Source organism: Desulfosporosinus sp. BICA1-9, assembly GCF_000802135.1.
Genome location: NZ_JUEE01000182.1, coordinates 1 through 57671, shown reverse-complemented (window position 1 = coordinate 57671; position 57671 = coordinate 1). Strand labels below are relative to the sequence as shown.

Annotated in this window: 60 protein-coding genes, 1 pseudogene and 1 riboswitch; of the genes and pseudogenes, 50 read left to right on the top strand and 11 right to left on the bottom strand. The window is 43.0% G+C overall.

The genetic code is table 11. The annotated features are described in order from the left end of the window. The first annotated feature begins 44 nt into the window (after positions 1-44). Positions 45-419, top strand: a complete 375-nt coding sequence (locus JL57_RS23095) for a VOC family protein (RefSeq protein ID WP_034144279.1) — start codon at positions 45-47, stop codon at positions 417-419. On the opposite strand, the gene JL57_RS23090 is transcribed toward JL57_RS23095, so the two are convergent. After that, positions 410-1405, bottom strand: a complete 996-nt coding sequence (locus JL57_RS23090) for a D-cysteine desulfhydrase family protein (RefSeq protein ID WP_034144278.1) — start codon at positions 1403-1405, stop codon at positions 410-412. The genes JL57_RS23095 and JL57_RS23090 overlap by 10 nt on opposite strands. Positions 1406-1495: 90 nt before the next feature. After that, positions 1496-1906 carry a GNAT family N-acetyltransferase gene (locus tag JL57_RS23085; protein ID WP_034144277.1) on the bottom strand — a complete coding sequence of 137 codons (411 nt, stop codon included), beginning with the start codon at positions 1904-1906 and terminating at the stop codon, positions 1496-1498. 290 nt (positions 1907-2196) lie between these two features. On the opposite strand from JL57_RS23085, the gene JL57_RS23080 reads away from it, so the two are divergent. After that, positions 2197-3111: a TIGR01212 family radical SAM protein gene (locus JL57_RS23080; protein WP_045691405.1), complete on the top strand. Its 915-nt coding sequence runs from the start codon at positions 2197-2199 to the stop codon at positions 3109-3111. Positions 3112-3383: 272 nt separating this feature from the next. Here JL57_RS23080 and eam read toward each other — a convergent pair whose 3' ends face one another. Continuing rightward, positions 3384-4631 carry a glutamate 2,3-aminomutase gene (eam, locus tag JL57_RS23075; RefSeq protein ID WP_034144275.1) on the bottom strand — a complete coding sequence of 416 codons (1248 nt, stop codon included), beginning with the start codon at positions 4629-4631 and terminating at the stop codon, positions 3384-3386. 139 nt (positions 4632-4770) lie between these two features. Then, positions 4771-4898, bottom strand: a riboswitch (cyclic di-AMP (ydaO/yuaA leader). Between the two features lie 139 nt (positions 4899-5037). On the opposite strand from eam, the gene JL57_RS23070 reads away from it, so the two are divergent. The 5 genes from JL57_RS23070 (at position 5038) to JL57_RS23050 (ending at position 9319) form a co-directional block, all read left to right on the top strand. Further along, entirely contained in the window at positions 5038-5640 is a 603-nt protein-coding gene (locus tag JL57_RS23070) for a TrkA C-terminal domain-containing protein (RefSeq protein WP_291300460.1), read from the top strand. 15 nt (positions 5641-5655) lie between these two features. After that, positions 5656-6012 carry a holo-ACP synthase gene (gene acpS, locus JL57_RS23065; RefSeq protein WP_034144273.1) on the top strand — a complete coding sequence of 119 codons (357 nt, stop codon included), beginning with the start codon at positions 5656-5658 and terminating at the stop codon, positions 6010-6012. A gap of 87 nt (positions 6013-6099) precedes the next feature. Then, positions 6100-7674 carry a bifunctional ADP-dependent NAD(P)H-hydrate dehydratase/NAD(P)H-hydrate epimerase gene (locus tag JL57_RS23060; RefSeq protein WP_034144288.1) on the top strand — a complete coding sequence of 525 codons (1575 nt, stop codon included), beginning with the start codon at positions 6100-6102 and terminating at the stop codon, positions 7672-7674. Between the two features lie 19 nt (positions 7675-7693). Beyond that, positions 7694-8860: an alanine racemase gene (alr, locus tag JL57_RS23055; protein WP_045691404.1), complete on the top strand. Its 1167-nt coding sequence runs from the start codon at positions 7694-7696 to the stop codon at positions 8858-8860. A gap of 201 nt (positions 8861-9061) precedes the next feature. Then, positions 9062-9319 (top strand): hypothetical protein, encoded by a 258-nt coding sequence (locus JL57_RS23050; RefSeq protein ID WP_034144272.1) that lies wholly within the window; start codon positions 9062-9064, stop codon positions 9317-9319. A 65-nt stretch (positions 9320-9384) separates the two neighbouring features. Here JL57_RS23050 and JL57_RS23045 read toward each other — a convergent pair whose 3' ends face one another. The 3 genes from JL57_RS23045 to JL57_RS23035 form a co-directional block, all read right to left on the bottom strand. After that, entirely contained in the window at positions 9385-9618 is a 234-nt protein-coding gene (locus JL57_RS23045) for a BadF/BadG/BcrA/BcrD ATPase family protein (protein WP_034144271.1), read from the bottom strand. 39 nt (positions 9619-9657) lie between these two features. Next, positions 9658-10857 (bottom strand): CaiB/BaiF CoA-transferase family protein, encoded by a 1200-nt coding sequence (locus tag JL57_RS23040; RefSeq protein WP_291300459.1) that lies wholly within the window; start codon positions 10855-10857, stop codon positions 9658-9660. A gap of 293 nt (positions 10858-11150) precedes the next feature. Beyond that, a complete protein-coding gene (locus JL57_RS23035; RefSeq protein ID WP_034144269.1) occupies positions 11151-11951 on the bottom strand; it encodes an undecaprenyl-diphosphate phosphatase in 801 nt (266 codons plus the stop codon). Positions 11952-12356: 405 nt separating this feature from the next. Between JL57_RS23035 and JL57_RS23030 the strand changes: the two genes are divergently transcribed. The 14 genes from JL57_RS23030 to JL57_RS22960 all read left to right on the top strand — a co-directional run bounded on the left by JL57_RS23030 (position 12357) and on the right by JL57_RS22960 (position 25246). Next, the gene (locus tag JL57_RS23030; protein WP_034144286.1) at positions 12357-13766 is read left to right on the top strand and encodes a Mur ligase family protein; all 1410 of its coding nucleotides are present in this window, start codon (positions 12357-12359) and stop codon (positions 13764-13766) included. Continuing rightward, complete coding sequence (locus tag JL57_RS23025; RefSeq protein ID WP_034144268.1) at positions 13763-14518, top strand: type 1 glutamine amidotransferase; 756 nt, start codon at positions 13763-13765, stop codon at positions 14516-14518. The genes JL57_RS23030 and JL57_RS23025 overlap by 4 nt, the downstream gene beginning before the upstream one ends. 231 nt (positions 14519-14749) lie before the next feature. Further along, positions 14750-15028: a CopG family ribbon-helix-helix protein gene (locus JL57_RS23020; protein ID WP_034144267.1), complete on the top strand. Its 279-nt coding sequence runs from the start codon at positions 14750-14752 to the stop codon at positions 15026-15028. Continuing rightward, entirely contained in the window at positions 15025-15375 is a 351-nt protein-coding gene (locus tag JL57_RS23015; protein ID WP_034144266.1) for a type II toxin-antitoxin system PemK/MazF family toxin, read from the top strand. Before JL57_RS23020 ends, JL57_RS23015 begins: the two co-directional genes overlap by 4 nt. 91 nt (positions 15376-15466) lie before the next feature. Then, a complete protein-coding gene (locus JL57_RS23010; protein ID WP_034144265.1) occupies positions 15467-16174 on the top strand; it encodes a gamma-glutamyl-gamma-aminobutyrate hydrolase family protein in 708 nt (235 codons plus the stop codon). 406 nt (positions 16175-16580) lie between these two features. Then, positions 16581-17306 (top strand): amino acid ABC transporter ATP-binding protein, encoded by a 726-nt coding sequence (locus tag JL57_RS23005; RefSeq protein WP_034144264.1) that lies wholly within the window; start codon positions 16581-16583, stop codon positions 17304-17306. Positions 17307-17403: 97 nt separating this feature from the next. Then, positions 17404-18234: a transporter substrate-binding domain-containing protein gene (locus JL57_RS23000; protein ID WP_034144263.1), complete on the top strand. Its 831-nt coding sequence runs from the start codon at positions 17404-17406 to the stop codon at positions 18232-18234. Beyond that, positions 18234-18905 (top strand): amino acid ABC transporter permease, encoded by a 672-nt coding sequence (locus JL57_RS22995; protein ID WP_034144262.1) that lies wholly within the window; start codon positions 18234-18236, stop codon positions 18903-18905. Before JL57_RS23000 ends, JL57_RS22995 begins: the two co-directional genes overlap by 1 nt. Continuing rightward, entirely contained in the window at positions 18902-19552 is a 651-nt protein-coding gene (locus tag JL57_RS22990; RefSeq protein WP_034144261.1) for an amino acid ABC transporter permease, read from the top strand. Before JL57_RS22995 ends, JL57_RS22990 begins: the two co-directional genes overlap by 4 nt. 306 nt (positions 19553-19858) lie before the next feature. After that, positions 19859-20446, top strand: a complete 588-nt coding sequence (locus tag JL57_RS22980) for an RsbRD N-terminal domain-containing protein (protein WP_034144259.1) — start codon at positions 19859-19861, stop codon at positions 20444-20446. Between the two features lie 198 nt (positions 20447-20644). Beyond that, positions 20645-21298: a Crp/Fnr family transcriptional regulator gene (locus JL57_RS22975; protein WP_034144258.1), complete on the top strand. Its 654-nt coding sequence runs from the start codon at positions 20645-20647 to the stop codon at positions 21296-21298. A 344-nt stretch (positions 21299-21642) separates the two neighbouring features. Then, on the top strand, positions 21643-23136 hold the full coding sequence (locus JL57_RS22970) for a DASS family sodium-coupled anion symporter (protein WP_034144257.1): 1494 nt from the start codon (positions 21643-21645) through the stop codon (positions 23134-23136). Positions 23137-23160: 24 nt separating this feature from the next. Continuing rightward, positions 23161-24921, top strand: a complete 1761-nt coding sequence (locus JL57_RS22965; protein WP_034144256.1) for an adenylyl-sulfate reductase subunit alpha — start codon at positions 23161-23163, stop codon at positions 24919-24921. Positions 24922-24940: 19 nt separating this feature from the next. Continuing rightward, positions 24941-25246, top strand: a complete 306-nt coding sequence (locus JL57_RS22960) for a 4Fe-4S binding protein (protein WP_034144255.1) — start codon at positions 24941-24943, stop codon at positions 25244-25246. 274 nt (positions 25247-25520) lie between these two features. Here JL57_RS22960 and JL57_RS22955 read toward each other — a convergent pair whose 3' ends face one another. From JL57_RS22955 to JL57_RS22945, 3 genes are all read right to left on the bottom strand, one after another. After that, on the bottom strand, positions 25521-27719 hold the full coding sequence (locus JL57_RS22955) for a cell wall-binding repeat-containing protein (protein WP_034144254.1): 2199 nt from the start codon (positions 27717-27719) through the stop codon (positions 25521-25523). 1553 nt (positions 27720-29272) lie between these two features. Beyond that, entirely contained in the window at positions 29273-29731 is a 459-nt protein-coding gene (locus JL57_RS22950; protein ID WP_291300457.1) for a hypothetical protein, read from the bottom strand. Continuing rightward, a complete protein-coding gene (locus tag JL57_RS22945; protein ID WP_034144253.1) occupies positions 29721-30023 on the bottom strand; it encodes a nucleotidyltransferase family protein in 303 nt (100 codons plus the stop codon). The genes JL57_RS22950 and JL57_RS22945 overlap by 11 nt, the downstream gene beginning before the upstream one ends. A 202-nt stretch (positions 30024-30225) precedes the next feature. On the opposite strand from JL57_RS22945, the gene JL57_RS22940 reads away from it, so the two are divergent. The 27 genes from JL57_RS22940 to JL57_RS22815 all read left to right on the top strand — a co-directional run bounded on the left by JL57_RS22940 (position 30226) and on the right by JL57_RS22815 (position 55025). Beyond that, the gene (locus JL57_RS22940) at positions 30226-30651 is read left to right on the top strand and encodes a hypothetical protein (protein ID WP_034144252.1); all 426 of its coding nucleotides are present in this window, start codon (positions 30226-30228) and stop codon (positions 30649-30651) included. Next, the gene (locus JL57_RS22935; RefSeq protein ID WP_034144251.1) at positions 30652-30873 is read left to right on the top strand and encodes an SHOCT domain-containing protein; all 222 of its coding nucleotides are present in this window, start codon (positions 30652-30654) and stop codon (positions 30871-30873) included. A 78-nt stretch (positions 30874-30951) separates the two neighbouring features. Then, complete coding sequence (locus tag JL57_RS22930; RefSeq protein ID WP_034144250.1) at positions 30952-31221, top strand: SHOCT domain-containing protein; 270 nt, start codon at positions 30952-30954, stop codon at positions 31219-31221. Positions 31222-31472: 251 nt separating this feature from the next. Beyond that, on the top strand, positions 31473-32663 hold the full coding sequence (locus JL57_RS22925) for an FTR1 family protein (protein ID WP_034144249.1): 1191 nt from the start codon (positions 31473-31475) through the stop codon (positions 32661-32663). 108 nt (positions 32664-32771) lie between these two features. Next, positions 32772-33404, top strand: coding sequence for an iron transporter (locus JL57_RS22920; RefSeq protein WP_034144248.1), 633 nt, complete (start codon positions 32772-32774; stop codon positions 33402-33404). A gap of 70 nt (positions 33405-33474) precedes the next feature. Then, the gene (locus tag JL57_RS22915; RefSeq protein WP_034144247.1) at positions 33475-34719 is read left to right on the top strand and encodes a Fe-S-containing protein; all 1245 of its coding nucleotides are present in this window, start codon (positions 33475-33477) and stop codon (positions 34717-34719) included. Positions 34720-34729: 10 nt separating this feature from the next. Further along, complete coding sequence (locus JL57_RS22910) at positions 34730-36019, top strand: ABC transporter permease (protein WP_034144246.1); 1290 nt, start codon at positions 34730-34732, stop codon at positions 36017-36019. Positions 36020-36032: 13 nt separating this feature from the next. Further along, complete coding sequence (locus JL57_RS22905) at positions 36033-37166, top strand: FtsX-like permease family protein (RefSeq protein WP_034144245.1); 1134 nt, start codon at positions 36033-36035, stop codon at positions 37164-37166. A 13-nt stretch (positions 37167-37179) separates the two neighbouring features. After that, positions 37180-37833, top strand: coding sequence for an ABC transporter ATP-binding protein (locus tag JL57_RS22900; RefSeq protein WP_034144244.1), 654 nt, complete (start codon positions 37180-37182; stop codon positions 37831-37833). Then, the gene (locus JL57_RS22895) at positions 37830-38063 is read left to right on the top strand and encodes a hypothetical protein (protein WP_034144243.1); all 234 of its coding nucleotides are present in this window, start codon (positions 37830-37832) and stop codon (positions 38061-38063) included. The genes JL57_RS22900 and JL57_RS22895 overlap by 4 nt, the downstream gene beginning before the upstream one ends. A gap of 295 nt (positions 38064-38358) precedes the next feature. Continuing rightward, a complete protein-coding gene (locus tag JL57_RS22890; protein ID WP_034144242.1) occupies positions 38359-38751 on the top strand; it encodes a hypothetical protein in 393 nt (130 codons plus the stop codon). Between the two features lie 19 nt (positions 38752-38770). Continuing rightward, positions 38771-38992, top strand: coding sequence for an SHOCT domain-containing protein (locus JL57_RS22885; protein WP_034144241.1), 222 nt, complete (start codon positions 38771-38773; stop codon positions 38990-38992). Positions 38993-39063: 71 nt separating this feature from the next. Next, positions 39064-39351 (top strand): SHOCT domain-containing protein, encoded by a 288-nt coding sequence (locus JL57_RS22880; protein ID WP_034144240.1) that lies wholly within the window; start codon positions 39064-39066, stop codon positions 39349-39351. 217 nt (positions 39352-39568) lie between these two features. Then, positions 39569-40348, top strand: a complete 780-nt coding sequence (gene lgt / locus JL57_RS22875; protein WP_034144239.1) for a prolipoprotein diacylglyceryl transferase — start codon at positions 39569-39571, stop codon at positions 40346-40348. A gap of 348 nt (positions 40349-40696) precedes the next feature. Further along, entirely contained in the window at positions 40697-41467 is a 771-nt protein-coding gene (locus tag JL57_RS22870) for a helix-turn-helix domain-containing protein (protein WP_034144238.1), read from the top strand. A gap of 344 nt (positions 41468-41811) precedes the next feature. Continuing rightward, positions 41812-44298 (top strand): FAD-binding and (Fe-S)-binding domain-containing protein, encoded by a 2487-nt coding sequence (locus JL57_RS22865; RefSeq protein WP_291300456.1) that lies wholly within the window; start codon positions 41812-41814, stop codon positions 44296-44298. Between the two features lie 68 nt (positions 44299-44366). Continuing rightward, positions 44367-44516 (top strand): hypothetical protein, encoded by a 150-nt coding sequence (locus JL57_RS35310; protein ID WP_291300455.1) that lies wholly within the window; start codon positions 44367-44369, stop codon positions 44514-44516. Between the two features lie 137 nt (positions 44517-44653). Continuing rightward, positions 44654-44872: an FTR1 family protein gene (locus JL57_RS36595; RefSeq protein ID WP_366557078.1), complete on the top strand. Its 219-nt coding sequence runs from the start codon at positions 44654-44656 to the stop codon at positions 44870-44872. 432 nt (positions 44873-45304) lie between these two features. Then, positions 45305-46738, top strand: a complete 1434-nt coding sequence (locus JL57_RS35300; RefSeq protein ID WP_291300453.1) for an HD domain-containing phosphohydrolase — start codon at positions 45305-45307, stop codon at positions 46736-46738. Positions 46739-46758: 20 nt separating this feature from the next. Next, on the top strand, positions 46759-47439 hold the full coding sequence (locus JL57_RS22850; protein ID WP_034144236.1) for a GGDEF domain-containing protein: 681 nt from the start codon (positions 46759-46761) through the stop codon (positions 47437-47439). 219 nt (positions 47440-47658) lie between these two features. Beyond that, positions 47659-48099 carry a hypothetical protein gene (locus JL57_RS22845; protein WP_291300452.1) on the top strand — a complete coding sequence of 147 codons (441 nt, stop codon included), beginning with the start codon at positions 47659-47661 and terminating at the stop codon, positions 48097-48099. Positions 48100-48435: 336 nt separating this feature from the next. Beyond that, a complete protein-coding gene (locus JL57_RS22840; protein WP_034144234.1) occupies positions 48436-50892 on the top strand; it encodes a sigma 54-interacting transcriptional regulator in 2457 nt (818 codons plus the stop codon). A 134-nt stretch (positions 50893-51026) separates the two neighbouring features. Beyond that, a complete protein-coding gene (locus tag JL57_RS35295) occupies positions 51027-53102 on the top strand; it encodes a SpoIIE family protein phosphatase (RefSeq protein ID WP_291300451.1) in 2076 nt (691 codons plus the stop codon). Beyond that, entirely contained in the window at positions 53099-53551 is a 453-nt protein-coding gene (locus JL57_RS35290) for an ATP-binding protein (protein ID WP_045690994.1), read from the top strand. Before JL57_RS35295 ends, JL57_RS35290 begins: the two co-directional genes overlap by 4 nt. Before the next feature lie 30 nt (positions 53552-53581). Next, positions 53582-53935: an STAS domain-containing protein gene (locus tag JL57_RS22825; protein WP_291300450.1), complete on the top strand. Its 354-nt coding sequence runs from the start codon at positions 53582-53584 to the stop codon at positions 53933-53935. 394 nt (positions 53936-54329) lie between these two features. After that, entirely contained in the window at positions 54330-54662 is a 333-nt protein-coding gene (locus tag JL57_RS22820) for a hypothetical protein (protein ID WP_366557077.1), read from the top strand. A 150-nt stretch (positions 54663-54812) separates the two neighbouring features. Continuing rightward, a complete protein-coding gene (locus tag JL57_RS22815) occupies positions 54813-55025 on the top strand; it encodes a heavy-metal-associated domain-containing protein (protein ID WP_291300449.1) in 213 nt (70 codons plus the stop codon). Between the two features lie 219 nt (positions 55026-55244). On the opposite strand, the pseudogene JL57_RS35285 reads toward JL57_RS22815, so the two are convergent. Continuing rightward, a pseudogene (locus JL57_RS35285) lies at positions 55245-55367 on the bottom strand (HoxN/HupN/NixA family nickel/cobalt transporter); the annotation flags it as partial. 106 nt (positions 55368-55473) lie between these two features. Here JL57_RS35285 and JL57_RS22810 point away from each other — a divergent pair. Both JL57_RS22810 and JL57_RS22805 read left to right on the top strand, forming a co-directional pair. Further along, complete coding sequence (locus tag JL57_RS22810; RefSeq protein WP_034144230.1) at positions 55474-55677, top strand: hypothetical protein; 204 nt, start codon at positions 55474-55476, stop codon at positions 55675-55677. A gap of 391 nt (positions 55678-56068) precedes the next feature. Next, positions 56069-57097: a LysR family transcriptional regulator gene (locus JL57_RS22805; RefSeq protein WP_034144229.1), complete on the top strand. Its 1029-nt coding sequence runs from the start codon at positions 56069-56071 to the stop codon at positions 57095-57097. 119 nt (positions 57098-57216) lie between these two features. On the opposite strand, the gene JL57_RS22800 is transcribed toward JL57_RS22805, so the two are convergent. Continuing rightward, a partial coding sequence (locus JL57_RS22800) for a C40 family peptidase (RefSeq protein WP_034144228.1) occupies positions 57217-57671 on the bottom strand: 455 nt, incomplete at its 5' end.

The following is a 57671-nucleotide window of genomic DNA, read 5'->3' as shown; positions in this document are numbered from 1 at the left end:
TATTGATACTATGATGATTAATAGAAAATAAGGGGGAATCAACTATGGAAAACCTTTTTATTGGAGTCGAGCACATCGGGATTAAAGCCTCGGAATTGGAAAAGGCTGTTCGGTTTTACATAGAAGTATTGGGCTTTAAGTATTTATACAGAATTAAACCCGGAGAGGTGGAGTTGGTCTTTTTGGAATTAGGCGGTACCGTCGTGGAACTGGTTGAAGTCGTGGATGGTCGCAAGTATGAGGATGGAGTTGTCAATCACTTGGCGATCCGAGTCGCTGATATTACAAAAGCTATTGAGCACTTAAAAGCTCATCATGTAGAGTTGACTAGTTCTGAGCCCATGTCTTTAGGAGACGGACGGTATAATTTCTTTTTCCGTGGTCCGAGTGGGGAACGACTCGAATTCTATCAGGCGTAGTTTAGAAGGTCTGAATAGTGATGTTGATCAAAGATGGCTGGGCCGCCTCCCGTGTGCCAAAAGACAAGCGACTCAGGGAATGCTTGTCTTTTATGTTGCATTAAGTGTTTAACAGCCGCTGCCCCTTTGGCAGTATAAACGGGGTCAAAAAGGATACCGTCAGTTCGAAAGCACTCTATAAGGGCCTTAGAAGACTCAGGTGTAGGGAGGCCGTATCCAGCTCCAATGAAATCCGTAATAATCTCAAAAGGCGGCAGAGAACAAGGGGCGTGGAGCAGACCCAAGACCTCAGTTGCTAGTTTTTCAACTTGACTATGAAGTTGATCCGTACTTAGCCAGACACTGACTCCTATTAAGCGAAGGGGTTGAGGGAGAAGGGCATTTGCCGCGACCAAACCCGCTAGTGTCCCGGCACTACCGACTGAACAGACAAGAGTACCAGGAGCCCATCCTTGCTCTTCTGCTTGTTTAAGGAGTTCAAAAAAAGCTAAAAAGTATCCCAAGGATCCGAGTGCATTGGAGCCCCCGAGAGGGATTGTATAGGGCTGGTAACCCTGTGATTTCTTTTCAGACGCAATGCGTTTCACAGCCTGATCAAGAGGCTCTTCACCACAAGCTATAATTTCTGCACCAGCTAAACGATCCAAGAGCAGGTTGCCCCCCCATTCTGTAGGAGTCTCCCCAGGGATAATAATCACGGCGGGGAGTTTCACCATCGCTGATGCAACGGCCGTGAGGCGAGCATGGTTCGACTGGGATGCACCAGATGTGATTATGAGGTCCGCCCTTTGGCTTAGTGCTTCGGCCATGAGGAATTCTAGTTTACGCAGTTTGTTTCCTCCCAGGCCATAAGGGGTCAGATCGTCTCGTTTCCAATATAATGAGTCTTCACCCCAAGCAAGGCGACTTCTTTGAATAGGTGTTGGCCCCCCCATTAAGGGAATGCGAGGGGGAAACGGCAAACTTTGCAGTAACGAATTAAACATAGGACACCTCCCTAAAAATATGTAGCAAAGGCATTTGGCATCAGACTAACCCTATGGTTTAAGCCTGTCATGGACGGTGACTTTAAATATTTACTGAGGTTTTCTAGTCATAAATTTTGATTCGACTTTTTCGAAGCCAAACTGCTCGTACAATCCATGCGCATCTCTAGTTACCAAATAGCCCCAGATATTTTTGAACTCCGGTGTCTCAATTATACAAGCTATTAGTTTCTTACCAAGCCCTTTTCCCCAATGATTCTTATCTATGTAAACATCGCAAATCCAAACCATCGTTGAATAGTCGGACACGACCCTCGCAAAACCAACCAACTCTTCTGCATGATATACTCCATAACAAAATGAATTCAGGATAGTCTTTTCAATAAGCTCTTTCGATCTATCGCTAGCCCAATAGCTATCCGATAAAAACTCCTTAACCCGATCAACAGACACCAATGATTTATCAGTATTTATTGTATAACCCTCAAATTCCCATTTCAACTGGTGTTACCTCCTATTATTATAAATCCAGCATAGCCTTTTTGCTTCTCAGCCGCTTTCAAACCCTGTACCTTACAATAATACTTTTCTACAAAAACCTTCCAATTCCTTTAACTAAACCCTTTGCTTTTTGCCTTAAAGCCCTGATACCGAAAACAACGTTCTGGAAAATTACCCTATCTCCACAACGTTGTTTTTAGTTTATTGGGTTTCGAAGTTCGCGTAATTCAGCAAAGTTTGGTATTCTAGAAAGTGGGCTAGGTTAAATAAGACAAGAATGGAATCTAACTATGCAAAAGAAACGCTATCATACGTTTAATGAACACTTGCGCGATAAGTTTGGGGAGAAAATCTTTAAGGTCTCCCTGGACGCTGGTTTTACATGCCCAAATCGAGATGGAACCTTGGGCACGGGTGGGTGTGTCTATTGCAGTGCTCGGGGGTCCGGAGATTTTGCCGGAGAGCAACGGTTATCCCTTCATGAACAATTTAGTGAAGTTAAGGCACGAATGATGAAAAAATGGCCGACTGCCAAGTATATCGCTTATTTCCAGGCCTATACCAATACTTACGCTTCGGTAGAGCGGTTGCGCGTGATTTATGAAGAGGCCCTTGCGGAGGAGAAGGTCGTCGGGCTGTCCATCTCCACTAGACCAGACTGCCTGCCGGAGGATGTTCTAAATTATCTCGAAGAACTGAATCAAAGGACCTATTTATGGGTTGAGTTGGGTTTGCAAAGTAGACATGACCGAACGATGGAATGGATAGGCAGGGGGCATGACTATGCCCAATTTCTCAAGGGTCTTGAGCAGTTGCAGGCCAGAGGAATACGGGTTTGCGCCCACATAATCTTGGGTCTACCGGGAGAAACGAAAGCGGAGATGATGGCAACCGCGCAAGTGGTTGCCAAGCTTCCCTTAGAAGGGATTAAAATTCACTTACTGCATGTTTTAAGGGGAACTCCATTGGCAACAATTTTTCAGGACGAGCCTTTTGATCTCATGTCGAAAGAGGAGTATGTTGCGCTGGTTGCCGATATTTTAGAGATTCTACCACCAGAGATGGTTATTCATCGCCTTACGGGAGACGGCCCACCCGATGATCTGATTGGACCTCTGTGGAGCCGTAAAAAATGGGAGGTTCTCAATGCTATCGATGCTGAGTTAGAACGGCGAGATTCATGGCAAGGAAAAAGGCAGGTATAAAAAAAATAGCGATCTCGAAAGATCGCCAGAAAGAGGAGAGTACATGAGATTATGGCCTCAGAGGAGGCCGTAAGGGCAAAGGTTGGTGGGAACCAAATGCTTTAGAGCTGCTCGAAGGTTTAGGGGTGGATGGGGTTATATTGAAGCTGGGAGCTAAGTTCAAATATCGTTTCAGATCTGAATTTGTATCCATAATCCGTTGAGTTATTTGGTCATTATTAAGACGTTCTGTCATGTTGCACAGCTCCTTTCAAGAGTGCGTTTTCTACTAATTATGGCGTCTCATACTGGATGTGCTTTCCTTCCCAAGTACGCAAAACAGCTTTGTTTTCATCGAGGGACACAAGGTATTGAGGAGAAATGGGTGTTTTGCCTCCACCTTTAGGGGCATTAATAATATATGTTGGCACAGCAAGTCCGGAGGTATGGCCACGTAACTGTTCCATAACTGCAATTCCGTCTTGGATTCTGGGAACGAAATGGCGGGTTCCTTTGACATTTTTAGCATGGAAGATATAGTAGGGGCGAACCCTGATTTTCAGCAATTCATGATTAAGTTTTTTCATAACCTCTGGCTGATGATTGATACCTTTGAGTAAAACCGCCTGATTCCCCAGGACCACACCGGCTGCAATCAGTTTATCGGCCGCATCTTTAGCGTCTTTTGTGACTTCTTTGGGGTGGTTGAACTGAGTATTAATGTAGATAGGAGGGTATTTTGCCAGGACTGTGCATAATTCATCCGTAATGCGCATGGGTAGGGTGACTGGAGCCCGCGTCCCAAGGCGCTTGATTTCTACGTGGGGGATAGCGTGGAGTTCTCCGAGAAGCCAATCTAAGGTTAGATCACTAAGTAGTAAGGCATCTCCTCCCGTCACTAAGACATCGCGGATTTCAGGGTTTGCCCGAATGTAGTCCAGTGCCTCTTTAAGCTGATGGCGCGGAGAATGGGTATCTGTTTCCCCAATATTTCGTCTGCGTTGACAATGTCGGCAGTACATAGCACACATGTTAGTGACGTTGATGATTAAACGATCTGGGTAACGTCGTGTTATGCTGGCAGCAGGGGATGTAATTGCCTCTCCCATGGGATCTTCTTCACCAAAATTATCAAAAAGTTCTGCCTGGGTGGGTAATCCTTGTAGCCGAATAGGATCAAAGGGATCAGTATCATCCATTAAACTCAGATAATAAGGAGATACAGCCCAGCGAAAGGTTTTCCCAACACGTTCAAGTTCAATGCGTTGCTCAGCTGTTAAGGGTAGTAACGAATCTAGGACATGGGAATCTGATATTCTGTGGGTCATTTGCCAATGCCAGTTTTCCCAGTCTTCAGGCGTTGCGCCGAAATAGCTTAGAATCTTTGCTCGACGAGTTTCGAACATTTCTGAACAAACGGATCCAGTCGGAATACTCTCCGATTGGGTTAAATATGGGGTAATCATTTGTTTAAGCTCTTCTGCTCGCTTCAGTGCGTATTGACGAAAGGCATCTGGACGGTTTTGTAGTTGAACGGACATTTATATCCCTCCTTGAAATTAGATTTCCGAATGGGTTCCTTAGTTTGGCCTGGGGGGATAACAGTTGGGTTCTTTTTTCAAACAAAAAAGAACCGATTATATATAACGGCTCCCAACGGTAATAACGCAGAATATCACGTTAAACGTGCTTCAACGCCTACGAGGTTAGCTGTCGGGTTCGAGCTGAAACATGCTCTACGCGTTTAGCGATTCACCCCAAGAATGGTTCCCCCGTTTTCCCTTTGGGAAATTCAGCAGTTTAATATAACATTTTTTTACTAACAACCTAATAATAGCATATAAGTTGTTACCCGTCAATAGCATGATGTCAGCTGATGTTGGCTATGTTATAATAGAATGAAATTCATTGGAAATTCGAACCAGGAAGTACGATAAGGGGTTGAACATATTGGACCATGCACGTTATCAAGAAATCGCCATTGACATAGCCCACGCCATTATGATGGGGGAGTACCATGAGGGAGTAAGGATACATGGCCGTTCTACTTTAGCAGGGCGGTATAATGTATCTCCAGAAACCATTCGTCGGGCCATCGCCGTTTTGCAAAATGTCGGTGTGGTGATGGTCAGTCAAGGCGTAGGAATTACGGTAACATCGAAAGCTATGGCTGAAAAATTTGTTAAATCCTTTGATCAAAAAGGAGAAATTCAGGTCTTTGTAGAAGATTTGAAAAAGCTGATGGATCAAAGGCGTGAAAATGACTTAAAGATTGAAAGTCATCTGAACAAGTTTTTAGGTTATTCAGATCGTTTAATGTCTCGTTGGATGGATATCGGAGAAGTAGAAATCGGAAAAAGCTCACCGGCCATTGGCAAGACCTTGAAAGAATTGAAAATCCGGGAGCGTACAGGAACCACCATTGTAGCGGTGGTTCGAGACGGCCTTGAGCAGTTTTCACCGGAGACAGGGTTTGTCCTTCGGGGAGAAGATGTCTTACTGGTAGCTGGCTCAGCTGAGGGTCAGCAAAAATTAAAGTTAATTCTATGATTTGGAGTAGGCACGATGTATCCAGGTATTGATATTATTGAAATAGAACGAGTCGTTCAGGCCTATAAGAGGCAACCTAAATTGTTTGAGCGTCTTTTCACAATCCAAGAGCGTGAGAACTTACTGGGAAAAGGCATCCAGAGTTATGCTGCTCGTTTTGCTGGCAAAGAGGCTATTCTAAAGACCTTAGGGACAGGGCTTAGCGGCTTATCTTGGCACGATATAGAAATCTTGAATGATTTAAGCGGAGAGCCTCTGGTCTATCTCAGTTCTAGAGCTATGAATCAAGTCAGAGCCAGGGGCGGGTCCCAAGTAAGGGTAAGCTTGACCCATAATCGAACCCAAGCGATGGCCTTTGCGATTTTAAGCTGAACGAAAAGCTAGGGGCAATTCATGGATCCCTACAGCATAAGAAGTACAAGTGAAGTCTTAAATTGAGAGAGAACCGGGGTGGGGAATGTGCGTGTGGTCAGCGCAGAACAAATGCGTCAGATCGAAGAAAAAGCGATTCATCATTATGGTATCCCCAGTTTGCTCCTGATGGAAAATGCAGCCTGGGCAGTCGTTGAAGAGATTCGACGTAATCTTCTTAATCATCAAGAGCAGAGAGAATTAAGTGGACGAAAAGCAGTGATTCTAGCTGGAAAGGGTAATAACGGCGGAGATGGCTTAGCTGTTGCACGCCATCTTGTGTTCCAGGGCATGGATGTTACCGTTTTGTTATTTGCTGGACTTGAAGAACTTAAAGGAGATGCTGCTTTAAATTTACGTCTATATCAAGGTACTAGCGGAAAATTGTTCGAGATTAAAGGCCAAGAGCAACGCCGCTTAACACGTTTAGCTCTCGCTCAAGCAGATGTTGTCGTGGATGCACTTTATGGAATTGGCTTGCGTGGTGCTTTGCCAGGCTTAATAGAAGAATATGTGGACGAAGTAAACCATTCTCCAGGATGGGTGATTTCCATCGATATCCCCAGTGGGGTAGAGGCCAATACGGGTAATGTTTACCGTACAGCGGTCCGCGCCCAAGCCACTGTTACTTTTGGACTCCCGAAATGGGGTCTTTTTCTCGGTGAAGGCCCAGATTATTGTGGACGGGTTATAGTGGATCCAATTTCTATTCCCGACGCATACTTAGAAGATGAAGGAATATCGACCTTTGTCTTGATGGATGAGGATATACGCACTAGTCTTCCTGTACGTCAACTAAAAGGTCACAAAGGAACCCATGGCAAAGGGATTCTTGTGGCAGGGTCTAAGGGGATGAGCGGAGCCGCGGTTCTGGCAGGACGGGGTGCTTTGCGTAGTGGGATTGGACTGTTGCAAATCGTGACTGCAGAGGGAATTGCCAACGATGTAGATGCCTGCCTTACAGAGGCAACCGTTTGGCACGCTCCTGGAGAGGATTACCTAAATGAAGAAGCTTGGTCAGTGATTAATAGGCAGTCTAGAAACGCGCAGGCTCTTGCAATGGGTCCTGGCTTAGGTCAGAATCTGCAATTTATCCCAGTGCTCGAAGAAATCCTCAGAAATCTAAGCTGTCCGGTTGTCTTGGATGCGGATGCGCTTAATTTAGTCGCTGCGGAGCCTAGCTTACTAGGGTTGAGAAGTGGGCGAGGGCCTTTGATTCTTACACCCCATCCGGGTGAGATGGCCCGACTATGTCAATGTAGTGTTGAAGATGTCGAACGCAATCGCTTGGACATTACGGTGGCCAAAGCGGTTGAGTGGGAAGCAGTGGTCGTCTTAAAGGGTTCTGTGACCATTATTGCCTCACCGGATGGTCGGGCGTTTTTCAACCCTACCGGGAATCCCGGACTTGGAACGGGGGGGACTGGAGATGTTCTTACAGGCAGCATTCTTGCTTGGTTGGCCCAAAGGGTTCCTCCGTTAGAGGCAGCTTGTCTGGGTGTATATTTACACGGCAGAGCTGCAGATGATCTAGCTAATGAGTATGGGTGGTCCGGGTTCACAGCTTCGGAAGTGGCGGATCAACTTCCTAAAGCTCGTCATGTCATAGAACCGAAGCGTTAAGAGGAAGAGGGGATAAATAATGGGGCGACAGGTTTGGGCTGAGGTAAATTTACAGACTCTGAGAGAAAATTACTTTAAGCTTAAAGCATATACCCAAAGTGAAATGATGCCGATCGTCAAGGCGGATGCTTACGGGCATGGATTGATTCCCGTAGTGAAAACCCTCAAGGGATGTGGAGCAGAACGCTATGGTGTGGCCCTCTTGGAAGAGGCGTTGGAAATTAAAGCGGTGTTTCCTGAGCTTACGGTAATGGTCCTGGGGGTTACCGAGCTTGAAGATTCGGATAGTTTAGTTAAGGAAGAGATTATTCCGGCCATTAGCCGATTGGCTCAGGCTAAAGCGCTCTCCGAGGCTGCCCTGAGACTTAAACGGACAGCGAGAGTGCATATCAAAGTTGATACGGGAATGGGCAGAATAGGGTTTCGAGAAGAAGATTATAAGGATATCCTGAAGATTGCGGATCTTCCTAATCTTAAAATCGAAGGAATATTTACTCACTTTGCCACTTCGGATCACAAAGATCTATCATTTGCTCGGATACAGCTCAAGAGCTTCCAATCCTTTTGTGATAAACTAAAAGAACTCGGACTAACTATTCCAATACAGCATACTGCGAACAGTGCTGCTCTCATCCAATTTCCGGAATCTCACTTAGATCTTGTTCGTGCAGGAATTAGTCTTTACGGTTTTACACCGTCCTCTCAACTTGGAGAAGTTGCCGGTTTAGAACCAGTCATGTCTTGGAAGGCGAAAGTAACTCATATTAAAACGATTGAGACAGGAGAAACGGTGAGTTATGGCCGCACCTTCCAAGCCGCTTATCCTACACGCGTGGCAACTATTCCCCTAGGGTATGCGGATGGGCTGCGAAGGGGGCTTTCCAATCACGGCGAAATGCTAGTCCATGGGAAGCGATCTACGGTAATTGGGCGGATCTGCATGGACCAGACTATGCTTGACGTAACCAGAATTCCAAGAGTCCAAGTGGGCGATGTTGTCACGATTTTAGGGAAAGATGACTATGAGCAAATTACTGCTACGGAAATGGCAAAGTGGCTTGGCACCATCAGTTATGAAGTCGTTTGTGGAATTTCTAAACGAGTCCCTCGAGTCTATCTGGGTCTTGCAGAGGATGCCCTTGGGCAAAGCCTGGAGCTGAGTGAACCAAATTCTAAAACTTTATAAAGGATCAAACCTAGTGTTTTTGGTGAAGATGAGCAAATCAGGGTTGAACAGCTTAATGGATTAGTAATTGACTTTTCCACTGTTTTCAAATGAACACCTACGCGCGTATCGAAAATATTTTATTGTGATCTTAGGAAATAGAGCACTGTTGATACATAAAACCCTTTGACCCATCATAAGTTGTGGCAAGGGGGGAGTGCCATGGCCATATTTGATCTAACAACTGGGATGAGTTATGCTTTTTTTATCCTTTGCCTGGTGCTCGGTTGGGTTGCTGCAGGAGCCCTTGATTTTAACGGTATTCTACGGCGTTCCACGTCTCGAGGGGGACAGTTTCTACTTCGCCTAGGGGTAGCGCTTGTCTTGGCTGAGGGATTTCGCCTTTTCTTAAGCTTTGCACTAGGTCCGATACTGGATATGTTTGTTAATCAGAGCATTAATGGGTTTAAGGCGTTTTAGTAAAAGAAATTTTGAGGAAAAGGGGCCGTAACGAAACTTTAGTTTCGTTACGGCCCTTAGGATTCTTATTGCGGTTGTAGCAGCATACTTAAGGTCATTCTGCCGTACCCTGTTACGACTGTTTTCACAATATCCCTTTGTTTTAGCTCTTGATCTGCAAATAGCTTTTGAAACACCTGTGAAGGACCGCTTGTTCCCGTGCCTAAAGGTACAAGCGCTTTTTTCACAATTGTTTTACCGTCTTTCAAAATGACAGCTTTAGACGTAGTAGACCCAATATCAACACCTAAAGTATACATAACATTCCCGCCCTACCACTAAATTTCAGGATATCCCTCTCAAACAATCTCTCTCGCTTCAGTCATTTTACTTATTTCATCCTCAGAGTAGCCAAGATTCTTTAATATCTGAACAGTGTTCTCACCAATGAGTGGTCCTCTCTGATGCTCTACTTTTCCCAGGCTGGCAAATTTCACAGGAAGGTCGACGAGAGTTCCCGCATTGCCAGTTTTATAGTGCATTTCGTGCAAAAATCCATTTTCCCAGGCCTGTTCATCGTTTAAAATTTCGTCCCATAAAAGTGCTTTTTCACAAGGAATATCGAATTTCTCAAATATAGCCATCCATTCGTCCGCAGTTTTCTTAGCGATTTGCGCTTCGATAATTTCGATAATTTCCGTCGTATTTTCAGAAATACTATTAAATTTGCAATACTTCTCAATGCTAATGAGATCCTCTCGACCGACTGCTTGCATCATCCCCTGGAATAATCGCTCATACTCCGGAGCTGCTAGTTGCAGCCATCGGTCATCCTTGGTCCTATAGGTATTTAAAAACGGATTCCCTACTTCTTTTCGGCTTATAGGAAAAGTAAATCCATATTGAAGGGATGTAACGGCAGTACTCATGGCAAATAGTGCAGAATGATAAAGGCTTACCGTAACTTTATCGCCAAAACCCGTATTATTTCTTTTATACAAAGCAGCTAAAATTCCGCCTACCAGAGACATTGCCACTTGATTATCACCAAACCCGGGAACAGGATTTAGTGGCGAAGTACCTTTTTCATACAATGTCCCTAGCAGCCCTCCCCGGGCATAATAGGCTGTAAAATCATACCCAGGTTTATCTTTAAGCGGGCCTTTTTCGCCATATCCCAAGACTTGGGCGAAAATTAGTTGCGGATATTTTTCTTGAAGCTGCTCATAGTTTAAACCCATTTTTTCAAGAGATTGCGTTCTATTGTTGGTAATAAACACATCACTCGTTTCCAACAGCTTTTCAAAGATTGCCATACCACCTACTGTTTTTAAATTGAGAGCAATTGCTTTTTTACCTATATTTGCTAAGTCGAAATTGGGGTTTTCTTCCTGAAAGGTCGGCATTTTGGTATTTATACCAATACGTCTGAGTGGGTCGCCTGCCAGACTTTCCACTTTAATTACTTCAGCACCCCAATTGGCTAAAGCCCTGGCGCAAGTCGGACCAGCCACAAAATTTGCTAATTCTATGACTTTGAGACCTTCTAATGGTTTCATCACAAACATTACTCCCCTCTTGTAATTACGATATTAAGCAGAACATATTACCACTACACCTGTTATCAAAAAGATAATCCTAAATCACTAGTTACGATTCTTGCTCCTTGCGTCTAATGCAATTCTATTACGCATATATGGTTTTGGGAAATACACATAATATTCAGTAATCTATAGATTTTTTATATATTAACTTTTTAGAAAAGGTTCATTCGGTAATAATGGAAAAACCCCCTTCAGAGTCAAGCTCTGAAGGGGGTTTTTGACTAAACTAACTAAATTAGCATACAGGGTTACAGAAAACTAAAATATGCAAGAACAATGATACCTAGCACAATTCGGTAATAACCAAAGGGTTTGAAATCCTTTTTGCTTACGTAACTCATAAAACCTGCTATAACTGCCCAGGCCACGATAAACGATACGACGAACCCAAACCCTACCACTAAAAACTCATGCGGGGTGAGTATGAACCCATTTTTTAATAAGGTGTAGCCAGAAGCAGCAACCATCGTCGGAATTGCTAAAAAGAAAGAGAACTCAGCGGCCACTACTCTTGAAGCGCCTAATAACATGGCTCCGATTATGGTAGAGGCTGAGCGCGAGGTTCCTGGTATCATGGCTAAACACTGAATAATACCGATGAAAAAGGCAGTTCTATAAGTGAGCTGCTCCATGGATTTTATGCGAAGGGAAGGTCGTTTGTTTTCAATGTATAATAATATTAGTCCACCCACGATCAGTGCGATGGCCACAACCGTTGTATTAAACAAACGTTCTTCTATATAATCCGCGACCAGAAATCCGATTCCTAATGCAGGGATAACGCCTACGAGGGTCTTTTTCCATAAGTCAAATATTTTTTGATTGGTGGAGGATTTGTAATTTCCGAAGGGAATAAGTCGCTTGCGAAAGTAAACAACGACGGAAAGAATGGCCCCTAGTTGGATCACAACATCAAACATATTCGCAAATTGTTCAGTGAACCCAACAAACTGGTTGAAGATAATCAAGTGACCTGTAGAGGAAATGGGAAGAAATTCCGTAATCCCTTCCACGATTCCTAAAATCAGGGCACTGAGAAAGTCGTTCATCGTAACATCTCATTTCTAAGTATTTATTTGTTCATTCATAAAATCCATTATCCCATAGTTTTAATTAATCAGTCAACCAAACGGCAGGCATTTTTTTGGCATTTTAAAAGGCATTCGAATGTTGTTTTGACAAACAAAGGCATTCGCTGCCGGGTGTTGAGGTGCCCTTTTCAGTATATGAGAAAAAATCGGCACTGTTTTATGAATGGATTCGACAAAATGGACAGTATATTTGTAAATTAATTTTAGGTTACCTTATAACAAGTAACCTTCTCATGGTAAAATAGAATAATCGGCCCTCCAAGGACGGGAACACTAAAAATCTAGGTTTGGTTTAAACCGTTTTTGGTTGATAATACAAGTGAGGGTGCGATAATGGTTAAGACATTGATTAAAGGAGCAAGCATGAAGCGAACATGGCGTTTTTGGGTTGCCTTATGGGCAGGTAAGATAATAACGAGAGGTCTTTTAGCCAGCGGGAAAAAGGGGACAACCTTACCTGGGAAAATAGCAAACTGGCTTGATCCTCAGATCATACGGCACTTGAGTGGGGCTTATTCGGAAGGGATTATTATGGTCACAGGGACTAATGGGAAAACGACCACTGCTAATCTCCTCGCGAACATTTTGCTTGAGGCGGGAAAAAGCTTTGCTTTTAATCAGGCTGGGGCAAACCTCGTGACTGGAATCACAGGGGCTTTGATTCAAAATACTCGTTGGAACGGTTCATCTCAAGCAAGCTTAGCCTTGTTAGAAGTGGATGAGGCGACAGTGCCTAAACTTTGTGAACAACTGTCTCCGAGTCTGGCAATTATTACTAATTTCTTTCGGGATCAACTTGATCGCTATGGAGAGTTGGACACAACTGTTCGCTTGGTTCGAGAGTCTTTACCTCAAGAGACAGTGCTCGTGCTCAATGCGGATGACCCTTTAGTTGCTCAATTTGGTGTCAATCAACTTAATAGGCCGCTTTATTATGGAGTAGAACGAACTCCTGATAGCTGCTCAGAGAGCTTAGAAACTCGTGAGGCTAGATTCTGTCCCGTATGCGGCACCGCCCTTGATTACACGCTTTTTCATTATGGACAATTGGGGATTTTCAACTGCCTGGGCTGCGGATTTCAGCGCCCTGAGCCTGAAATATTGGCCCAAAACGTGCGTCCAGAAGAGGGTTTGCTCCAGTTTCGAGTGGGTGTGACTCCCTTTACTCTCTCTTTGCAAGGCTACTATAATCTATACAATGCCTTAGCGGCACTGACTGCAGCCCGCCAATTAGGTTTAAGTGATGGCATGATCGAAAAAGGGTTAAGGAAGTTTATTCCTCAAGCCGGACGGATGGAACGGTTCTATTTACAGACAGGGGAAATTACGTTAACACTCGTCAAAAATCCCACAGGATTTGACCAAGTCATTCAGACGATGATCAGCGTCGATAAGCCTCTTCGAATTCTGATCGGGATCAATGATTTAGCTGCAGATGGGCGGGATATCTCCTGGCTGTGGGATGTTAATTTTGAACGATTGGGAAGGTATGAGGAACGTATACACCAAGTGGTTTGTACTGGTCTGCGTGCAGAGGACATGGCGTTGAGGCTTAAATATGCAGGATTAAGAGAAGAAAAACTTGTTATTATGCACAACTTGTCAGGAGCCCTCGATGACTTACTGACCCATCGGAACGAATCTGAGGTTGTGTTTATATTACCTACATATACTCTGCTTTTCCCGCTTCGTGATCTTCTCCAAGAACGTCAAAAAAAGGCGGGATTGTCACAAGCTCAAGTGAAGGAGCATGGAGAGGAGGCAAGCGCATGAAATTAACTATTTGCCATCTGTATCCGGATTTGCTCGATCTTTATGGAGATCGGGGTAATATTTTGGCCTTGTCGGCCCGTTGTCGTTGGCGGGGAATAGAACCCGTTATTCAAAGGGCCTCGTTGGGTGAAGACTTGGACTTTTTAGGAATGGATATTCTTTTTCTTGGTGGGGGATCTGACCGTGAACAAGGTTTGCTGGTTCAGGATTTGATGCGCCGGGAAAATGAACTCCGAAGTGCCATAGAAAGTGGCCTAGTGGTACTCGCTATCTGTGGAGGCTATCAAATGCTGGGAAAATACTATCAAATGACAAGTGGAGAGAAAATTCAGGGGTTGGATATTTTAGATGTTTGGACCATCGCTGGTGCCAAGCGATTAATAGGAAATGTCGTGGTGGACCTTGATGAAAATGTTTTAGGTATCGACTCGTCTCCAGAGCTAAGGACTTTATTGGGGTTCGAGAATCACTCCGGGCAAACTCATTTGGGTGAGGGAATGAAGCCATTAGGTAAAGTCTCATTTGGTAACGGAAATAATGGACAGGATGGCGAGGAAGGGGTTCGTTACCGCAATGTCTTCGGAACGTATATGCACGGACCGCTCCTCCCTAAAAACCCACACTTTGCTGATTTATTGTTAGAACTTGCTCTGCAAAGACGTGATCCGAACACTTGCTTGATGGAACTTGACGACCGCTTAGAAAAACTAGCCCATGAGACTATGGTGAAGAGGCTTTTAAAACAACCCTAAATTCAATTCGCTCTAAAAATCAGTATAGCATCACTGATATACTGATATACTATCATCAGGGACAAAACTTCAGTAAATTTCAACTTAAATTTGCTGTTGCCATTATTTACATGCATAAATAACCGTGTTTTCATGAGGTTTTGGCTGATTTACTCTTCTAGTTCGTTGACACTTTTTCACTTTACTGTCTATAATAGAGTATAGCTATGGCTAAATGATGGGGGTGCTAACGTGGCAGAAAGTAAGCGGATCATGATCAGTTTGCCAGAGAGTTTGCTTGCGGAAGTGGATGGGATTGTGACCGTCGAGAAGCGAAATCGCAGCGAATTTATTCGAGAAGCGCTAAATAGCATCCTTCACGAACGACGAAAAAAAGGAATCCACGAGCAGATGCGCAAAGGATACTTAGAAATGGCGCAACTGAATTTATCGATAGCTAGGGAGTTGTTTTCAACGGAACAAGAAGTATTAGAATACTATGATGTAACAATTGTGGAGTGTCAGAGATGATCATAAAACGCGGGGAAATTTACTACGCAGAACTTAACCCCGTCGTCGGCTCTGAGCAGGGCGGAACTCGACCAGTCCTTGTGGTTCAAAACGACATTGGGAATCAATTCAGCCCGACGACAATCATCGCCGCAATCACTTCACAGATTGCCAAAGCGAAATTACCGACTCACGTGGAAGTTCGAGCTAAACGAAGTGGCTTAGAACGAGATTCCGTTATTTTGACAGAGCAGATTAGAACGATCGATAAAAGTCGTCTTAAGGAAAAAGTAGCTGTTTTGGATGAAGAAGTTATGCTGAGAGTCGACCAAGCTATTGAGATTAGTTTAGGTCTAGCAGATATTTAAGATAGAGCTCGAAGTAAGAGGCAGGCAGCGTAGCGGAGGCAAACCGACGCTGTTTTTGTTTGCCAAGATACCATGAGGGGAGTGTGGGTAGATGTTACTCAAACCTGTAATAGGAATTACAGCAGCTCATTGTTCGGAAGAACTAAAAACCTTTCCACGGCATTATTATGTTGAGAGTATTAGAAATGCCGGTGGGATACCACTTATTCTTCCGCCTGTTCGGACATCAGAAGAGGCCAGTGAGGTTTTGCATTTAATTCATGGCTTGCTATTGACGGGTGGAGGGGATATTTCTCCCGTGTACTTAAGAGAGGATCCTCGGCACGGAATTGGTCAATGTTTTCCAGAAAGGGACTTGAGCGAGCTATTGCTTACTCAGTTGGCTCTTCAACATGACCTTCCTATTTTGGGGATTTGCCGGGGTATTCAGGTTTTAGCGGTGGCAGCTGGAGGAGAGATTTATCAAGATATTCCTAGTCAGTATCCTCGAGGGATGCAACATAGACAAACCGCCCCACGACAGTACGCTTGGCACGATGTTGACGTGCTAGAAGGATCGCTGCTTTATCGATTACTTGCTGAGGGGAAAATTGGAGTCAATAGTCTTCATCATCAAGCTGTATCGGTAAGTCCTCAAGGTTTTATCCAAAATGCTCGTTCTTCCGATGGAATGATAGAAGGAATTGAGAAGCCAGACGCTAAGTTTTGCCTAGGAGTTCAGTGGCACCCAGAAAGTATGATGGAAACGGAAGTGCACAGCAAGGTTTTGTTTAGAGGTTTTGTTGAAGCATGTCGATGAGAAACGATGAAAAAAAGAGACGACTAAGTCGTCTCTTTTTTTGTAGAGGAAACCTGCACACCCGTTGACTAGATTCAAAAGTATGAATCGTTTACCAACGTGAGTTCCATAGCAGGTGCTTCCCCATTTGTGTCGCGTCAAATGCGCGATCTCAATGTCAGCTCATTTATAGTTTAGAACAAGGATAAACTTTTGTCAATTTTAAGATCATCGCTTGTGTAATTGACAGTTTTTGACCGATTAAGTAAAATATTTAAACATTAATTATTTCGTAGTTTTTTTTCAATCAATAGAGGATTTTTCAAGTTGAGGAAGAATAAAGCGTACATATATAACTATATATTTCATAAATGTATAGTTTAGCATTAGAGATTGGTCAAAATATCAAAATGGAAGGAGCAACCGCTTGATTCAATTAGAAGGGGTAAATAAACATTTTGGTCATCTACACGTCTTGAAAGATATTAATCTAACGGTAAAATCGGGGGAGAAATTGGTAGTTATTGGCCCCAGTGGATCAGGCAAGAGTACATTAATTCGATGTATGAACCTTCTGGAAAAGCCTAGTTCGGGTAAAGTAACGGTGGATGGGGTAGAAATTACTGCACATAAAGCTCAGGTTGCTAAAGTCCGTCAGTCAGTGGCTATGGTATTTCAACAATTCAATCTCTATCCCCATAAAACGGTCCTAGAGAATTTAACTCTCGCTCCTATGCTGATTAAGGGAGTCACAAAGGAGGAAGCCTCAAAGGATGGTATGGCTTATCTTGAACGTGTTGGGCTAAGTGAAAAATCCAATGTGTATCCATCCCAACTTTCCGGTGGTCAGCAGCAACGTGTGGCTATTGCACGGGCTTTGGCTATGCGACCTAAGATTATGCTCTTTGATGAACCAACCTCGGCTTTAGATCCAGAAATGATCCAGGAAGTCCTCGATGTTATGATTGATCTGGCTCACGAGGGTATTACCATGGTAGTTGTCACACATGAAATGGGTTTTGCTAAAACAGTTGCAGATCGTGTCATTTTTATGGATGAGGGATTTATTGTCGAATCCAATACTCCGAAACAGTTTTTCGAAAATCCAACGAATGAGCGTACGAAGTCATTTTTAAGCCGAATTTTGCGTTAGTCATCATTTGGTTTTAAACCCATGGGTGGTACTTAGATGTTCTATAAAGAAGAGTCGCAGTATTCTGCGACTAAACGATGAAGAGGGGGATTTAAGAATGAAGAAAATTGGAATGATTTTAACGAGCTTGCTATTAGTTGCAGGTTTGGTCACGGGTTGCGGGTCGACTGCACCTTCGGCTACCCCAGCACCAGCTCCAACACCAACCCCAAGCGCTACAGAACAGGCCGCTGATGTCAAGGCCATTAAAGACCGTGGTGTTCTCAAAGTAGGAGTTAAAGTTGATGTACCTAAATTCGGATACAAAGATCCTAAGACGGAAAAGGTCGAGGGATTTGAAATTGATTTGGCTAATGTAGTAGCCCAGAAAATTGGGGCTGCTAAGGTTGAAACCACAGCCGTTACGGCAAAAACTCGGGGACCTTTGCTGGATAGTGGAGATGTAGACCTTGTGATCGCGACCTTTACCGTTACTGAAGAACGTAAGAAGAGTTACAATTTCTCAGATCCTTATTTTGTCGATGGTGTAAGACTAATGGTTAAAAAGAGTGCTGGTTTTACGAGCTTAAAAGATTTGAACGGGAAAAAGATTGGCGTAGCGCAAAGTGCTACCAGTAAGAAGGCCATTCAGGAACAAGCGGATAAGGTTGGAGCTAAAGTCACTTTCTTGGAGTTCGCTACCTATCCGGAAATTAAGACAGCACTAGATTCTGGTCGGGTGGATTGTTTTTCTGTAGATGGATCCATCTTATTTGGATATATGGATGAGACAACGATTATTTTGGATGATAGCTTTAGTCCTCAGGATTATGGAATTGCCTCTAAAATGGGAAAAGACGGATTAGCCAAATTGGTTAATCAGACGATTGCTGATCTGAAAAAGTCTGGAGAACTCGTTAAAATGCAACAAAAGTGGGGTCTTAAATAGTGGTCGGACCTTTTGCCTTGTTTAAATGGGAAGCACTTTTCAGTGACTGGGTAGTATTTGCTGAGGGGTTTAAAACGACTATTTCTGTAACCGTCCTTGCCCTTACGTTGGCTCTTGTACTCGGAGTTATATTTGGGGTATTAGGGACCTCTCAGTGGACACTAGCCAAGCTTGTGAGTCGCATCTACGTTGAATTCATTCAAAACACCCCACTTGTTATCCAGGTTTTCTTCCTGTATCATGGGCTTCCTCACATGGGCGTGATGCTACCTGTTTTTGCAGTGGGTGTTTTGGGTGTCGGTGTTTATCATGGCGCTTATATTGCCGAAGTGGTCAGGGCGGGAATCAACTCGATCCACAGGGGGCAAATGGAAGCGGCCTTATCACAGGGATTTAGTTTTTGGGGGGCCATGCGGCATATTATCTTGCCGCAGGCTTCCCGAGTAGTTTTGCCACCGCTCACGAATCAGGCGGTGAACTTGATTAAAAACACCTCGGTACTGGCTATGGTCGCTGGGGGTGACCTAATGTATCGTGCGGACTCCTGGTCAAGCGATAATATTTATTACGGACCTGCGTATGTTGTCGTTGGTCTGCTTTATCTCCTGCTTTGTTTACCTTTAGCGACACTGACACGTCGCTTAGAACGTAAGGCGGGGGTATCAACATGATTACAGAAATTCTTAAACCCGAAATATTTCGTTTTCTTGGTCAAGGGCTTTTGACGACTCTCTACATTGCTGTCAGTGCCATTTTACTCAGTTTCGTCTTTGGAACCATCTTGGGTATTGCTCGATACTCTAAACAACCAATTTTGGGGAGAATCGCTGCCTTATACATTGAGTGCGTTCGAAATATTCCTATGCTGCTCTTTATTTTAGTTTTTCGGTTTATGACCACGTTGAAACCGGTTAATTCAGGAATTGTCGCCATCGCGGTCTTCACTTCGGCCATAATTGCTGAAATCGTCCGAGGTGGGTTAAACTCCATCGACGATGGGCAGTGGGAAGCGGCGAAGTCACAGGGGTTTTCCTATCGTCAGACTTTAACGCACATTATTTTACCACAGGCCATGCACAAGATGATTCCACCTTTAGTATCTCAGTTTATAACGGTCATTAAGGATACATCGTTTGTTTGGGTTGTAGGCGTGGAAGATCTAACTGGTAAAGGTATGATTATTTTGGGGCAACACGGCTCGACCAGTCAGGTCTTTGCCGTTTTTGGCATGATTGCTTCAACTTATTTTGTCCTTAATTATTCGCTTTCGATTTTAGCCCGTCGACAGCAGCTGAAAATGGTGCATCAAAGTTATTAATTTAGTCAGAGATGGTCTTTTAGGCTCAAGTATCGTTACACCTTAAGACTAATAATTTTAGAGTTTGTTAGCTGACGACCCCGAGAGGGGTCGTCTTTTTGTAGTTTATAATTAAATAGTTCCCGGTTCTTGATAATGTTGCTGAAATCACTTAGCAGTTTGCAAAAGAGAAGTTGTTGTTTCACATAATATGCTTCATAATAGAGAGAATACACTTTATTAATTTGACCTAAAAAGGGGTCATTGATCATTTTTTAGTAGGCACCCTATTGGGATGTCTTGCTTAACAACAAGGAGTGGTAATAAATGGACATGAAGCTAAAAAAGCTTCTGGAAGAAAAGAGACCTGTTATTCTCCAAAGGTGGTTCGATGCCATCATGGCAACGTATCCCGTGGATAGCTCAGGTTTTTTAAAAAAGCAAAAGGATAGGTTCCTTAATCCAGTGGGACATACGTTCTCTCAGGGGATAAATGGTATCCTGGAAGCCCTAATCGCTGGGGAAGGATTTGCAGAGGAGTTGCCCTTTCTCGATGATATTATCAGAGTGAGGGCGATTCAGGATTTCACTCCAGCACAAGCGCTAACCTTTGTATTTTCCCTCAAAAAGGTAGTTCGTGAAGAACTGGAAAAGGAAATTAGACAGTACCAGCTATATGATGAGTTGCTGACGTTTGAATCAGAAGTAGATGAGTTAGCCCTTTATGCTGTTAATATCTATGTCAAATGCCGAGAACAGCTTTATGAACTTAAGACGGATGAACTCAAAAGGATGACGTTTTCGCTTTTGAAAAAGGCAAATCTGATGTCCGAACTCCCTGCGGAAGAATTTGAACATAAGGATCGTGACTTAATAAACATCGCAGAAACAGACGCCAACCCATCCAAAGAGTAAATAGTGAGAAGTTGAGGGACCCTGAAGATATCGGGGTCCTTTCTTTTATGATAACTTCACTAAAGTTTCGTAATTGACCGTACATAGATTTACCTTAAGGAAGACATTTCTTTTAAAAAAGTTTCCAGCTCTATGAACTAGTCATGAAATGAGCTAGAATAAGTCCTAACATTATGACATTAGGAGGTAGCAAAGATAATGTTTCAGATAACAGATGGAGAACTAAGGTATTTAAATGAGATAGCTTCAGAAATTAAATACCCGAAAGGGCAGATTATTTTTTCAACCAGCCAAAGGACCAATGAGGTTTATTATATTAAAAGTGGTTTGGTTAAAATTTACCGTACGACATCGGACGGTCGTCAGGTGTCTGTTGCAATCCGTTACCCTGGTGACTTTATTGGTCTAGCTGAAGTACTCAGTAATATCAATTTAAGAGAGTATAGTGCCGAGGCAATGGATAATGTCTCTATTTTGATTATCTGGAAGGATAGTTTTAAAAAGATGCTCGTCGAAATGCCTGAGTTTTCCGAGAAGTTAATCACACTGATGAGTGATCGGTTGAGGGAAGCGCAGAATACAATCTATGATTTTATCATGAACCCCATTCAAGGGAGGCTAGCTATTCTTCTGTTAAGTATGGCAGAACGTGCAGGGAGTAAAGGTGAAGATGGTATTATTCATGTGCGATTACGGGTTACTCAGGAGGAACTTGCCTGTGTCATAGGTTCAGCACGTCAAACAATTTCGTCTCTACTCAGCTTGCTTAAGGAAGACGGGAGCATCCAATATGAAGGACGAGAGATTGTTGGTGTGAACCCAAACAAGCTAAAAACATGGATACAGGAATAGTGAACTCGTTCAACTAAAGTTGGATACCGAAACAAAACAAGTTATGGGTTATCAGTCCCACTAATAGAAGTGGGACTGATACGATTGAATTAAATAGCACATAATTCACCTTGTAATCCAGCCGACAAAATTAGAGTCCTTTGAAAGACTTTAATTTTGTCGGCTGGATTACTTATGTCGTTAACATGACAGAAAAGTGTCTTTAGTTTGGTTTTAACCAACGATAGTTATTGTTAAAATCTTCACATAGAAAGAAAACGAAGGGCGGAGGGATGAATTAACAGGTCAATAGATGGATTAAGGTTATCGTGAGTAATACATACGAAGAAATGGAGGGGTTGTACATGTCGTCGCCTGCTTTACAAGCAAAGATACAGAGTACGGATCTTAAGGAGAAATCTATCGAAACGGACAAAAGTAAGAAGGCCTTACTAGGATTTATTTTGTCTTGGTTAGTATTTGCAGCAATCTTAACTCTGGTTCCTACTTCCGAGAGCCTTAATGAGGGTGGTCGAGCAGCCTTGGCTGTGATGGGTTGGGCTACAATTATTTGGTTGAGTGATGGATTGCCTTTAGCAGTTTCCGGCCTAATGATACCGGTCTTATTATCCCTGACCGGAGCAGCTACTAAGCTGCCCGAAGCCTTTAGTGGCTTTACCAGTAACGTTACCTTCCTTATTCTTGGCTGTTTTATTCTAGCTGCTGTTATGCAGACCACTGGCTTAGACAAGCGGATTGCACTCAGTATTGTTTCAAAAGTTAAACCTAACGTTGGAAGTGTTCTAAAAGGTATAATCGGGGCTCACCTGGTTACAGCCGTACTCGTTCCTGCCACCAATGCTAGAGGTGCACTTTTCCTACCGATTATTCAAGGTTTAAACAGTTTGTTTGAGAAAGCGGGCGAAGGTGCTAGGGCAAGAAAAGTATTTACGATGGTCGGGATCGGTTTCGCCTCACTAGCTAGCGGGACTATTCTGATGCACAGCCATATGTCAAATGTCATCATAGCCCAAACCATTAATCAGGCTGTGAAAAAAGACGTGATTACTTGGGGTACTTGGGGCTGGATGAATTGGCCATTGCTGGGTATTTTGGTAATCATGTATTACTGGGTCAATTGGATCATGAAATCTAAAAATATTGAAGTCCCTGGCGGAATCTCTGAAATCAGACGCCAAAAAGAAGCCATGGGTAAAATGAATGCTGCTGAATGGATTGTTTTAGTAACCTTTGGGATTGCAATTTCCTTGTGGGCGACCGAGCAAATTCATGGTTATAAAATGGCCTTAGTTGCTCTGGTAGCCGTGATGGTACTCTTTATTCCGGGGCTTACCAATCTCTCCTGGAAAAAGGTTCAATCCAATACAATCTTTGGGACCTGGTTGTTGCTCTGTGGTTCCCTGTCCCTAGTATCCGCCTTTGAAAAGACAGGCGTGGACAAGTGGATTGCCTCTCACCTGGTTGGTTTAGCACCAGCTTGGGGTTGGATAGGTGTTAGTATCTTCATCTGTGTGGTAGTCCAAATCAGCCGTTTAGGCATTGTGAGCAACGTTGCGGCTGTAACTCTGCTGGCTCCTATCGTAGCAGCAATGGCTCCTATGCTTGAGCTGAACACGGTTGCCTTTACGATGATGGTGTTAAATGTGGATAGTTACGCGTTTGTCTTGCCTATCTCAGTGACTGCCTGCCTAATCGCCTATGGAACTGAAGAATTCACCTTTGGTGAATTTGTTAAAGTCGGTGCTCCCTTCACCTTAATGGTGATACTCTATATGGTCTTTATCATGGTGCCCTGGTATGCATTCACAGGTTATCCCATCTGGGTGCCCACTCCATAACTTATTTAAAGGAGGAAAATTTAAATGGCAAGAGCAAGTTTACCCCAATCCGTGGAAAAAATTGAAGAGGTCCGCATTGAAACTGATATTCTAATTATCGGAGCAGGAAATGCCGGTTGTTTCGCTGCCATTGAAGCCAAGCGTCTCAACCCTGATTTGAAAGTGACTTTAATGGAGAAAGCACACATCGACCGCAGTGGATGCCTAGCTGGTGGTATGGATGCGATTAACACCTATATTAAAAAAGATCGTACCATCGAAGACTTCGTGCGTTGGAGTCGTTCTCAGGCCGGTGGGCTGATCCGCGAAGACTTGACCATTTCGATGGCAGAAGTTTTAAACAAGCCTATCGAAGAATGGGAAGAGTGGGGTATGCCCATTAAATATGAAGAAGACGGCGATGAATATAAAACTAGAGGCAAATGGGATATCACGATCAGTGGTTCTGAGATGAAAGTTATTTTGGCAGAAAAGACCCGTCAAACTGGCTGTGAAATCATAAATCGTGTAGTCGCTACCAACTACCTGATGGAGGGCAATAAAGTCATTGGCGCTATTGGTTTTGGTGTGAGAGACGGCAAGGTATACATCATACGAGCTAAGGCCACCATTATAGCTACTGGTGGCGCAGCTGGTTTGTATAAGCCCTATCAAAACGATGGTAATGACAGCCACCACCAGCTCTGGTATGCCCCCTTTAATGTAGGGACCGGTTTTGCGATTGGTATCCGTCAAGGTGCTGAAATGACCACCTTTGAAATGCGCTGGTGTGCCACCCGAACAAAAGATTTTAATGGCCCCATCGATACCATTTCAGTGGGTTATAAAACACCCATGATTAACTGCAAGGGCGAGCAAATTCTAAAAACCCGTTACGCTCACCTTGGTGGGGATGCCGCTCCCCGCTATATCCGGGCTAACGCGCCGATGGATGAGTGGCGTGAGGGTCGTGGTCCCTGCTATGTGGATACCACCCACATGACTTCAGACCAAATCCATGACATGAAATACGATTATCTAAACGAGCGTCCCAGTTATGTTTTATTTCTGGCCAGCCGAGCCCAGGATTTAAAGAAGGAACCCATCGAAATTTATGGTTCTGACCCCTACATTGTCGGAGGGCATACGGCGAGCGGTTACTGGGTTGATGTAAAAAGAGCGACTACCTTACCCGGATTATATGCCTGTGGTGATGTGGCAGGTGGCACACCCAATAAATTTGTGGGTGGTTGTGCCGCTGAGGGACTCTTGTCTGCTAGAGCTGCAGTCGACTATGTAGCTAGTGTCGAGCAGGGAAGCCTTAATGAGGAGCAAATTTCCCAAGAGAAAGATAGGATTTTTGCACCGGGTTTCCGCAATATTTCCGTGGGTGATGGTGTTAAACCTCGCGAAATGGAAGAAAGGCTCCAGCGGTTGATGGATGAATATGCCGGGGGAGTACACCAGTTTTTCAGAATGAACAAAGAAGGTCTGGAATATGCCCTACGTAACCTGAAGATTTTGAAGGATCAAGTCAAATACCTAATCGCCATCGATCTTCATGAGTTGATGGATGCTCACGAAGTCATTGACCGATTAGATGTGGCTCAAGTACTGGTGCACCACCTGATGTATCGTGAAGAAACCAGATGGGCAGGCTGGCAGACCCGGGCAGATTTCCCAGAAAAGAACGATCAAAAATTTGATTGCTTTGTAAACTCCCGTTATAATCCTGAAACTGGTGATGTAGAAATGTTTACTCGAGCCTATGAACAAATAATCTCAGGTGATCGCTTAAAAGCTTAAAGAAGAGGAGGGTGACAAGATGCCACCAATAGTATATCAAGATAAATGCCAAGGGTGCGGAAAATGTGAAGAGATATGTCCCGGAGATTTGATGGAATTAAATGAGGAAAAGAAAGCCTTTTGTCGGGCTAAGAGAGATTGTTGGGACTGCATGGCATGTGTAAAAGCTTGCCGATTCGAGGCTATTGAAACTCGTATTCCCTATCAATTGGGGTACTATCCAGCTAGACTTATTCCCAAGGTGAGAGAAAAAGAAATTGAATGGACCTGCATTGATATCAATGGCAAGGTAGATAAGTTCCTGGTCAGGACCCACAATAAATAAGGGTCACGACAGGCCTAACTTTTGAGTTTATAAATTATTCCTAAATTTAAGAATTCTTGGAAGTCAATCAAATTAGGCATTTCCTAGGATTCTTCGCTAAGACATTGAGTTCTACTTGTTTGGGATCTTGTGGAGGGAATTGAGCTAAGGGATAGGGATTGTACATTTAGATTCTAGAAAGATTAGTCAACAGAAGGTCAAATAAGTATAAGCAAGAAGTGGCTAAGGTTTTGATCTTAGCCACTTCTCGCTTAGGATATATCCAGAGTAAGATTTATGACCGAGCCAAATAGTTACTCAAATAGTTGAATGAAGTATCTGAAATGACTGCACTTCCGCCGAGCAAGTAAGTCTCGCGAATTTGACCGCTGTTGTCTGCCAAGAAGTTCAGGACACTGGCTTTGGTTAAGTGTTTGTCAACGAGGATGATGGGGCTACCAGTACGTGCGGCAAGTGCAGATCCAGCGAGTGCATCAGGGAAGTTTTCTCCAGTCGCGATCATGACAGTATTAATATCGGCGCGGAGTCCCTTTGCAATAGCAATGCTTGTTTCATATTGGTCCATTCCCCAGTAACGTACAATGCTTTTACCTTGATCATCGGGGCCCCAGTTTCTTGAGACGTGCGCGATAATATCATAGGCGACTTCCTTGTTAATGACTGCAAAACCCCCTACTATAATAGCGTCTTTAATGGCATTCTGCTGAAGGGCCTTATAGGTGGCTTCGGGTAATTGTTTACTTCTGGTTAGTAGAATGGGAATACGATTGTAAGCAGCCCAAGATGAGATGGAAAGTGCATCAGGGAAGTTGTCACCATTTGCAATAACTACTTTTTTCGGAGCGTCGGGGTTAATGGAATAGTAATAATCAGCGATTTTAGCGGCTGTTTCATACTGATCCCAGCCGGCCAGACGAGTGACATCACTGTAGTTTTGCTTGAGGGCTTCCTCGATTTGTCCAGAAACGACTGCACTTCCGCCTACAATAATAATTTTTGTAGGTTTAAGGCGTTCAATTTCCCCTTGAACAGCGGGATCTAAGGTTTTGCTATTCGTTAGCAGAATCGGAGCATCAAATTGATGAGCCAAGGTGGCCGCCGAGAGAGCATCTGGGAAATTGGAGGCAGTGGCCAAGATGACGGTCGAAGAACTAGTCGGCCAGCCTTGTTTGGAGATTTCGACAGCAGTATTTACTGCTGTATAGCCAGCCAAGCGGCTAAAATCAGGCCCATAAGCAGACCTAAGATATCGTTTTCCCATAGTGGGAATATAAGTCCCTACGTACTCTCCTCCTGTAATGGCGTCAACACTTCCATTACCCAATTGGCCAGTGGTGTTACCCCCCCAGCCCCATACATAGCCATCGGCTCGTCCGAGAGCAAAGCCATAGCCAGCTGCAATACTATTGGCCTTTGTGACATGAACTACCTTTACAGGAGCGGCAGAAATAGGCAAATCGCTAACTTTATAGCCATTGCCAAGTTGACCGCTACCGTTGGCTCCTAGGGTCCAAATAGTGCCATCCTTCTTAAGAGCCATCGACAGGTAAGCGCCGGCACTTACGGAAGTAACATCTTTCAAGGCGGGGATTTGAACGGGTGTTTCGAACCACTGCTGTTCCGTGTTTCCAAGTTGCAGGAGTTCATTGCTCCCCCATCCCCAGACAGTTCCGTCCTCTTTTAAAGCTAGGCTGTGACTAAATCCAGCCGACACACTGACAATATCAGAAATTCCATTGACCTGTGTTAGGTTCGTGAAATTTAACATGCCTTCTTCACCATCTGTTCCAAGGATCACTTTTTGCGCGCCCCAAGTCCAGACGGTACCATCGTTTTTGAGTGCTAAAGACCAGGCACTGCCAACGGCGATTTTAACGACCCCAGAAAGGTTATCAATAATCTGTGGAGCCGTGATTTTTATCGTGTCAGTATTGTTTACTTGCTTATATTCATTACCGCCCCAGGCCCATACTTGGCCGTTGGCAGCTAGAGCTAAGTTGGACTCTAACCCTGCTGCTATTCCTACAATGTTTTGCAGACTTTCAACTTTTCTAGGAAGGGTAATAGGTGAGGCTTCTTCAGCGCCGCTTTGATCGTAATCATTGTTTCCCCAAGCCCAGACTGTTCCGTCGGCTTTCAGGGCTAAAGCATGGGCACCTCCAGCGGAAACCGAAATGACGTCTGTGAGGTCTTTGACTTTGACGGGAGTGGCAACAGGATTCTCGTCGGCATTACCTTGACCTAATTGACCCTGGGAATTATCACCCCAGGACCAGACATTGCCGTCTGCGTCAACAGCCAAGCCAAAGTTTGGGCCTGCAGCCAATTGCGAGGATGCAGCACCAGGTCTAACACTTAAGGATGCCAGCACAGGTTTTGGTTCACCAGTTAAGGAACTGGGTACCAAAGAGACAAAAAGTGTGGTTAAGAAAACCAAAGATGACATCATTTTTCGTGCTGGGTTTTTTTGCATTTAAAATCTCCTTTTCCCTAAAATTATATGATTTATTTAAAAACATAACAACGACAACGACACTGAATATAACATCCTATAGACTTGACTACAATAGTAAAAGGCTGGGAATTGATATAAAATCCCTTTTTATTACAAATCTAAAGCCTTTTTATGAGACCGTATCCGAGTTAAAGTTTATTTTTGATTTTATATAATGGACCGTCAGAAAACAACCCTATGATACGTTATTAATATATAGAAGATGATTCCGTTCTTTGAGAGCCTTCTAGTGAGATTAAAAAATATTTTTTCTGGGTTTAAGTTAATTTTCTTGGTTAACGTGATTCAAGTCACATTAACCAAGAAAAGGTTTTGGTATAGTTTAAAACAAGTAAATAAAACTATTCAGTAAGAATTATAATTAAGTGTAGGCAGATGTAAAATCAATTGGAAGTGCTCTCTTTGCAATGGTGCATTTATAGTTAAATCTGAATTTGAAGGGAGGGGTCTATATCGCAGGACTAGATTTATTGCTAACATCCATTGGCTTTTCTGTTTTGGGTTATGTGTTATGTTACCTTACTCTTTCAAGTAATAATAAATTCAAGACTCAAGATGATAGCTCAGAAGAATTATTGGAAAGAGGAACTGCCAGAGCTTTCTTGAAAACAAAATGATGGGTATGGCAGGGATAGGAATGCACCATAGTAGAATGAACATAATTAACCTATAAAACAGCTGAGGATTTTTAAAATTGATCCTGAGCTGCTTTTTTTGATTCTAGTAAACGTATTGGAATCATGAGTTTATGCTGAAATTGACAGGATTAGTCCTCTTCCATTCATTTCGATAAACCAACTGAATTGTACATACACAAATCTTAGTGAAGCCCATAATCTAATCAAAGAAGTATGAAAGGATGGTTTCTATGAATACACATCAAATGCCCCCTACTAATATCATAAATACTGTTCAAGATTGTGAAGTAACGTGTGAACACATGATTACTCATCTCCTTATGCATTCCCAAGATCTTCATCTAAGGCATAGACAATTACAACTATTACGAGATTGTGCAGATATCTGTACACTGACTGCCAAATACCTTGCCCGGCGTAGCTCTTTTAGTAAGCCGATAGCAGGCCTTTGCGCGAGTATATGTGAAGCATGTGGAAATGAATGTGCAAGATTTGCCGACAAGGAATCTCAAAAATGTGCCCACATCTGTTTGCATTGTGCCATGGAATGTCGAGCGTTTGCAATGTAGAGAAGATTGGGTCATAGAATTACACACGAATACCCTGTTAAGTATCACTGTGAGAAGACTATGATACTTAACAGGGTATTCGTTATACTACTTCTGACTCCTGACTCCTGTCTCCTGAGCAGTTACCCTTCATTTATCTTTTGCAACTGCTCATTTGACGGAAGGCGCCTTATTCGTGGCTTTTTTTGCGCTTATGAACATCATAAATCGCTAATAAGTTATCCAATGCACGGGGCCCCATATTCGCACTTGCAAAATGCGTTTAGCCCAGAATAGAATTCCGGGGTAAACGCATTAGTAATAATTAAATTTGACTCTCAATGAATGACTTCAATTCGATCTTACATTCTGACCATACTAATATTACCGGGTCTACGAGCTTCTTTAACTCATTCCATTTCAAGAAAAAGGAGTATGAGTTACGATAAAAATGTCTAAACGCTAAGTATTCTACCAATTTTTCTTTCAAACCCTGTGAAATAACAGGAGCGCGATTATATGTCTCTTCGGTCATTTGTTTTAAAAGTTCGCTATGCCAGTGATGACCCGTAGGGAGTTTGCCATCAATATTTTTTCCAATCGTTTTAAATAAATTCTCTATTCCATTATAGAAGGAATGCAATACCGAACCAAGTGCAGTAAGTTCTATTAAAGTGGGTTCCTCCCCTTTACTCTTCTCAATCAGATCATTATAAGAAGCAAAGAGTTCATTGATTTGCTGTATTTCAAAATTCATTTGGGATATTGCTTTTTCAAGAGACACGGTGAAGGTCACCTTCTCTCTCAAGGTATTTTGAAAATGCATCTTCTCTATCCAAGTTAATTAAATCAACGGGTCGACTCAATGTAGTTAGTAATTGTCCTAGCAAAGCAAAATAATTTTCGGGTAAACATCCTTTTATTGCAATATCTATATCCGAATCCTCTCTGTAAGTATCCGTGATCAATGAGCCGAAGATGAATATTTCTTTGCATCCAGCATTCTTAAGTATCTCAATTGCAGAGTTTATATCTTTTTGAAATTCCTCCGGAAGCCTAGAGAGAAGTTCGCTCATATAATCAACTCCCAATATTTTACTTCAACAGTTACATTGTAACATTATCTTTAAAGCTTGTCATTAGATCGTTTTCTCTTCATGAGAAATTCACAACTTTTTCATCAGTTAATCGTATCCGAGAGTTACACTAAGGACATGGAAGTACAGCAAATAAAACAACGCAAAGCAGAAAAATGAAAATTAAGGGGAGGAACATAAAATGAAGAAACTTAGTAAAAAAATCACGGTAATCTTAGGAACCGCAACGTTGGCCGTCGGGCTCATGGCTTTACCGGCATTGGCCGGAACAGACCAGCAACAAGGTAACGGATGGTTCGGTCAAATGCAGGGATTTATGCAAAAAACCTTTTCGTCGGAGCAGCATCAAACTTTGATGAATTCGACTGCCATGCAGAATCTTCACAATTCGACGGAGATGCAGAGCGCAATGCAAACAGGGGACGTTAAGGTGATGCAAGAACTCATGAATTCAGACCCGCAAGTAAAGGCACAAATTGGGCAAGATAACCTTGATAAAATGAACCAATTCATGAGTAATTCCGGAGGGAATATGATGACCAACGGAAATGGTAGGGTGGGTTCGCGAGGTACTATGATGAACGGGAGTGAAAGGGGAGAGCTTTAAATGATGTTTGGTTTAATCCTATTAGTCATCGTAGCTTATTACTTGTTTAATTCATCAAATTCTAGCGCATCATGCTGCATGAACCATCAATCTCATACGCATACTGCACAGGATATATTGAGTGAACGCTATGCACGTGGTGAGATTGAGAGAGAGGAATACCTTGAGCGGAAACAAGAACTGTCGGGACAAAAGCAGCTAATATCCATTAAAAAGGGATAAAATAGTGGTTTCTTTATGGATGAAAGTCAATATCCAAGGTTTATTTTTATGGGAAATTACTTTGAAGGAGGAATTTACATGATGGGTGGCTGGGGTAATATGATGGGTGGTTGGGGATACGGTGGTTATGGAAGCGGCGGATATGGGATAATGGGGATAGGAATGCTTATCTTTTGGATTGGGATTATTCTACTGGGTATCTATTTATTTCGTCGCAACACCTCGAACGTTCAAGCAGGAGGGCTAGGTAAGCATAGTGGAATAGATATCCTGCGTGAACGATATGCGCGTGGCGAAATAGATTCCGCTGAGTATCAGAGCCGGAAACAGGATTTAGAGGGTAAATGAGTTAGAAAACGATAAAAGCGGCTGAGGAATAACTCCTTAGCCGTATTTTTGGTTAAAATCTTTTGGACCAAAGGAAATCCTGCTTATTGCTAAAATAAAAAAGTAGAACATATATCCAAAAATTGTGCATTGACAAATGAGAATCAATATCATACATTTAATCATGAAGATCGGGTCCGAAAGGACCCATTATTCTCACACTCTATTGATAATGAATATCAAAATCAAATTCTTGGGGAGGAGATTGACATTTGAGAAAAAAATTAGCCGTAGTGTTGTTAGGTTTAATACTTATCTTGGGTTTAGCGCCTGCGGCTATGGCAGCAGGTCAGTCCTTTAGCGGTGTGGTCGAGGAAATTGATAAACATCTGCAGGATGCTTATACCACTTATAAGCAGGGTGATATGGCCGGGGCAAAAAACCTGGTGGATGAGGCTTACTTCGGACCCTATGAAAGCGGTCAAATGGAGAAGGCAGTCCGACTGAATATCTCCGCTAAGCGTAATGCGGAAGTGGAGACGGCTTTCAAACAGCTAAAAAAGGACATGGTCAAAGGGGTGCCTGCCTCGCAAATCAAGCAGCAAATTGAACAGCTGGTTAGCGGGTTGCGGATTGACGCAAAAACCCTTGACGGGGATCTGAGTGAGAGTTCCACCGGATTCGGGGCGTTTTTAGCTTCCTTCTTAATTATCGTCAGGGAAGGGTTTGAAGCGATCCTCGTCATCGGGGCAATCATTGCCTACCTGGTTAAATCCGGATACAAAGAAAAGGTTAAAGTAATTTACCAGAGTACTGCTGCTGCGCTAGTGGCAAGCTTACTAACCGCATGGGTAATGACCAAGGTTTTTAGTATCAGTGGGGCTAGCCGGGAAGTGTTGGAGGGAGCTACCATGCTGCTGGCAGTGGTGGTGCTGTTTTCAGTCAGCTACTGGTTAGTAAGTAAGTCCGAAGCCCAACGCTGGCAGAACTACATAAATGGCAAGGTACAGGGTTCACTGAATAAGGGCAGCACGTTTGCCCTATGGAGCGCAGCCTTCCTGGCAGTATACAGGGAGGGAGCAGAAACCGTGTTGTTTTACCAAGCTATGATGAGTGGTACTACAGACTTGAGTATGGTTTTAGCCGGTTTTGGGGTAGGTATACTGGCCTTGGGCATGATCTTTGCCATCATACGTTACGCCAGTGTTAAGCTTCCCATGAAACCCTTTTTCCTTGGAACAAGCTTCCTGCTCTATTACCTGGCCTTTGTGTTCGCTGGTCAGGGAGTAGGGGAACTGCAGACTGCCGGAGTAATAAGCTCCACCAGTGTAAACATTCCTACCGTAACTTGGCTTGGGATATACCCTACCTGGGAAACCTTGGCCCCGCAACTGCTACTTTTAGCCATTGTTGTCGCCGGATTTGCATATCAAACCAAAAATAAAAAAGCAGGGCTTGGCTGAAAATGAGAAAAGGTTATCATTACGATTTGAGGAAAATGAAAGAGATTAAACAAACATTGACAAGAAGTAAATGAATATGAAAATCAATTGAAATTGGAGGAAAAAACGATGAAAAGATATAAACACTTTAGCCTTGTAGCCTTTCTAATGATAGGAGTTTTAACCCTAGCAGGTTGCGGAGCAGGAAATAAACCTGCTGCCACCTCTGAACAGAAGACTACCCAATCTGACTCAGCCCAAAAGCAGGAGGAGACCAAAGCAAGCGATGCTTCCTTCCGGGAATACCCGATTGGAGATGCACAAGAAGTGGAGGGTATGAGCATAGCTGCGGTATATCTACAGCCCGTGGAAATGGAACCTGTCCAAAAAGCAGGCCTTAAACCCACCGAATCCGATATTCACCTGGAAGCCGACATCTCTGCCTTGAAGAATAATTCCTTGGGCTTTGGAGATGGGGAGTTCGTACCCTATTTAACGGTAAAATACCAATTGAAAAACAAGGATACGGGCAAAGAACAGTCCGGTAGCTTTATGCCCATGAATGCCGGGGATGGCTCCCACTATGGCACCAACGTGAAGATGCTGGGTGCAGGTAACTATACCGTAAAGTTCATCATCGAGTCCCCGGAAAAACAGGATTTCTTAATTCATACCGATAAGGCTTCCGGGGTTCCAGGTAAATTCTGGACCAAGCCCATCGAGGTAGCTTGGGACTTCTCCTTCGTGCCCCGTAAGTGGTAATTAGGCATTGCCCGGTCGGTTATCTGACCGGGCTCTTTTCATAAATTTTATTTGGCTAGGGGTGAGAAATTTGCTAGCGATTTTGGACTATACCTTGAAGAGTAGTTTTGAAGCAGGATTATTGGTTGTTACGCTCTTACTTTATCTAACGTTGCCTGACATGAAAGACAAAATTAGATATGTTTGGAGTGGCACCGGCCTGGCCTTGGTTTTTTCCACTGTCCTTGTGTATGGAGTCGACTTTTTTGGAAATCGAGAGCTGTTTGAGTTTGCCTGGTTAAGCAGTATATTTCCGGTTCTAGCATTGTTAATCTTAACAGGTCGCTTGGCTTCAAAATCTAAGCCCGCCCGGTTTGCGGTGGGCCCTCTGGTGTTGCTAACAACTGTCCTGCTGGTTACGGTTGAGGGGATAGAGTTGGTGGGCTTTCCGATGAAAATTTTCGTGCAGGCTCGCAGTTTTATTAATACGGAATTGATTTTGAAAGTAATCGGGGCATTGTTCGGAATTTTTCTGGCAGCTCTGTTCGGCTGGACCTATTTTAAGTCAACCCGGAAAATGAACAAGCAACTGATGATCATCACTGGGACATCTCTGGTAACGATTGTCTTGGCCCGTCATCTAATCAGCCTGCTACAATTGGGGATGACCTTGGGATATATCCCGGTAACCCCGGTGCTGGTTTCTGTAGTAGCCCCAGTGATCAACACCTATTACCCGCTCTTTTTCTATGCTCTAGTGTTACTAGTTGCAATACAGGTAATACTGGCTAGACTTGGTAGTAAGAAACCTGCTCAGCAGGACTATGAAAACCCTGCTCTAAGGCGGAAGTCTCTGGCGGAATACCGGAACCAGCTGCGTTGGCTGGCAGTTTCCGGAGTACTTATTTTAATTACGGGAGCACTCTTAGGGGTGGGACACGTCTACTCTAATAAAAAGGTTAAACTTTCCCCTCCAGCCCCTGTGCAGGCGGAAAACGGGGTAATTACAATCCCGGTGACTCAGGTAAATGACAACAAGCTGCACCGCTTTAGCTATATTACACCGAATAATGTAACGATGCGCTTTATCGTTGTTGGCAAAGGGAATGGGTTGTTTGGCGTAGGATTAGATGCCTGTGATATCTGCGGGGTGGTGGGATATTACCAGCGGGGTGATAATGTGGTATGCATGAACTGTGATGTAATCATCAATAAGCAAACGATTGGCTTCCCTGGGGGCTGTAATCCTATTCCTTTCCCAAATAAGGTGGAAAGTGGCAGTATTCTCATAAATACTGCTGATTTGCTCCAAAAAGAAAAAGTTTTTCAAGAATAGAGGTGACACCATGTTCTGGCGTATGTTGAAAAAGTCGTTCTCCAAAGGTCTAAAGGGCAAACTCTTGGCAGTAGTAACCATCGCCTTTGGTGCATCATTAGCTAGTTCCATGCTCAATATCTCCCTGGATATCGGGGATAAGGTAAACCGGGAGCTTAAAACCTACGGAGCAAATATCTTGGTAGAACCCAGGGTAGAAACCGTTCCGGTTAATATCGGCGGGATAGAATACAATCCCTTGCAGGGGCAGTCTTTTCTTGAAGATGCAAGTTTAAGTAGTTTAAAAACAATTTTTTGGGCCAATAATATTCTTTCCTTTACACCGTACCTAGAACAGCCAGCAGTAACCGGGAAGCAAGACACCGTTCTGGTGGGTACCTGGTTTAACAAAGAAATTACGACTCCCGCAGGGGAAAAGGTAGTTACGGGTGCCGTCAGCCTCAAAGCATGGTGGAAGGTTAATGGCCAGTGGGCAGATGACAGCTCGGAAAACCAGGCCATGGTAGGGACGGAATTGGCTCAAAAGGCCGGGATTAAACAGGGAGACAACCTAAAGGTTCTGGTAAACACTCCGTCTGGAGGCAAGGAACAAGTCCTTAAAGTAACAGGGGTTTTTGACAGTGGGAGCGGTGATGACCGGAAGGTATTTGTGCCTTTAGCCCTCATACAGAAACTACAGGGAACCTCGGGTAAGGTCAGTAAGGTGGAGGTAAGCGCTCTCACCACTCCGGAAAACGAACTGGCCCGCCGGGCAGCAAAAGATCTTCAGTCTTTGACCAGCGAAGAGTATGAAAGATGGTATTGTACAGCCTATGTTGGCGCCATCACCTATCAGATCGAAGAAATTCTGCCTGGGGTAAGGGCCAATGCTATCCGACAGGTTGCTGAGTCGGAAGGATTGATCTTAGGAAAGATTCAGCTGCTCATGTTGCTCTTAACGGCAGCGGCTCTGCTCAGCGCCGCCCTGGGGATATCAAGCCTCATGACCACTAAGGTCTTGGAGCGCAGCAAGGAAATCGGCTTACTTAAGGCTCTGGGAGCGGAGGGTTGGCAGGTTATCGCCCTGTTTGTAGCGGAGTCAGTCATCAGCGGAATCCTCGGAGGGGTACTGGGCTACCTGATGGGTTTGGGTTTCGCCCAGGTTATAGGTCAAGCGGTATTTGGTTCCGGATTGTCGATAAAAATAATGGTTCTTCCTATTGTTCTAACCTTATCTGTGGGAGTTGCCCTCTTGGGCAGCTTATCCGCGATTCGCATGCTGGTAAACCTGCGCCCCGCAGAAGTACTGCATGGCAGGTAATGGGGGTTAAAAAATGACGAAACAGGCTATGTATTTACGAATGGTTACCGCAGCCCTGAAAAACCGAAAATCCCGTGTAGCGATTGCCCTGCTGGCCCTAGTACTGGGCATCGGGGTGATTTCTGGATTATTAAGTGTTTATAATGATATCACCCTGAAAATGAGCAAAGAACTGCGCAGTTACGGTGCCAATCTGGTGCTGGTGCCTGCCCAGCAGCAAGAAGGCAGCACACTAGAGTTAGCAAAACTAAACCAAGTACTGGAGCAGGTGCCCCAAGAAAAAACAATTGGTTATTCTCCCTACCTATATGGGATCGTCACAGGTAACAAGCAACGATTCGTGGCGGTTGGAGTAGACTTTTCTGGGATCCAAAAGGTTAGTCCTTACTGGAGTTTAGATGGAGCTTGGCCCAGGGAAAATAACCAGATTGTGGTAGGTTCCGCTCTGGCGGAACAGTTAGAATTAAACGTCGGGCAGAAACTGAGCATAACCGCGGAGGAAACAGGAAAAACTGAGAGCTTACAAGTAGTGGGCATGGTTTCCACCGGCAGTACGGAAGATTATCAGGTGTTTCTGGAATTAGAAAAAGCCCAAGGACTTCTGGGCAAAGAAGGGCAAATTCATACTGCCTATCTAAGCGTCATGGGAAATTCTGCAGAGTTGATCACCTTGGCAGAAACGATTAGCCAGTCTGAGCCGGGCATTAAAGCAAACCCTATCCAGCAAATTGCCCGTTCAGAGGGCGTTATCCTTGAGAAAATTAGAACCCTGGTTTACCTAGTAGTCATCGTAATCCTAGCTTCAACCTTGCTCTGTGTCTCCACAACCATGATGGCAATGGTCATGGAAAGGCGAAGGGAAATCGGCCTGCGCAAGGCCCTAGGCGCGACCAACCGAGCCATCGCCGGTGAGTTTTTAGGGGAAAGCGCTCTCCTAGGTATGACTGGCGGGGTGCTGGGTTCCCTGGTGGGATGGGGGATTGCCCAGGTTATCGGGCTGAGTGTATTTAAAGCCTATATTACGTTTAGGCCCTCAGTGCTTATAGCGGTAATCATCTTATCTGTTCTGGTAGCCTGGGTTGCAGTGATCATGCCCGTACGGACAGCGGCCAACATTGAACCAGCCTTGGTACTTAAAGGGGAGTAGAAAGGAGAAACGTATGAACATCTTGGAATTAAAGAATGTCACTAAATCCTACGGCAATGTCCACGCCTTAAAGGATTTTAATCTAAGCGTCGCCCCAGGGGAATGGGTTTCCATCATGGGTCCCTCCGGTTCCGGAAAAAGTACCATGCTTAATATTATTGGGTGTATGGATAAACCAACCAGTGGCTCTGTTTCAATCGATGGAATTGAGGTAACTGCCCGGTCAAACAAAGAATTAACCGAGGTTCGCAGGGAAAAAATAGGTTTGGTATTCCAGCAGTTTCACCTTATTCCTCATCTTACCGCCCTGGAAAATGTAATGGTAGCCCAGTATTACCATAGTCTCACCGACGAACAGGAAGCCCTCAAAGCCCTGGAGCGGGTAGGCTTGGCTCAACGTGCCAAACACCTGCCTAGCCAACTTTCCGGTGGAGAACAACAGAGGGTGTGCATTGCCCGGGCGCTCATTAACTATCCTGCGTTAATTTTAGCGGATGAACCGACAGGAAATTTGGATGAAGACAATGAAAAATTAGTGATTGAGCTATTCCAGGAACTTCACAGGGAAGGGCACACAATTGTCATGGTTACCCATGACAATGAAATAGGCGAACTGGCGCAGCGGAGAGTAAGACTAGAACATGGAAGGTTGACACAGATCGCATGAAAAAACGCGGACTTCTTTTAATCCTGGCGGTTTTCTTAACAGTAATTCTGGTGGGGTGTGGCGGAACCAAAGAACCAGCACCAAAAGTTGCTAAAAGTCCTGCCATTCCTCATGAGGTTACCCAAGACATGGACTGTAAGTCCTGCCATGCAAGCGGGGCTAATGGTGCAAAGATAACAAAACATTTAGATCGGCCTAACTGTACCAGTTGTCATAAAGTCAAGGAGTAATCTAAGATTTATTGACCTTCCGCCATAATGCCACTCAGGTTCGTATAGAAGCACATAGTAAGTCTTAGTGCTTTGAATATTCTGCGTGAACGCTGTCCACGAGGCGAGATATGGAAGGGGAGTCACGAACTATTTGAAGAAGGGATCCTGATCATTCAGGGTCCCTTCTTCATAAGAAATTCACAACTTTTTCATGAGTTAATCGTATCCGAGGGTTACACTAAGGACATGGAACAACAGCAAATCAGACGAACAAAAGCAGTAAATTAATAATTAATTGGGAGGAATATACAAAATGAAAAAAATTAGTAAGAAAATTACCGCAGTGCTAGGAACCGCAACATTAGCCCTAGGGCTCATGGCTTTGCCGGCTTTAGCCGAAACGTCCCTGCAACAAGGGAGCGGATGGTTTGGGCAAATGCAAGGATTCATGCAGCAAACGTTTTCACCAGAGCAACACCAAGAGTTTATGAATTCGGACGAAATGCAAAATCTCCATAATTCAGCGGGGATGCAGAATGCAATGCAAACAGGGGATGTTGAAAAAATGCAAGAGCTTATGAATTCAGATCAGGCGGTTAAAGCTCAAATGGGGCAAGAAAACCTTGATAGAATGAACGAATTCATGAGTAATTCTGGAGGGAGTATGATGACCAACGGAAACACAATGGCATCTCAAACCTATTAATTAAAAGGGGAGATTTTATATGATGTTTGGTCTAATCCTATTAGTCATCGTAGCTTTTTACTTGTTTAATTCATCAAATTTTGAAGAATCACGCTGCATGAACCATCAATCTCATACGCACACTGTACAAGATATATTGAATGAACGCTATGCACGGGGTGAGATTGATAGAGAGGATTACCTTGAGAGGAAACAAGAACTGTTGGGCCAAAAGCAGCGAATATCCATTAAAAAGGGATAACAAAGGTTTACTTTATGGAAGTCAGCATCTAGGCTGTATTTACAGAAAATTAGTTTAAAGGAGGAATTTATATGATGGGTGGCTGGGGTAATATGATGGGTGGTTGGGGATATGGTGGATATGGTGGATATGGTGGTTATGGAAGCGGTGGATATGGGTTGATGGGGATAGGAATGCTCATCTTCTGGATTGGGATTATTTTACTTGGTATCTATCTATTTCGTCGTAATAACTCGCGCATTAATACAGGAGGGCTAGGTAAGCAGAGTGGAATGGACATTCTGAGTGAACGATATGCGCGTGGTGAGATAGATTCGGTGGAGTATCAAAGCCGGAAAAAGGATATTGAGGGTAAATGAGTAGTAGCCCAAAAGGTGGCTGAGGATTAAATCCTTAGCCACTTTTATGTTACTCCTGCTAACGGCATATTCGGATCTTGAATTTTTGGATGAGTATGTTGTGGCACAAGGAATTTTTGTATAAAGAGTGTACTTGACAAAAGGGACATGGAAACCTACAATTAATTTATACTAATCCGGTATAAATACTATGAATTAAAAAGAGGGGGAACAAGATTTGCTGCAAACGTTATTTAGCATCGGGGGATTTTCTCTAAGATCTTACGGTTTAGTGGTAGCCATTGCCATATTAATTGGTTTAGCGGTAGCTTATCATTTAGCCTCTTCTGAGAAGGAATACCGCCAGCATCTTTTAGACTTGGTTCTCTTTGCTGTGATTGGAGCCATTATTGGAGCACGTGTTTGGCAGGTCTTTTTCTACGAGTGGGACTATTATTCCCTCCATCTTGCCGAAAGCTTTATGATATGGCACGGCGGTATGGCTATTCAAGGAGGTCTGGTTGGGGCTTTTATTGTAGGATGGATCTATACTCGTAAGCATCAGCTTGATTTTTGGAGAATGGCTGATATTGCCGCTCCTGGGATTATCTTAGGGCAGGGGATCGGAAGAATTGCTTGCTTTCTTAATGGGGATGCCTATGGTAGCCCGACTAATCAAGGTTTTGGTTTGGTTTATCCCTCGGGAACTCCAGCATATGATGCCTATGGCAGCCAACCTTTATGGCCGGCAGAAGTATGGGAAGGGCAATGGGACATGGTTGTTTTTGCGCTGATCATAATCCTTTCGCGTTGGCGCAAATTGCCGAGGGGCATCCTCTTTTTAACCTATATTGTACTCTATTCACTAGGGCGGTTCGGATTAGAATTTTTACGAGGGGATGGTGCACGCTATCTATTCAATTGGACTTCGGGACAGTGGAGTAGTGTGGGTATGATTGTTATTGTCCTTATTTCTGCCGCTGTTCTGACTTTGCCAAGGAGTATTGCGAGAAAGTGAACTGGCTTAGCTAAAGGGTATCTAAAAGTCCTGCCATTCCTCATGAGGTTACCCAAGACATGGACTATAAGTCCTGTCATGAAAGCGGGGCTAACGGTGCAAAGATAACAAAGCATCTAGATCGCCCTAACTGTACCAGTTGTCATAAAACCAAGCTGTAAGTTAAGCCTAATAGACCTTCCACCTAAGTGGGATAGAGCAAATATTGGTTACGGCCCTATCACTGATCGTGATAGGGCTATACACGTTTATTGGACTTATGCTATATTAAATGAGATATCTTTTTTAAGGGGCTACTTAATCAACACGAATAAAGGTTGATTCTAATTAAAATAAGGCGGATGAAATATGGCTTTAGGAACAATGATCCGGGATTTTCGCAAACAAAGAGGGTTCACACTTCAAGTGCTTTCAGATCAGTTGGGAGTCTCTTGTTCGTTTTTGAGTGCAGTTGAGCGAGGGGTAAAGAAGCCATCGGTAGCAATGGTGAAGAAACTTTCCGACGTCTTAAATATTTCTCCCACCTATCTATTTGAGATTGGTACGGAAAAGGTATGCGGCGAAAAAATAAGCTTTATTCGCAGGGGACGAAGCTTAACGATTGAAGAACTCAGTGAACTATCGGGAATTTCGCCAGAACGCATTCAGGCCTATGAAGAGGGGACAGAGGAACCTGACTTAGAGACGTTAGACCGTTTGGGTGAGGCTTTGAGTGTCACAGTGCGATATTTTTTGGAGAAATCGGCAGATGCGCTTTCGATGGGGGAACGTGTACGTCGTGAACGGGAAAAACAAGGGCTTACTGGAGTTGCTTTGGCAGATCGGGCAGAAATAACTCCTGCAATGGTTAGTCAGATTGAGAATAATCAGGCTGAGCCATCTTTAGATACATTAGAAAATGTAGCTAAGGCTTTGGGAGTATCGGTTTGTTATTTTCTCTTAGAACAAGAAGATGTAGATAACCTAGTCGCCTCGTTAAATACTGATGTCTTGTCTCTCTTGGGAGATCCAAGGGTACAATCAGTCCTCCGGGCAGTTAGGGATTTGGGAGCGGGAGATTTAAAATTTATTCTTAATTATATTCAGTTCTATAAACGGAATCGATCACTTTTGGATTAAGCACTTCCTCTAATCCGCTCAATCGACATGAGAATTTATTTCCTCTTGAGTTCCTAACTCGGGAGGTCTATTTTTTTTGTATCGGCAGAGATGAAAAACATAAATTTATTTAATTAGCGGGCAGGAATCAAAGAAATGATGTCGAAATAGTTGGCAATCATTAAAAATAAGTTCATTTAATTTGAACTAATGGTTTAAAAATGGGGTGTTAAAGGAAGGGGTAGATTGGTGGAAATAAGCACTTGTTGAGAATTAGCTATTATTTTTTTGAACATTTATTAAGTATTTGTGCAAATTTATTAAACTCGTATGGTAGTGCTGCAAATTGAAAGGAGAACAATAAAGTGAAGCAAAATCTAACGACGGTTCAGATGTCTAAACTTCAAGAGATATTTAGTGATCGTGTGCGCTTTAATAGAGTTGAAAGAGTGGTTTACTCTCATGATATGGGGATCATGCCTGAACAAATTCGGGCAATGATTGGGTGTACTCCGGATGGCGTTGTTCAACCCACAAGTGTGAACGACGTTATAGCACTTGCCAAACTTGCTAAGGAAGAAAAGATTCCCGTTGTACCCAGAGGTGCAGGAACTGCAGGGTTTGGGGGCAGTGTTCCAGTAAAGGCCGGAATTGTTGTGGACTTCGTCAGAATGAACAAGATCCTAGATATCAATACGGAAAACATGACGGCTACGGTTGAACCTGGCGTAATCTGGAGCAATTTGGAGAAGGAGTTAAGCAATCGCGGATTAACATTGCGGGCGTTTCCTTCGAGTTCAAACAGTTCGACAGTTGCTGGTTGGGTTGCTCAGGGAGGGAGCGGGTATGGCAGTTATGAATTTGGAGACTGTCTTCAGAACATCGTCTCGGTGGAGATAGTGTTACCCAATGGTCATTTAAAAACGTTTGTTGGCGAGGATTTGTTCCAGGTTTACAGTTTATGCGGAATCACGGGATCGATCGTGAGCGTTACAGTTCGGGCACGGGAAAAAGATGAAGAGAGTGTGATCCTCTCGGCTTTTCCGAACATGCAAAGCGCCTCTGAATTTTTGAAAGCCCTCTCGGAGAAAAATGTGCCGCTCTGGAACGTCGGCTTATCCACACCAGCTTATGTTTCCCTTAAACAAAAGGCCCTTGAGCATTATGTTTTGCCCGAAGACCAGTATTTGGTCACGATGGTTTTTCCAAAACCCCGTCGGTCTTCTGTAGAGAACCCGATTCGGGAGCTCACAACAAAGTATAGTGGAAAAATTATGCGGGAGAAATTAGCAGTTGAGGAGTGGAACGATAAGTTTTATCCCATGCGCTTCAAAAAGCTTGGTCCGACCTTAGTTGCCAGTGAGGTAGTCATTCCAATTACAGAAGTTGCTACCTTTGTCCAAGAAGTCGAACGTAAATTCAAAGGGGAATTTGCCCTTGAGGGAACAATGGTTGGGCATGACCAAATCTCCATCTTAGGTTTTATGCTTTCAGACGAAAGAAAGCTTGGTTTTCCGCTGGCTTACGCTTGTGCCTTGGATGTTATGGATAGTGGTGAAAAACATGGGGGTAAAGTCTTTAGCGTCGGGATGTACTTTACCGATCGCGCCAAAACGTTTTATGGTGAAGAGCGCCTAAAAAATATTTGGGACTTCAAACAATTTGTCGACCCCGAGGGGATCATGAATCCTGGCAAGATAATTCCTATCTCAATGGATAAACAATCCCCAACAAAGATGCTTTCCACGGCCATGAAAGTTGCGAATGCTGGGAGCGGCCTGATTGGACTTGCCGGGCGTTTACTCATGAAGTGGCAAGGGAATGATTTTACCTCGCCGCTCGACGACGGGTTGACAGATGACACGTTTGCCTGCGCACAATGCGGCTATTGTCGTAATGTCTGTACGGTATTTGATGCTATTCCCTGGGAAAGTAACTCTCCACGCGGCAAATATTTTATTCTTAACCAACATATCAAGGGTAAACTTCCGATGGACGATGAAGTTGGAAAGGCACTTTATCCATGTACCACGTGCAAAAAATGCGACTCCGTTTGTCAAATCCGCGCTCATAATGCCCACCACTGGATGGCGTTACGTTACGAATTCAACAAGAATAAACTACAGAATACCGGCCTTGGAATCATCCGTGACAACGTGCTTAATACGGGTAACTTCTGGGGCGTCCCTGCGGAAGACCGCTTAAAGTGGCTGGATGTTCCAACAGAAACCCACGGTAAAATTGCGTATTGGTCCGGTTGCTGGGCAGGCACGATCATGGACAATATGGCGCAAAACGCGACCCGTATTATGGATCATCTCGGAATTCCTTTTGTTCATTTCCGGGAGCGTGAACGCTGCTGTGGACTTTATTTAACCTTAGGAGGATATAAGAAAGACTTCCAAAACCTTGTTGGAGAGAATTTGGAAATGTTTAAAGAAGCCGGTATTGAGACGATTATCTTTTCCTGCCCAGGCTGCTACGCGACTTTTAATGAAAACTATCAGCAAATGGCCTTGGAAATGGGGCTTGAATGTAACATTCGCTTTAAGCATATCACTGTCTTTTTAAGCGAGCTTATCGCGGATGGCCGCCTGAAGTTTACGGACCCTCTAAGCAACACGATTACCTACCATGATTCATGTCATGTTGGGCGTTGGTTTGGGCACTATGATGAACCCCGAAGTGTTATTCGCGCTATTCCGGGCATTGAATTTCGCGAAATGGAACACATCAAGGAAGAGGGGTTATGCTGTGGACTCGTTTCTGCGTTTGATTCCTTGCCCACGGTTGCTCAAAGCGGAATGAAACGTGTAGAGGAAGCGGTTGCAACTGGTTGGAATACCTCGTGACCAACTGTGCGGGGTGTGGATCACAATTTAACGCAACCTGTCACGCTATGGGAACGGAGGTCCAACAAATGGATTTAACCGAACTCGTCGCCCGAGCACTTGGTATCCCGACAATGGATCCTTCGGAAAAAGTCGGAGTTTATATGGCTCAATGTGTTGAGATGCTCAAAGATAGCATACTGGCCCCCATTGTTGTTCCGGCAGAGGCCAAAAAATAGGTTACTGTATAAATCTCTCTGGTCGTTTTTAGGAAGAAAGGGATCCCGAATGAGTATTAATCGGGGTCCCTTTTTCATGAACTCATCATCTCTTCTCACTGATTGGGGCCGTTATCGGTTTAATTTTGGCAGCGGTTATGGAAGTCTTGTTATTCAAATCGACTGTAAAATTGGAACTGAAGAAATTCTTCTTGGTGACAGGATTGCTTTTGATCTTTGTCGCGGCGGGGTTGGTATCGCATAGTGTACATGCATTAGGGAACTTGGAATTGTCCCGCAGATTGTTGAACATGGCTATGACTAAAGGCTCAGACCGATTATTAAGGGTCCGAGCTTTAGTCATCTCCCCAAGGTAAAGACCCATCTCAGGAGATGACCCACTCCATAAATATGAAACACCGATATACTTTTTAGCAGTTGCAATACACATTTGTTTTCTCTGGCGGGGTTGGGTATTATTCTTTTTACTGAACCATATCAACTCCCATTATTATATTTTTTTAGACAAATTCATATCTTATTCACAACTTCGGCTGTATAACTGCTATAATAGGTTATGTCAAGTGGGAACCATTGGTATTATTAAATTAAGGACAAAGGACAACAAAATTATGAAGCGTTTCCCTACTCAGCTAGGAAGAGATTCATTCTTAATAAGAAAATTAATACGCCAGAACCTGGTATATCTCATAGTCATCCTCCTTTTGTTAGTAGGTTTCGGGATATCTTTATACCTAGGGACGAGACAGGTCTATGAAGAGGAAGCACAATGGAGAAGTCAAAAAACCATGGCTGAAGTAACTTCGGGGAAAACGATTATAAGCAATTATTTTTCAGATCTTCAGCGGGACTTAGACTTTGTCTTAGCGTTACCAGATATAAAATCGTACTTTGCCAAAGATTTTGACCCGCTAAAAAAAAGTGGAGCAGAGAAAGTGCTCAAGGGTTTTTTGGAGGGTAAACAATCGTACCAGATGACGGTCACAAATCTGTCTGGTGCAGAGATGTTAAAGGTAGAAAGCGAAACGAAAAGGCCACTTTTTTGGCCTAATGGCTTAAGTAATCGTGAGATACATAGGGAACTTTTTAAAAAAGCTGTTGCATTGGAGAAAGAGCAGATAGCACTTTCGTCAATTTATTTCGCGACAGAAGAAGAAGGGACTAACATAACGAAGCAGGTATTAATGACACTTGCTTTGCCTTTATCCGATGATAGAGCGGTGAAAAAAGGAGTCTTGTTCATTGATCTTGATTTAGTCAACGTTTTTGAGATACTCCCCAACAACCAATTGTTTATTCATACGGATGATGGCGTAGATATTTTCTTCGATCAGAAAGTTGGAACGTTCAATATCAAAAACCTTGGTTATGCCTTAACGAGTAATTCTGGTTGGTACCCAGTTACTGAGCTGGAAATGATCCATTATTCCAAGGTTAAGATCTTTGCCGATCAACCATTTATTATTGCCGCATATCATCAATATCCTTTATTGAAAGTAACCTTAGGTAAACTAATTTATCTGTTCGGAGCCTTGTTTCTGTTATTTCTCAGCTTAGTCGTGTTCAGCATCCTTACAAATTTTTCAGTCTTGAAAAAGACGATTAACACCCAAAAGGCTATCGTCTTTTCACTTGCCACTTTGGCAGAGGGGCGTGATCCAGAGACGGGGAAGCATTTAGAAAGATCAAGAGATTATGCCGTGATCTTAGCCCGTCAATTAAGCACGCATAAAAGGTATAAAAAGGTTATTACTCGTGACTTTTTAGACAATCTTTATTACGCGGCCACGTTGCACGACATTGGTAAAGTAGCAATACCCGACGCTATTTTATTGAAAAATGGCAAATTGACGGATATAGAGTTTGATGAAATGAAGAAACACGTACTCACTGGTCAAAATGTCCTCAGAGAGACGATTGAAAAATACCATTTAACGGAGTCTTTTCTCGAAATGGGGATGAATATATGCGCATATCACCACGAGAAATTTAACGGAAAAGGATACCCTGAGGGACTTGGGGGTGAGGAGATTCCTTTGGAAGCAAGGATTTTCGCCCTCTGCGATGCGTATGACGCAATTCGATCTAAGAGATCTTATAAAGAAGGACTCTCCCATCTAGAAGCGATGAATAGAATTGTAGCGGATAAAAACCAGCATTTTGATCCGGAGGTGGTGGAAGCTTTTTTAGAATGTGAAAAGAAACTTTTGGCGATCACTTAAGAAGAGGGAGTTTTTACCGTATGAGTAAATTATGGCTGTTAATAGCTATGGTATTTACTGGGATACTTTATTCAGTAGTACTCTTGTATTTCATGGATATGCCATTATTCAATAATCTTGTTTTGCATTGCATCATAATGGGAGCTTCGTTTGGGTTAACGAATTTTATTGTGGCTGTTCTTTTTTATAAAAGGCTTGAGAAAGTTAAAAGGTTAAACCAACAATTAAAGGTTAGCCTGATGACGGATAACTTAACTGGACTTCTAAATCGAAGGGCTTTTGATCAGGATATAAAACAGTTTGACTATAGTGGCTTATATTCCTTAATATTTCTCGATATTGATAATTTCAGGGATTTCAACAATCACTTTGGCCATGACATTGGGGATAATGTACTCAAAAAGGTAGGAGAGACTATTAGAGCCTGTGTCCGCGCGACCGACCGAGTATATAGATATGGCGGGGAGGAAATAACCCTGCTTTTATTGGATTGCGATAAAAAGAACGCGATGAAGATGGCTGAAAAAATTAGGTCGGAAATAAGTCAACTTGATAATCAAGCATATCCCCAGATAACTGTTTCCTTGGGCGTTTCGAGTTATCCGGACGATGGGCAATATATTCATGACGTTATTGTTGCTTCAGACCAAGCGCTTTTAAAAGCTAAAAATAGTGGTAAGAATTGTACAATATCGAGCTAGCACTTCAGTCTTTTAAGGAGGTGACCGCTTTTAGGAACTATTGTAAAGTTATCGTGTTTATCTCGTATTATTCAGCCGGAGGACATTCTTTTTACTTCTTGTCCTCTGCTAGCCGCTCATTTGTTAGATTGTAATGGATGAGAGCCCTTGCCCTTTGGTTTAGTTTGTCTAATGAATGGAAATTATTTAAAGCGATTTAAAGAGTAGGAGATGATGGTTGTGAAGAAGAATAAAAAAGTTATAATGTTTGTAGCTCTAATTTCTATTGCCATGTTAAGTCTAGCTGGTTGTGGCAGCCAAAATCAGGGTATGATGAACACCAGCAACATGACTCAATATATGACGAGCAATCCTACGGAAATGATGAATGTTTTTAGTTCACCATATACTCGCCAGTCCATGGTAAAAATAATGGGGTCTTCACAAATGATGCCTGTGATGGTAGATGTGATGAAAGATAGCGACGTACAAAATAATATGATGGGTATAATGGGGAGTAGTGAAAACCAGGCTAATATGGTGAGTATTATGTCTAATCCATCAATGTATAAGCCTATGGTACAGATCATGTCCGATCCGAAAATGAAAGCGACCTTTGCAGCCATGCTAAAAGATCCAGCCCTACAACCCTTGGTAAAGGAAGCTCTAAGTGTAAAATAAATCCCAAGGGACAATGCCCTCCTGATCTAAATTTAAAAAGAAGGGACTCTGCTTTTTAAGCGGGGTCCCTTCTTCATGAGAAATTCGCGACTCATTCACATTTACAAATTCCAGATACATAGAGGATTATTCCCTATGTACATATAATCTATCATAAGGTTGGAAGCAAGTTATATCGCGCTTTCGACCTTGTTCTGTGAAAACAGAAAGTTAGTTCAAAAAAAGGAAACTATTGAATTTTGTCGAATAACTATGAAATATCCATTAATTACTATTAATCTTATATAAGACGCGAAAGAGAATAGATGCTCATTTATTAACCTGGGAGGCAATAAAATGACTATTATCAGAGATAATATAGATGCTAAAGTCATGGCAGACTTAATAGAATTGGGACGGGTCATTGAGATTTTCCCGGGAGAAAAAATACATACAGGAAAAGTTACTCAGGGGCAATGGCTTTTACCGATCAAGGGGCGCTTACGGCTTTCTTTTGGCGATGAGGAAAGCCAAGAGATATTGGATTCTGACATAAATGCTACTTTTCCGGTGCTTGAACTGCCCACAGGGGATACCGTAGCGCCAGGTTATCAGCTGACGGCCCTGGAAAGGGGGCAAGTGCTTATTTTGCCTTTGGCAGCTTTTTCGGAAATTGTCCAAAAAACACCGGAAGTTTTTAATATAATGGTACAGGATTTAATTACCCGGTTGAAAGAAGCGGATGAGAAAAACTGGGTATACCGTCGCAAGGAAAACCTTTATGCCCGGCTCTTAACGGAAGAAAAGCAAAACAAACACGTGGAATTGGCAGGTAACCACCAAAAAATTAGGCAATACAGAAAGCTCATCAGCCAATTGGCTCCATTAAGGCAACCGCTATATTTAGTCGGTGAAAAAGGTACAGGTAAAGAATTGCTGGCATGGCTTATCCATAGAGATAACGACGACAATATTAGGCCTTTCATAACTGTGGAATGTGGGGATATGCTGGATGATGAGTTAGGAGAGCGAATTTTTGGTGGTATTGGCGGCTTTATTCAAGGATTGGGGCTAAACAGGTTCGGTTACTTGGAACTTGCTGCCGGAGGTACTCTAATATTAAAGGATTTTGACCTTTTGAGTCCCCTGGTGCTGATTAGACTAGCCGCCTACATGGAAGATAATCTGCTGGATGTCAGAATAATGATCATCTCTAGGGAACCCGCTGAGCCCAGTAATTGGGCTGATCTATTAAATACGGATGAATTTACCCGTCTTCTAGCTAATTCTTTAATGTTACCTTCTCTAAGAGATAGAATGCGGGATATTCCTCTACTTTGTTCATCACTTTTAAGGAAATTGACCAAGAAACACCAGTACCCATTGCCTACCATAACCAAGGAAGCCCAGGAAAAGCTTCTAAACTATAAATACACCCAATCCAATGTGGCTGAACTTGAGGAAATACTGGAGAGGGCACTAGTATTAGCCGATGGCGGGGAAATAAACGCTGAGCATATTTTTACTGGTGTAATCTTGGAAAACCCCGGCATAGCGCTGGATGTACTGCAATTTCCGTCGGTAAACCGGCTAATTAAAAACCGTATATACCCTCGAATACCTCAGGTGGCAGCTAGTTGTGGCCTTTGGATTTTTATACTAGTGGCTTCCGCAACTCAGGGCGGGATTGTGGGAACCCTAGTGTTAGGGGCCGTCTGGTCCATAGGTTGGCCTGCGTTGCTTTTTTCCTCTGCCCTAGCAGGACGTTTCACCTGCTCAATATGCCCCTTTGCAGGCACGGCAGATATGGTTCAAAAACGTTTTAGTTTTAATCGGCCGGTGCCCCGTCTTCTCAAACAATACGATTACATCATTATGTCGTTATTATTTTCTCTTATTTTCTGGGTTGAAGAAGTAAGCAGAATCAGGGAATCTCCTCCGGCCACGGGGTTATTATTGCTCGTTATTACCCTAGGCGCAGTTTTGGCGGCCTTGTATTACCCCAGGCATACCTGGTGTCGGCATATCTGTCCTTTGGGAGGCATGGTTTCCGTTTGTTCCATGGTAGCCCCCTTGGAATTGCGCTCCAAGGCTGAAATATGCCGTCATAAATGCACTACCTTTGACTGTTATAAAGGAAGTAAGGGAGTGGCGGGTTGCCCTTTATTCCAGCACTTATCTTTTGTGGATAACAATGTAGCCTGTAAATTATGTATGAACTGTGTAATAAACTGTCCGCATAGTTCCATTATGCTTAATATTAGACCGCCTGCCAGGGAAATTTGGCTTACCCGCCATGTTAACCGTGGTATGGCCATCTTTGTGCTTATCTTCGGGGCACAATTAATACCAGTATTACTTTATGACAAATACCAATTTATACATAATAGTATCGCTACCTTTTCCATTATTTTTTGGGCGATTGTTTTTGGTACAGGGTTTGCCGGCTGGTGGGCCATACGTAGCCTTTTGACTGAAGAGGAAGCAATGCCCCGAATAAGGTTAGTATTATGCCTGATACCCCTGGTATTGGCCGCGCATTTTGCCTATCAACTACAGTTTCTTCCCATGCTGCCAAGTTTGCTGTTATATTTACACCATTTAATGAATGGTGTGGTGGAAAGTCAGCTAGTATTAATTTCATTATTAAGTTTTTTGAGGATTTTAGTCTTGTCAGCGGGTTTTATAGGGACTTTAATTTGTATAGGAGCATCTCGCAGGGCGTTAACTGCAACGGAAAAAAAGTATTCGGTGCTAACCTTTGCCGGAGCCGTTAGCTACTTACTGACTATTTCGATACTTTTGTTTCGTTAAGGCAAGATTAGGAGAGTAAATATGGTATATCCGTGTATTTACGCTCCGGACTACCTGGTTGGGAGGTGTGACGGTGGAAAGATATCTTGTTGGTAAATATCCAAGATATCAGGAAGTATTGAGAGGAAGTAGCTATGAATAACTATAAAAAACTTTACTTGTCTGAAATTAAACAAAGCTGCATTGGACTTCTTTTCTTGTTTATCCTTGGGATACCGGCATACCTTGTAATTCATCCCCAGGGTTCCTTGAATTACCAGCATTTGTTTGCCCCACTGGGTTTTGGGGTGGTATTGGCTGGCCTTACGGATCTTTTTGTAGTGAAAAAGCTTTTAACACCCTTACGAGACTTACCCGACCCAGAGCATTTCCAAGTTTCTTGTAGGAAAAACCAGGAAGCTTTGATTTACATAAAAAAACTGCCCTTACTATTTTTTTTGAGGATACTATTGGTTCATACCCTTTGTATTGCTATTATACCTGGGGTTACTATGTTTTATATGGCTTCAGGGGGACATGTCTTTACCCCGTCGGAAGCCTTAATATTGATTATCCTAAATATCTATCTTTGTGCCAGTCATTCTCTTTTAAAAATATTTTTGACTGAAAATTTAACCAGACGTTTTTTCTTAGCGTATTTTCAATTTGATAAAATGGATCAACTTTTTTCAACAAGGATAGCCAGAGGATTTACCCTTAAACAAAAAATTATGTTTTCATATATATTATTGGCGGTGGTGCCCTTAATAGTTATAGCAGGGGTGAGCTGGTATAAGCTTGACGTTTCGGACAAGGAAAAAGCGGGGAATAACCTGGCCGCAAATGCTCAGGATATTGCTATGACCGGACTATCCTTCATTCAACAAAATAATTATCAATACTTGCGAATGATGGCACCCCACTTTAATCGACATCTAATCTTAATAAATAACCAAGGAGGTATTTTGTACTCCAACATTTCCGACATCCCATTGAACACGGTAGAAATACTGCAACAAACAAGGCAACACCCTGAAGGTTGGCTGTATTTGCCAGGAAAGAAATTACTTTTGGGTTTTGCTTGGACCAAGGAGAATCAGGCGTTAATAGTACAGGCTGTATATACAAAAGAAGTAGTGAACAGTTCCAATAATATTCAAATAGTGATAGCTTTGTTGGCTGCCATGGGTATTATCTGTGCCACCGCTATAGGTTATTTTTTCTCCGGCTATTTATCCCGGTCGGTGCATCTTTTGGACACAGGCATGGGTAAGATTCAGTCCGGTGATTTTACCACCAGAGTTCATTTCACTGGTACAGACGAATTTAGTTATCTGGCTCTGGGCTTTAATGATATGGCACAGGGGTTGGCCAACCGGGAAACAGTCATAAATGAGCTTACCTTCGGGCTGGAGCAAAAAGTTAAAGATAGAACTAGGGAGTTGGAAGAAGCAATAAAACAATTGCAAATGACTCATAAAATCATTCAAGAAGAACTGGTGTTGGCCCGGAGGGTGCAGCAAAGTTTTCTTCCAGCCAGGGTTCCACTATTACCCGGCTGGAGTATTACAGCTAAGGCTACTCCGGCTAGAGAGGTAGGAGGGGACCTGTACGACTTTATCCCTCTCCAAGACAATTTGCTGGGCATTGCAGTAGGTGATGTAACAGGCAAGGGGATGCCGGCGGCATTAATGATGGTCGTGGGTATGGGTGCATTACATAATGCAACCAAGGGAAAGGTTACTCCTGGGGAGACGCTTAATCTACTAAATAGGTTGCTCATCCCATTGATGCCCCCGCGAATGTTTTTGACTCTGACTTACGTCATTTTAGACCCGGCTAATAAATGTTGTCGTATTGCCAATGCAGGCGGACCGCTGCCACTGCTCTTCAGTCCGGCGGAGAAGAAAGTAAGGTATCTGGATGTATGCGGTTTGCCCTTAGGGGTTTTTGAGGATAGCACATATGAAGAAATTACCATTTCCTTAGCATCTGGTGAGATATTATTTTTCTACAGTGACGGCCTGGTGGAGGCCACTAATGACCAAGGAGAGTTTTGGGGATTTGAACGTTTCGAGGAATTAGTTAAAACAGCCCCGATTGAATTAAACGAGGCAGTGGCTTATTTGCAAAACACGCTGGATATTTTTACTGGTAGTTCTGATCAATATGACGATATTACTCTCGTGGCATTACAGGGACAAGTTGCCAACGGAGGTGAAACAAATTGAAAAATTGGCCGGAGGATACGGTGCTGATAACCTTTCCCAGTGTGCCGGGGTTTGAAAAGATAGCCCTGCAGGGGGCAGGGGAAATGGCTGTAGGATGTGGTTTAAGTCAAAGTAGGGTGATGGACTTGCAAACTGCTCTGGAGGAAGCTTGTATCAACGCCATGGAGCATGGCAATAGTTACATATCCGGTAAACCAGTATCGGTTATTATCAAGAAGTTGCCGGAGGCACTACAAGTTGACGTAGAAGACCAGGATTCCGGTGGGTGGCCGATTACTATAAATGGACAACCTCCCAGCTTGGAGGACCGGTTGGAGGGTAAGTGTACTACCCGGGGGTGGGGTTTTTTTATCATGCAGAAATTGGTGGATAAGGTGGAATTGTTGACGGGAACTCAACATAAAACCATCAGATTGATTATGTATTTTAATTCAACAAAGGATCAATGAAATACTTCAATAATTGGAGGGAGAATGCCCGTGGAAACACAGCTAAATGTAAAGACCAGAGATGCCGGAGGTAAAACTTTAATTTTCGACCTATCAGGAGACCTTACCCGGCAGGGGGAAGAGGAAATGATCTCTTCCTACACCTTGGCGTCTCGCCGGGGTACCATTAAATTTATATATAACTTTGCCCGGGTGGGGGACATTAACAGCACAGGTATTGCTATATTAATTGGTATTATATCAGAAGCAAGGAAAAGTAATAATCAAAAAATTATTGTTTGCAATCTAAACCCCCATTATGAAAAGGTTTTTAAAATGGTGGGACTGCCAAAATATATTGAAATTGTATCTGAAGAAAAGCAAGCGTTGGAAGACAGGGTTTGATACAGTGGTAATCCGGTCTGGAGCAGATTTCCACTCTTGGCATTGGAACTTAGATATTTCGTCTATTCCACCCTTAATATAGACTCCCTCTTATTCTTTCATAAACCTATAATAGATGAGCTAGCAAAAGCAAATAAATAAACCCTTCAGATAGAAGGGTTTATTTATTTCATTCTTCATGAGAAATTCACAACTTTTTCATGAGATGATCGTATCCAAGAGTTACACTAAGGACATGGAAGATCAGTAAACTAAATGAAGCAAAATTGTAGAATGAAGATTAAATTAGGGGGAATATACAATCACGGTAATCGTAGGAACCGCAACCTTAGCAGTAGGGCTTATAGCATTACCAGCTCTCGCTGGAACGACTCAGCAACAAGGCAGCGGATGGATGGGTCAAATGCAAGGCTTCATGCAGCAAACCTTTTCACCAGGTCAACATCAAACTTTAATGGATTCAACGGCCATGCAAGATCTTCATAATTCAACGGGGATGCAGAACGCCATGCAAACAGGGGATGTTAAGGCGATGCAAGATCTCATGAATTCAGACCCGAATGTTAAGGCCCAAATGGGACAAGATAACCTTGATAAGATGAATCAATTCATGAATAATTACGGAGGAAACATGATGAGCAACGGAAGCGGGAATACCAATTCTGGAAGCTCTATGATGAATGGAAGTGGAACAGTAAATACAGGTAGCAACATGATGAATTTCTAACATTAGGAATTGCTGGATCTGAAATCTATTTGATACTACCTTAATTAAGGCAAAGACCTAAAGATTATTTCTAAGTAAAAAAAGGAGCGATTGTTAAAAATGTGTGGTTGCTGTGGAAATTCGAATAAAGGCCATTCTGGGGGAAATACCTTGAATCCCCAAGATGGGATTGTATTAAAAATTGAGGGAATGACTTGTGGACACTGCAAAAGTTCAGTTGAGAAGGCGTTATTGAAAGTCCCTGGAGTTACTCAGGCAGAAGTGGATTTAGCTCATAAACAGGCAGTGGTTATTGGAACCGCTGATCGTACATCCCTTGCAAAAGCCGTTGATGAGGCTGGTTACAGGGTCGTTAATAATTAGTAAGTTTGTTTATGCTTAGGAGAGCACTACTCTATTGAGGGGATCCAGACATTGTGTAACTGGAAGTGGGCCAATTATATAACCTGATAAGGGGGTTGCAACTTGTTTTGTTACAGCCCCTTTTCATTGGGAATTTTGTAAATTCAAGGATTATTCCTCACTTAGTAGATGTATAATCCTCTATTTTAGGATAGCATACCATCGCCTTGATATTAAGAGGGAAAGTTTCTGAGTTAATTCTATCAAACCAATACATAAAGCAGCGATCACTGAAAGACCAGTGACGGATAGATGATAATAAATTTTGCATAACGGAGTGGAAATGGCTCAATGATAGGAAGTGTGAATAGACGAATGACTTTTTCAAATGGTAAGAAAACCTTTTTTGCAATTTCTGGGTTTATGCAGTGGAATCATATAATTATTTTTAAAGAACTGAGGCTAAAACATGCAAATAGTTATTAGAGAAGATAGGGGGACAATTACAATTGTAATAAATGAATTCATAGTAGCAAATAAGGTTGATTCGAAAGAAAGCATTCCTATTGAGTTTTTAAAATACTTGCGTAAAGCGAACATGAAAATTGAAGACGGTGTATTGTTTAATGAATTATGTGATTTGATTGAAAAAAAGCTAATTAAAAATGATTAGCGTTAATGGTTTGTATGGGGGGCAGCGACTGCTCATTTTAGGCGGGCAACAGCAATAGATTAAAAGCGCGTCGTTTTTTTTGCCCAAACATAACGCGTCGGTCATTATGGAGCCTTCTGCAGAAAAAGGGCTCTAACGTTGAGGTTGAAATGGGAATATAATAAAAAATAGTTAAGGCTTGTCTGTTAAAAGGGCATGTCTTAATTTTTTTATTTAATAACGTGCTAAGTGTATAGTTTTAGTACCTTAAGACAACCATTTCTAGTAGGAGATTGTGCATCCTAAAAGTCGGACATTAAAATTAAGGTGGATGCATTCGTAAGTGGAGAGAACTTAAATTATAGATATAGTGGATATAGGATTTAGGATTTAGGAAGGGAGCTGCATCATCATGGAACAACACCTTCTTGTGTTTAAAGAGGTGGCAGAAACCAATAACATTACGTTATCAGCTAAGAATCTCCACATGAGTCAATCCAGTATCAGTTTGCAGATTCAGAGTCTGGAAAACGAGTATGGTGTTCGTTTTTTCGACCGTACCAATAAAGGGGTTACTCTGACCAAAGAGGGTGAAATTTTCTATGCGCGTATTCGAAGTATCTTGGACATTCTTACGAGTTTAAAAGAGGAGATGAGCGTCCGGGCAAAAGATCAGAAAAGACTTAATCAGAGAAGACTTATTTATCTTGGTGCGACTTTAACGATTGGAGAGTATATTCTTCCCAATATTATGGCGTATTTGTCTAAGACCTACCCAGACGTGGACTTCAAAGTAAAGATCAGTAATACGGAGTCGATTGCTCAAGATGTTTCAGAGAAAAAAATGCACATAGCCCTAATCGGGGGGACAGCCCCTCAGCATAAAGACCTTAAGGTGGAGAATTTTTGGAATGACGAATTGGTAGTCGTGATTCCTCATTTTCACCCCTGGGCCTCAAAGAATAGCATTACCTTAGCTGAACTCCCAAATGAGCGTCTGGTGACACGAGAGGAAGGTTCCGGGACTCGCAAGGTGATGGAGATGGCCCTTAAAGAGAGAGGGTTTGATCTGAATCAATTGAATGTAATTATGGAACTAGAAAGTATTCAGGCGATTAAACAAGTGGTCTCGGCAGGACTTGGAATTAGCATTATCTCTTCGTTGACTGTCAGCAGTGAATGCGACCGGAAAATATTCAAGACATTAAAAATTCAAGATGCACTCGTTTATCGGCCTTTCAGTATTCTCACCAATACCCAAACCACCCAGACCAAAGATGAGCACGTCTTAATTAACCTACTCCATGATCACGAGTTGTTATCGGATATTTTAAGAAAGAATTATAATGATTTAGAGAAACACGCTAGTGAGGTTCGTTTGACTCACCCAGCAGTGAGTAATCGGAAAGGGCAGATACATGGGCAAGAACAATGGCAGTGACATTGTTATATCAAACGGATGCCGAGGATAAGATAAAGAAAGGCACAGACCGATTATTAAGGGTCTGTGCTTTTGTTATCTTCCCAAGTACAAAATCAAGTTACGTTTGATTGAAACGATTAGAATACTCGTTTAGCACCAACATAAACCAATTTCCAATAGGGGCCAAAATTATAAATGGTAACACCTTTGGAACTGGAAGAGTTGATGAATTGGCCGTTACCAATATAGATCCCATCATGGTCGACCTTTCCATTTCCGGCTATGGAAAAGAAGACTAAGTCTCCCGGCTGGAGATTATTAAAGTCCACGGAAGCTCCGACCGAGTACTGATCGCGGGAAACTCTTGGTAAAGAAATCCCGTTTTGGGCAAAGACATACTGTACATAACCTGAACAGTCAAAACCTGTCCCAGGAGATGTCCCACCCCATAAATATGAAACACCGATATACTTTTTACCAGTTGCGATAATAGCATTTGCTTTCTCTTGTCGGGATTGGGTATTACTCTTTTGACTTACTTTGGTTGCATAAAGAGAGTTAAGTTGGTTACCAGTAATGGGACCTACGATTC

Coding starts and splice junctions, on each gene's coding strand:
- JL57_RS22970 (WP_034144257.1), top strand. CDS start 21,643: ATGTCGTCGCCTGCTTTACAAGCAAAGATACAGAGTACGGATCTTAAG.
- acpS (WP_034144273.1), top strand. CDS start 5,656: ATGTATCCAGGTATTGATATTATTGAAATAGAACGAGTCGTTCAGGCC.
- JL57_RS22960 (WP_034144255.1), top strand. CDS start 24,941: ATGCCACCAATAGTATATCAAGATAAATGCCAAGGGTGCGGAAAATGT.
- JL57_RS22880 (WP_034144240.1), top strand. CDS start 39,064: ATGATGGGTGGCTGGGGTAATATGATGGGTGGTTGGGGATATGGTGGA.
- JL57_RS23000 (WP_034144263.1), top strand. CDS start 17,404: ATGAAGAAAATTGGAATGATTTTAACGAGCTTGCTATTAGTTGCAGGT.
- JL57_RS35310 (WP_291300455.1), top strand. CDS start 44,367: ATGGATTTAACCGAACTCGTCGCCCGAGCACTTGGTATCCCGACAATG.
- JL57_RS22910 (WP_034144246.1), top strand. CDS start 34,730: ATGTTCTGGCGTATGTTGAAAAAGTCGTTCTCCAAAGGTCTAAAGGGC.
- JL57_RS22810 (WP_034144230.1), top strand. CDS start 55,474: ATGCAAATAGTTATTAGAGAAGATAGGGGGACAATTACAATTGTAATA.
- JL57_RS22980 (WP_034144259.1), top strand. CDS start 19,859: ATGGACATGAAGCTAAAAAAGCTTCTGGAAGAAAAGAGACCTGTTATT.
- JL57_RS22905 (WP_034144245.1), top strand. CDS start 36,033: ATGACGAAACAGGCTATGTATTTACGAATGGTTACCGCAGCCCTGAAA.
- JL57_RS23025 (WP_034144268.1), top strand. CDS start 13,763: ATGAAATTAACTATTTGCCATCTGTATCCGGATTTGCTCGATCTTTAT.
- alr (WP_045691404.1), top strand. CDS start 7,694: ATGGGGCGACAGGTTTGGGCTGAGGTAAATTTACAGACTCTGAGAGAA.
- JL57_RS22885 (WP_034144241.1), top strand. CDS start 38,771: ATGATGTTTGGTCTAATCCTATTAGTCATCGTAGCTTTTTACTTGTTT.
- JL57_RS23015 (WP_034144266.1), top strand. CDS start 15,025: ATGATCATAAAACGCGGGGAAATTTACTACGCAGAACTTAACCCCGTC.
- JL57_RS23035 (WP_034144269.1), bottom strand. CDS start 11,951: ATGAACGACTTTCTCAGTGCCCTGATTTTAGGAATCGTGGAAGGGATT.
- JL57_RS22820 (WP_366557077.1), top strand. CDS start 54,330: ATGGGTCAAATGCAAGGCTTCATGCAGCAAACCTTTTCACCAGGTCAA.
- JL57_RS22935 (WP_034144251.1), top strand. CDS start 30,652: ATGATGTTTGGTTTAATCCTATTAGTCATCGTAGCTTATTACTTGTTT.
- JL57_RS22940 (WP_034144252.1), top strand. CDS start 30,226: ATGAAGAAACTTAGTAAAAAAATCACGGTAATCTTAGGAACCGCAACG.
- JL57_RS23050 (WP_034144272.1), top strand. CDS start 9,062: ATGGCCATATTTGATCTAACAACTGGGATGAGTTATGCTTTTTTTATC.
- JL57_RS22930 (WP_034144250.1), top strand. CDS start 30,952: ATGATGGGTGGCTGGGGTAATATGATGGGTGGTTGGGGATACGGTGGT.
- eam (WP_034144275.1), bottom strand. CDS start 4,631: ATGTCCGTTCAACTACAAAACCGTCCAGATGCCTTTCGTCAATACGCA.
- JL57_RS23045 (WP_034144271.1), bottom strand. CDS start 9,618: ATGTATACTTTAGGTGTTGATATTGGGTCTACTACGTCTAAAGCTGTC.
- JL57_RS22900 (WP_034144244.1), top strand. CDS start 37,180: ATGAACATCTTGGAATTAAAGAATGTCACTAAATCCTACGGCAATGTC.
- JL57_RS22965 (WP_034144256.1), top strand. CDS start 23,161: ATGGCAAGAGCAAGTTTACCCCAATCCGTGGAAAAAATTGAAGAGGTC.
- JL57_RS22870 (WP_034144238.1), top strand. CDS start 40,697: ATGGCTTTAGGAACAATGATCCGGGATTTTCGCAAACAAAGAGGGTTC.
- JL57_RS22890 (WP_034144242.1), top strand. CDS start 38,359: ATGAAAAAAATTAGTAAGAAAATTACCGCAGTGCTAGGAACCGCAACA.
- JL57_RS22805 (WP_034144229.1), top strand. CDS start 56,069: ATGGAACAACACCTTCTTGTGTTTAAAGAGGTGGCAGAAACCAATAAC.
- JL57_RS22975 (WP_034144258.1), top strand. CDS start 20,645: ATGTTTCAGATAACAGATGGAGAACTAAGGTATTTAAATGAGATAGCT.
- JL57_RS22945 (WP_034144253.1), bottom strand. CDS start 30,023: ATGAGCGAACTTCTCTCTAGGCTTCCGGAGGAATTTCAAAAAGATATA.
- JL57_RS22955 (WP_034144254.1), bottom strand. CDS start 27,719: ATGCAAAAAAACCCAGCACGAAAAATGATGTCATCTTTGGTTTTCTTA.
- JL57_RS22920 (WP_034144248.1), top strand. CDS start 32,772: ATGAAAAGATATAAACACTTTAGCCTTGTAGCCTTTCTAATGATAGGA.
- JL57_RS35295 (WP_291300451.1), top strand. CDS start 51,027: ATGAATAACTATAAAAAACTTTACTTGTCTGAAATTAAACAAAGCTGC.
- JL57_RS23090 (WP_034144278.1), bottom strand. CDS start 1,405: ATGTTTAATTCGTTACTGCAAAGTTTGCCGTTTCCCCCTCGCATTCCC.
- JL57_RS36595 (WP_366557078.1), top strand. CDS start 44,654: ATGGAAGTCTTGTTATTCAAATCGACTGTAAAATTGGAACTGAAGAAA.
- JL57_RS23010 (WP_034144265.1), top strand. CDS start 15,467: ATGTTACTCAAACCTGTAATAGGAATTACAGCAGCTCATTGTTCGGAA.
- JL57_RS23040 (WP_291300459.1), bottom strand. CDS start 10,857: ATGAAACCATTAGAAGGTCTCAAAGTCATAGAATTAGCAAATTTTGTG.
- JL57_RS22895 (WP_034144243.1), top strand. CDS start 37,830: ATGAAAAAACGCGGACTTCTTTTAATCCTGGCGGTTTTCTTAACAGTA.
- JL57_RS23080 (WP_045691405.1), top strand. CDS start 2,197: ATGCAAAAGAAACGCTATCATACGTTTAATGAACACTTGCGCGATAAG.
- JL57_RS23095 (WP_034144279.1), top strand. CDS start 45: ATGGAAAACCTTTTTATTGGAGTCGAGCACATCGGGATTAAAGCCTCG.
- JL57_RS22990 (WP_034144261.1), top strand. CDS start 18,902: ATGATTACAGAAATTCTTAAACCCGAAATATTTCGTTTTCTTGGTCAA.
- JL57_RS23030 (WP_034144286.1), top strand. CDS start 12,357: ATGAAGCGAACATGGCGTTTTTGGGTTGCCTTATGGGCAGGTAAGATA.
- JL57_RS22850 (WP_034144236.1), top strand. CDS start 46,759: ATGAGTAAATTATGGCTGTTAATAGCTATGGTATTTACTGGGATACTT.
- JL57_RS35300 (WP_291300453.1), top strand. CDS start 45,305: ATGGCTGAAGTAACTTCGGGGAAAACGATTATAAGCAATTATTTTTCA.
- JL57_RS22840 (WP_034144234.1), top strand. CDS start 48,436: ATGACTATTATCAGAGATAATATAGATGCTAAAGTCATGGCAGACTTA.